The sequence below is a fragment of the Streptomyces sp. NPDC027672 genome, from assembly GCF_055566335.1.
In genome coordinates this window covers 113,552-171,222 of record NZ_JBVHSO010000003.1, presented here as the reverse complement: position 1 = coordinate 171,222, position 57,671 = coordinate 113,552, and the positions used below count along the sequence as shown (strand labels likewise).

The 57,671-nt window shown below is 74.7% G+C and carries 43 protein-coding genes; 23 read left to right on the top strand and 20 right to left on the bottom strand.

Going from position 1 to position 57,671, the window contains the following annotated elements; genetic code table 11:
- The first annotated feature begins 85 nt into the window (after positions 1-85).
- Positions 86-766, top strand: coding sequence for a TetR/AcrR family transcriptional regulator (locus ACZ4SV_RS09060; protein ID WP_468002732.1), 681 nt, complete (start codon positions 86-88; stop codon positions 764-766).
- 86 nt (positions 767-852) lie between these two features.
- Here the strand turns inward: ACZ4SV_RS09060 and ACZ4SV_RS09055 are convergent, their stop codons facing one another.
- Positions 853-1,017: a hypothetical protein gene (locus ACZ4SV_RS09055; protein ID WP_468002730.1), complete on the bottom strand. Its 165-nt coding sequence runs from the start codon at positions 1,015-1,017 to the stop codon at positions 853-855.
- Positions 1,018-1,045: 28 nt separating this feature from the next.
- Between ACZ4SV_RS09055 and ACZ4SV_RS09050 the strand changes: the two genes are divergently transcribed.
- Positions 1,046-2,380 (top strand): FAD-dependent oxidoreductase, encoded by a 1,335-nt coding sequence (locus ACZ4SV_RS09050; RefSeq protein WP_468002728.1) that lies wholly within the window; start codon positions 1,046-1,048, stop codon positions 2,378-2,380.
- A 211-nt stretch (positions 2,381-2,591) separates the two neighbouring features.
- On the top strand, positions 2,592-4,001 hold the full coding sequence (locus ACZ4SV_RS09045; RefSeq protein WP_468002726.1) for a nucleobase:cation symporter-2 family protein: 1,410 nt from the start codon (positions 2,592-2,594) through the stop codon (positions 3,999-4,001).
- Here the strand turns inward: ACZ4SV_RS09045 and ACZ4SV_RS09040 are convergent.
- The gene (locus ACZ4SV_RS09040; protein ID WP_468002724.1) at positions 3,900-4,316 is read right to left on the bottom strand and encodes an ArsR/SmtB family transcription factor; all 417 of its coding nucleotides are present in this window, start codon (positions 4,314-4,316) and stop codon (positions 3,900-3,902) included. The two genes, ACZ4SV_RS09045 and ACZ4SV_RS09040, sit on opposite strands and share 102 nt — an antisense overlap.
- A gap of 89 nt (positions 4,317-4,405) precedes the next feature.
- Here ACZ4SV_RS09040 and ACZ4SV_RS09035 point away from each other — a divergent pair, with 89 nt between their 5' ends.
- On the top strand, positions 4,406-5,485 hold the full coding sequence (locus tag ACZ4SV_RS09035; protein WP_468002722.1) for an NADH:flavin oxidoreductase/NADH oxidase: 1,080 nt from the start codon (positions 4,406-4,408) through the stop codon (positions 5,483-5,485).
- A 75-nt stretch (positions 5,486-5,560) separates the two neighbouring features.
- Here the strand turns inward: ACZ4SV_RS09035 and ACZ4SV_RS09030 are convergent, their stop codons facing one another.
- The 4 genes from ACZ4SV_RS09030 to ACZ4SV_RS09015 all read right to left on the bottom strand — a co-directional run bounded on the left by ACZ4SV_RS09030 (position 5,561) and on the right by ACZ4SV_RS09015 (position 13,644).
- Positions 5,561-9,859, bottom strand: a complete 4,299-nt coding sequence (locus tag ACZ4SV_RS09030; RefSeq protein WP_468002720.1) for an HAD-IC family P-type ATPase — start codon at positions 9,857-9,859, stop codon at positions 5,561-5,563.
- Between the two features lie 10 nt (positions 9,860-9,869).
- A complete protein-coding gene (locus tag ACZ4SV_RS09025; RefSeq protein WP_365882323.1) occupies positions 9,870-10,520 on the bottom strand; it encodes a hypothetical protein in 651 nt (216 codons plus the stop codon).
- 148 nt (positions 10,521-10,668) lie between these two features.
- Positions 10,669-12,003, bottom strand: a complete 1,335-nt coding sequence (locus tag ACZ4SV_RS09020) for an SGNH/GDSL hydrolase family protein (protein WP_468002719.1) — start codon at positions 12,001-12,003, stop codon at positions 10,669-10,671.
- A 327-nt stretch (positions 12,004-12,330) separates the two neighbouring features.
- Positions 12,331-13,644 carry an extracellular catalytic domain type 1 short-chain-length polyhydroxyalkanoate depolymerase gene (locus ACZ4SV_RS09015; RefSeq protein ID WP_468002717.1) on the bottom strand — a complete coding sequence of 438 codons (1,314 nt, stop codon included), beginning with the start codon at positions 13,642-13,644 and terminating at the stop codon, positions 12,331-12,333.
- 295 nt (positions 13,645-13,939) lie between these two features.
- On the opposite strand from ACZ4SV_RS09015, the gene ACZ4SV_RS09010 reads away from it, so the two are divergent.
- Positions 13,940-14,896: a pectate lyase family protein gene (locus ACZ4SV_RS09010; protein ID WP_365882328.1), complete on the top strand. Its 957-nt coding sequence runs from the start codon at positions 13,940-13,942 to the stop codon at positions 14,894-14,896.
- Between the two features lie 27 nt (positions 14,897-14,923).
- Positions 14,924-15,712, top strand: a complete 789-nt coding sequence (locus ACZ4SV_RS09005) for a pectate lyase (protein WP_468002716.1) — start codon at positions 14,924-14,926, stop codon at positions 15,710-15,712.
- A 69-nt stretch (positions 15,713-15,781) separates the two neighbouring features.
- On the opposite strand, the gene sbnB is transcribed toward ACZ4SV_RS09005, so the two are convergent.
- Both sbnB and ACZ4SV_RS08995 read right to left on the bottom strand, forming a co-directional pair.
- A complete protein-coding gene (sbnB, locus tag ACZ4SV_RS09000; RefSeq protein WP_365882332.1) occupies positions 15,782-16,783 on the bottom strand; it encodes a 2,3-diaminopropionate biosynthesis protein SbnB in 1,002 nt (333 codons plus the stop codon).
- Between the two features lie 218 nt (positions 16,784-17,001).
- Positions 17,002-17,760 carry a PaaX family transcriptional regulator C-terminal domain-containing protein gene (locus ACZ4SV_RS08995; RefSeq protein WP_468002714.1) on the bottom strand — a complete coding sequence of 253 codons (759 nt, stop codon included), beginning with the start codon at positions 17,758-17,760 and terminating at the stop codon, positions 17,002-17,004.
- Between the two features lie 72 nt (positions 17,761-17,832).
- On the opposite strand from ACZ4SV_RS08995, the gene ACZ4SV_RS08990 reads away from it, so the two are divergent.
- Both ACZ4SV_RS08990 and ACZ4SV_RS08985 read left to right on the top strand, forming a co-directional pair.
- Positions 17,833-19,494 carry a DNA alkylation response protein gene (locus ACZ4SV_RS08990; RefSeq protein ID WP_468002712.1) on the top strand — a complete coding sequence of 554 codons (1,662 nt, stop codon included), beginning with the start codon at positions 17,833-17,835 and terminating at the stop codon, positions 19,492-19,494.
- A 142-nt stretch (positions 19,495-19,636) separates the two neighbouring features.
- A complete protein-coding gene (locus ACZ4SV_RS08985) occupies positions 19,637-21,649 on the top strand; it encodes a HEAT repeat domain-containing protein (RefSeq protein ID WP_468002710.1) in 2,013 nt (670 codons plus the stop codon).
- Positions 21,650-22,687: 1,038 nt separating this feature from the next.
- On the opposite strand, the gene ACZ4SV_RS08980 is transcribed toward ACZ4SV_RS08985, so the two are convergent.
- Positions 22,688-23,281: an Rv1733c family protein gene (locus ACZ4SV_RS08980; RefSeq protein ID WP_468002708.1), complete on the bottom strand. Its 594-nt coding sequence runs from the start codon at positions 23,279-23,281 to the stop codon at positions 22,688-22,690.
- 270 nt (positions 23,282-23,551) lie between these two features.
- Between ACZ4SV_RS08980 and ACZ4SV_RS08975 the strand changes: the two genes are divergently transcribed.
- From ACZ4SV_RS08975 to ACZ4SV_RS08960, 4 genes are all read left to right on the top strand, one after another.
- A complete protein-coding gene (locus ACZ4SV_RS08975; RefSeq protein WP_468002706.1) occupies positions 23,552-24,640 on the top strand; it encodes a WD40/YVTN/BNR-like repeat-containing protein in 1,089 nt (362 codons plus the stop codon).
- Positions 24,641-24,762: 122 nt separating this feature from the next.
- The gene (locus ACZ4SV_RS08970) at positions 24,763-25,440 is read left to right on the top strand and encodes a uracil-DNA glycosylase (protein ID WP_365876442.1); all 678 of its coding nucleotides are present in this window, start codon (positions 24,763-24,765) and stop codon (positions 25,438-25,440) included.
- On the top strand, positions 25,437-26,411 hold the full coding sequence (locus ACZ4SV_RS08965; protein ID WP_468002703.1) for an N-acetylglucosamine kinase: 975 nt from the start codon (positions 25,437-25,439) through the stop codon (positions 26,409-26,411). The genes ACZ4SV_RS08970 and ACZ4SV_RS08965 overlap by 4 nt, the downstream gene beginning before the upstream one ends.
- Before the next feature lie 164 nt (positions 26,412-26,575).
- On the top strand, positions 26,576-27,502 hold the full coding sequence (locus ACZ4SV_RS08960; RefSeq protein WP_468002701.1) for a sirohydrochlorin chelatase: 927 nt from the start codon (positions 26,576-26,578) through the stop codon (positions 27,500-27,502).
- Between the two features lie 150 nt (positions 27,503-27,652).
- Here the strand turns inward: ACZ4SV_RS08960 and ACZ4SV_RS08955 are convergent, their stop codons facing one another.
- Both ACZ4SV_RS08955 and ACZ4SV_RS08950 read right to left on the bottom strand, forming a co-directional pair.
- Positions 27,653-28,690, bottom strand: a complete 1,038-nt coding sequence (locus ACZ4SV_RS08955; RefSeq protein WP_468002699.1) for a lactonase family protein — start codon at positions 28,688-28,690, stop codon at positions 27,653-27,655.
- 133 nt (positions 28,691-28,823) lie between these two features.
- Positions 28,824-30,797, bottom strand: coding sequence for an FUSC family protein (locus ACZ4SV_RS08950; protein ID WP_468002697.1), 1,974 nt, complete (start codon positions 30,795-30,797; stop codon positions 28,824-28,826).
- Positions 30,798-31,030: 233 nt separating this feature from the next.
- Between ACZ4SV_RS08950 and ACZ4SV_RS08945 the strand changes: the two genes are divergently transcribed.
- Positions 31,031-31,507 carry an Lrp/AsnC family transcriptional regulator gene (locus tag ACZ4SV_RS08945; RefSeq protein WP_365876432.1) on the top strand — a complete coding sequence of 159 codons (477 nt, stop codon included), beginning with the start codon at positions 31,031-31,033 and terminating at the stop codon, positions 31,505-31,507.
- Between the two features lie 25 nt (positions 31,508-31,532).
- Here ACZ4SV_RS08945 and ACZ4SV_RS08940 read toward each other — a convergent pair whose 3' ends face one another.
- From ACZ4SV_RS08940 to ACZ4SV_RS08925, 4 genes are read right to left on the bottom strand one after another with little or no spacing between them, the layout of a single operon-like run.
- Entirely contained in the window at positions 31,533-34,427 is a 2,895-nt protein-coding gene (locus tag ACZ4SV_RS08940) for a pPIWI_RE module domain-containing protein (protein ID WP_468002695.1), read from the bottom strand.
- A gap of 19 nt (positions 34,428-34,446) precedes the next feature.
- Positions 34,447-37,980 carry a pPIWI_RE_Z domain-containing protein gene (locus tag ACZ4SV_RS08935; protein ID WP_468002693.1) on the bottom strand — a complete coding sequence of 1,178 codons (3,534 nt, stop codon included), beginning with the start codon at positions 37,978-37,980 and terminating at the stop codon, positions 34,447-34,449.
- Entirely contained in the window at positions 37,980-39,098 is a 1,119-nt protein-coding gene (locus ACZ4SV_RS08930) for a pPIWI_RE_Y domain-containing protein (RefSeq protein WP_468002691.1), read from the bottom strand. The genes ACZ4SV_RS08935 and ACZ4SV_RS08930 overlap by 1 nt, the downstream gene beginning before the upstream one ends.
- Positions 39,095-40,618 carry a PD-(D/E)XK nuclease family protein gene (locus tag ACZ4SV_RS08925; RefSeq protein ID WP_468002689.1) on the bottom strand — a complete coding sequence of 508 codons (1,524 nt, stop codon included), beginning with the start codon at positions 40,616-40,618 and terminating at the stop codon, positions 39,095-39,097. Before ACZ4SV_RS08925 ends, ACZ4SV_RS08930 begins: the two co-directional genes overlap by 4 nt.
- 65 nt (positions 40,619-40,683) lie before the next feature.
- On the opposite strand from ACZ4SV_RS08925, the gene ACZ4SV_RS08920 reads away from it, so the two are divergent.
- Positions 40,684-41,589: a serine/threonine-protein kinase gene (locus ACZ4SV_RS08920; RefSeq protein ID WP_468002687.1), complete on the top strand. Its 906-nt coding sequence runs from the start codon at positions 40,684-40,686 to the stop codon at positions 41,587-41,589.
- 18 nt (positions 41,590-41,607) lie between these two features.
- On the opposite strand, the gene ACZ4SV_RS08915 is transcribed toward ACZ4SV_RS08920, so the two are convergent.
- A complete protein-coding gene (locus ACZ4SV_RS08915) occupies positions 41,608-44,304 on the bottom strand; it encodes an AfsR/SARP family transcriptional regulator (protein WP_468002685.1) in 2,697 nt (898 codons plus the stop codon).
- Positions 44,305-45,072: 768 nt separating this feature from the next.
- On the opposite strand from ACZ4SV_RS08915, the gene ACZ4SV_RS08910 reads away from it, so the two are divergent.
- The 3 genes from ACZ4SV_RS08910 (at position 45,073) to ACZ4SV_RS08900 (ending at position 47,842) form a co-directional block, all read left to right on the top strand.
- Positions 45,073-45,858 (top strand): hypothetical protein, encoded by a 786-nt coding sequence (locus ACZ4SV_RS08910; protein ID WP_468002683.1) that lies wholly within the window; start codon positions 45,073-45,075, stop codon positions 45,856-45,858.
- Entirely contained in the window at positions 45,855-46,139 is a 285-nt protein-coding gene (locus ACZ4SV_RS08905) for a helix-turn-helix domain-containing protein (protein WP_468002681.1), read from the top strand. The genes ACZ4SV_RS08910 and ACZ4SV_RS08905 overlap by 4 nt, the downstream gene beginning before the upstream one ends.
- A gap of 209 nt (positions 46,140-46,348) precedes the next feature.
- A complete protein-coding gene (locus tag ACZ4SV_RS08900) occupies positions 46,349-47,842 on the top strand; it encodes an MFS transporter (protein WP_468002679.1) in 1,494 nt (497 codons plus the stop codon).
- A gap of 257 nt (positions 47,843-48,099) precedes the next feature.
- Here ACZ4SV_RS08900 and ACZ4SV_RS08895 read toward each other — a convergent pair whose 3' ends face one another.
- A complete protein-coding gene (locus ACZ4SV_RS08895; protein ID WP_468002677.1) occupies positions 48,100-48,903 on the bottom strand; it encodes a LysR family substrate-binding domain-containing protein in 804 nt (267 codons plus the stop codon).
- 82 nt (positions 48,904-48,985) lie between these two features.
- On the opposite strand from ACZ4SV_RS08895, the gene ACZ4SV_RS08890 reads away from it, so the two are divergent.
- Positions 48,986-49,396 carry a DUF5997 family protein gene (locus ACZ4SV_RS08890; RefSeq protein WP_365880582.1) on the top strand — a complete coding sequence of 137 codons (411 nt, stop codon included), beginning with the start codon at positions 48,986-48,988 and terminating at the stop codon, positions 49,394-49,396.
- Positions 49,397-49,497: 101 nt separating this feature from the next.
- Here ACZ4SV_RS08890 and ACZ4SV_RS08885 read toward each other — a convergent pair whose 3' ends face one another.
- On the bottom strand, positions 49,498-49,920 hold the full coding sequence (locus ACZ4SV_RS08885) for a secondary thiamine-phosphate synthase enzyme YjbQ (protein WP_365880584.1): 423 nt from the start codon (positions 49,918-49,920) through the stop codon (positions 49,498-49,500).
- A gap of 413 nt (positions 49,921-50,333) precedes the next feature.
- On the opposite strand from ACZ4SV_RS08885, the gene ACZ4SV_RS08880 reads away from it, so the two are divergent.
- The 4 genes from ACZ4SV_RS08880 (at position 50,334) to ACZ4SV_RS08865 (ending at position 54,275) form a co-directional block, all read left to right on the top strand.
- Positions 50,334-51,224, top strand: coding sequence for an ABC transporter permease (locus tag ACZ4SV_RS08880; RefSeq protein WP_468002674.1), 891 nt, complete (start codon positions 50,334-50,336; stop codon positions 51,222-51,224).
- Positions 51,197-51,934, top strand: a complete 738-nt coding sequence (locus ACZ4SV_RS08875; RefSeq protein WP_468002672.1) for an ABC transporter ATP-binding protein — start codon at positions 51,197-51,199, stop codon at positions 51,932-51,934. Before ACZ4SV_RS08880 ends, ACZ4SV_RS08875 begins: the two co-directional genes overlap by 28 nt.
- A gap of 159 nt (positions 51,935-52,093) precedes the next feature.
- Positions 52,094-53,101: an ABC transporter substrate-binding protein gene (locus tag ACZ4SV_RS08870; protein ID WP_468002670.1), complete on the top strand. Its 1,008-nt coding sequence runs from the start codon at positions 52,094-52,096 to the stop codon at positions 53,099-53,101.
- A 97-nt stretch (positions 53,102-53,198) separates the two neighbouring features.
- A complete protein-coding gene (locus ACZ4SV_RS08865; protein WP_468002668.1) occupies positions 53,199-54,275 on the top strand; it encodes an NAD(P)-binding domain-containing protein in 1,077 nt (358 codons plus the stop codon).
- A 12-nt stretch (positions 54,276-54,287) separates the two neighbouring features.
- On the opposite strand, the gene mltG is transcribed toward ACZ4SV_RS08865, so the two are convergent.
- Entirely contained in the window at positions 54,288-55,187 is a 900-nt protein-coding gene (mltG, locus tag ACZ4SV_RS08860; protein ID WP_365880594.1) for an endolytic transglycosylase MltG, read from the bottom strand.
- A 42-nt stretch (positions 55,188-55,229) separates the two neighbouring features.
- Positions 55,230-57,032 carry an ABC transporter ATP-binding protein gene (locus ACZ4SV_RS08855; RefSeq protein WP_397971265.1) on the bottom strand — a complete coding sequence of 601 codons (1,803 nt, stop codon included), beginning with the start codon at positions 57,030-57,032 and terminating at the stop codon, positions 55,230-55,232.
- A gap of 113 nt (positions 57,033-57,145) precedes the next feature.
- On the opposite strand from ACZ4SV_RS08855, the gene ACZ4SV_RS08850 reads away from it, so the two are divergent.
- A complete protein-coding gene (locus ACZ4SV_RS08850) occupies positions 57,146-57,595 on the top strand; it encodes a MarR family winged helix-turn-helix transcriptional regulator (RefSeq protein WP_468002665.1) in 450 nt (149 codons plus the stop codon).
- The last annotated feature ends 76 nt before the right edge of the window (positions 57,596-57,671 follow it).

The following is a 57,671-nucleotide window of genomic DNA, read 5'->3' as shown; positions in this document are numbered from 1 at the left end:
GCTGCCCCGGGCGATCCCGAACACACGGGTGCCCCGGTGCGTTGAGTATAGTTGGCTGGCAGCCAGTCAACGCAGGAGTTACAGGATGTCCCCGCGCAGCGCCTCGGTCAATGAAGAATTGCGGCGGCGTTCCCGGGAACGGCTGTTGCAGGCCGCCGTCGAACTGGTCGGCGAGCGCGGGTTCGAGGCCACGACGCTGGGCGACATCGCGGACCGGGCCGGCTCGGCACGCGGACTGGTGTCGTACTACTTCCCCGGCAAGCGCCAGTTGGTGCAGTCCGCCGTCCACCGGCTGATGCACCGCACGCTGGAGGAGGCGCTGGAGCGGGAGCCGCACACGGAGGACGGCCGGGAGCGGCTGGCCCGGGCCATCGACGCGATCCTGGGCCTGGCCCGGGACCGGCCCGTGCTGATGCGGCAGCACATGGCGGGCCTGCTCCAGGCCGAGGGCTTCGTGCAGTGCCCGGAGCAGCGCCGGCTCGCCGAGCTGCTCAGCGACACGGTCGCCCGGTACGGCGCGCAGAACGTCTCGGCCGACTATCCGGTGCTGCGGGCCCTGCTGATGGGCGCGGTGTACGCGGCGCTGGTGCCGGGGGTGCCGATGCCCGTTCCGGCGCTGCGGGCGGAGCTGTTCCAGCGGTACGGGCTGGACTGGGAGATGGGCGTGCCGCCGGGAGCCGGGGCCGCCGGCCCGGAGGCGGGGGGCGAGGACCTGTCCGACCTGTCCCGCTTCTTCGCCACCGAGGAACGGCCGGAACGTCCCTGACGGCAGCGGTCCGGCCCCCGACGGACGGCGGCCGGACCGGCTCTGACATCGGCCGGACCGGCCCTGAGCGCGGCGGGTCGCCGCTGTCAGGTGAGCGGGCGCGGCTCCAGCCCCAGCCCCAGCCCCAGCCCCAGCCCCAGCCCCAGCCCCAGCCGTACGATCACCCGCCCCGGTGAGCGGGCGCGCGGCCGGATCACTCCTCCGGCCCTGCCCGCCGGTGCGCCGCGGTGCCATGCTGGAAGGGTCCGCATGCCCCTCCTTCGGGCAAGGAGTTCCGCTGTGCTGCGTGTCGCCGTCGTAGGCTCCGGACCGAGCGGGTGCTACACCGCCCAGAGCCTGGTCCAGCGTGATCCGGGCCTCCTCGTGGACGTCCTGGACCGGCTGCCGTGCCCCTACGGGCTGGTCCGCTACGGCGTCGCACCCGACCACGAGAAGATCAAGTCCTTGCAGGGCAGCCTCCGCACGGTGCTGGAGCACGAGCGGGTGCGGTTCCTCGGCGGTGTCCGGGTGGGCGGCCCCGGCGGTCTGCCGGCGGAGCGGCTGCGGGAGCTGTACGACGCGGTGGTGTACTGCGTGGGTGCCGCCACCGACCGGCGGCTCGGCATCCCCGGCGAGGACCTGCCGGGAAGCTGGTCGGCCACCGAGTTCGTCTCCTGGTACAGCGCGCACCCGGACGCGGCCGACGCGGGCTTCCTGCGCGGGGTGCGGTCGGCCGTGGTGATCGGCATGGGCAACGTCGCGGTGGACGTCGCCCGGATGCTGCTCCGCGGCGCGGCGGAACTGCGTCCGACGGACATCCCGCAGGCCGCGCTGGACACGCTGGCGGCGAGCGGGCTCACCGAGGTGCACATGGCGGGCCGGCGCGGGCCCGCACAGGCCCGTTTCACCACCAAGGAACTGCGCGAGCTGGGCAGCCTGCCCGGCACCGAGGTCACCGTGGACCAGGCCGAGGTGGCGCTCGACCCGGTGGACACCGGCGCGCTGCCGGCCGGCCCGCGCCGCAACGCGGAGGTGCTGCGGGACTGGGCGGCGCGGCCCGCCCCGGCGGCCGCCCGGCGGATCCGTCTGCGGTTCTTCCTGCGCCCGGTGGAACTGCTCGGCGCGGACGGCCGGGTGTGCGCCGTCCGTTTCGAGCGGACCGCGCCGGACGGCCGGGGCGGTGTGACCGGCACCGGCCGGTACGAGGACGTGCCCGCGCAGTTGGTGCTGCGCTCGGTGGGCTATCGCGGAGTGCCGCTGGACGGGCTGCCGTTCGACGCCGCGAGCGGCACGGTCCCGCACCGGGAGGGCCGTGTCCTGCGGGACGGCGTGCCCTCGCCCGGCGAGTACGTCGCCGGGTGGATCAAGCGCGGCCCGACCGGGGTCATCGGCACCAACCGGCCCTGCGCCAAGGAGACGGTGACCTCCCTGCTCGCGGACGCCCCGGCGCTCGGTCGCGCCGCCGGACGGGCGGATCCGGTGGCGGCGCTGCGGGCGGCGGGCATCGAACCCGTGCCCTGGGACGGCTGGCTGGCCATCGAGCGGGCCGAGGCCGAACTGGGGGCGCGGCTGGGCCGGAGCGTGGTCAAGCTGGCCGACTGGGACACGCTGCTCACGGCGGCGCGGGTGCCGTAGCCGGGCCGTAGCGGCTGTGCGGAGGGACCGGCGGCCGGGGTGCGGCGGGCAGTCCCCGATGCGCCCGCCCGCCGCCCGCGCGACGACGGCCGGGTGCCGCGCCGGGCAGGACACACACCGGCAACAGGGCGGAAATCAACAAACTGTTCAAGGCCCTTACGGTCTCGTCCTGTCCGCATGTCCGTCTCCACCCGCCTCCGCCGGAGTCCCCATGGCCACCACCGCAGACGTGCACCCCGTCGACGAGATACCCCCGGTACGGCAACTCGCCGCCTTCGGGCTCCAGCACGTCCTCGCGATGTACGCGGGCGCCGTCGCGGTGCCGCTGATCGTGGGCGGCGCGATGAAGCTGTCGCCCGCCGACCTGGCCTATCTGATCACCGCCGATCTGCTGGTGTGCGGGATCGCCACGCTGATCCAGTGCGTCGGGTTCCGGCACTTCGGGGTGCGGCTGCCGGTCATGCAGGGGTGCACGTTCGCCGCCGTGTCACCGATGGTGCTCATCGGGACGACGCAGGGCGGGCTGCCCGCGATCTACGGCTCGGTGATCGTCGCCGGGCTGGCGATCATGCTGCTCGCGCCGGTCTTCGGCCGTCTGCTCCGCTTCTTCCCGCCGCTGGTGACCGGCACGGTGATCCTGATCATCGGAGTCTCCCTGCTGCCGGTCGCGGGCAACTGGGCGGCGGGCGGCGCCGGAGCGAAGGACTTCGGGGAGCCGCGCAACCTGGCGCTGGCGGGCTTCGTGCTGGCGGTGGTGCTGGGGGTGCAGCGGTTCGCGCCCGCCTTCCTCTCCCGGATCGCCGTGCTCCTCGGCATCGCGGCCGGCCTGGCGGTCGCCGTGCCGTTCGGGTTCACCGACTTCGGCGGGGTCGGCGCCGCCGACTGGGTGGGCGTCAGCACGCCGTTCCACTTCGGGGCGCCCGAGTTCCGGACGTCCGCGATCGTGTCCATGCTGGTCGTGGCCCTGGTGACGATGACCGAGACGGTCGGTGACCTGATCGCCGTGGGCGAGCTGACCGGGCGGAGGGCCGCGGCCGGGCCGCTGGCGGACGGGCTGCGCGCGGACGGTCTGTCGACCGTGCTGGGCGGCGTGTTCAACACCTTCCCGTACACGGCGTACGCGCAGAACGTGGGCCTGGTCGGCATGACCCGGGTGCGCAGCCGCTGGGTGGTCGCGGCGGCCGGCGGCATCCTGGTGCTGCTCGGGCTGCTGCCCAAGCTGGGCGCGGTGGTCGCGGCGATCCCGGCGCCGGTGCTCGGCGGTGCCGGTCTGGTGATGTTCGGGACGGTCGCGGCGAGCGGGCTGCGGACGCTGGCCCGGGCCGACCTCCGCGGTGACGGCGGTCTGACCGTGGTGGCCGTCTCGGTGGCGGTCGGACTGCTGCCGGTCGGGGTGCCCGGGGTGTACGCGCGGTTCCCGGACTGGTTCCAGACGGTGATGAACAGCGGGATCAGCGCGGGCTGTCTGTCCGCGATCGTCCTGAACCTGCTCTTCCACCACCTTCTGCGCAAGGGCGGTTCAGCCGGCGGCGGGCACCCGGGCGGCGTCGCCGAGCCGGCCGGCCTGCCGGTCGGCCGCAGCGAGGAGACTGTCGAACAGCCCCGGGAAGAGACTGTCTAGATCGTCCCGGCGCAGGCCGTTCATCTTGGCCGTGCCCCGGTAGACCTGCCGGATGACCCCGCTCTCCCGCAGCACCCGGAAGTGGTGCGTGGTGGTGGACTTGGTCACCGGCAGGTCGAAGTACGAACAGGACAACTCCACGTCCCGGGCGGCGAGTTCGCGCACGATCCGCATCCGCATCGGATCGGAGAGGGCGTGCAGCACCGACTCCAGGCGGATCTCCTCCCGCTCCGGGTGCGGCAGCGAGCGGCCGGTGGTGGCTGTGTCGGTCACGGCGACCGCTCCTTCGTCGTGGGAATCCTGCACTACCCGCATCGTACGAGTAGTTTCGTAGTTTGACATCTATCGTAGTACGAGAGGTACCGTACGAGAGCAACCGTGGTCCCTGACGAATGGAGTCCGTCGTGAGCGCCCTCTTCGAGCCTCTCACCCTGCGCGAAGTGACGATCCCGAACCGGGTGTGGATGGCGCCGATGTGCCAGTACTCGGCCGAACCGGAGGGTCCGCTCACCGGCGCCCCGCACGACTGGCACTTCGCGCACTACGCGGCGCGGGCCACCGGCGGCACCGGCCTGATCGTGGTGGAGGCCACCGCCGTCGCACCCGAGGGCCGGATCTCCCCGTACGACCTCGGGCTGTGGAACGACACCCAGGTCGAGGCGTTCCGCCGGATCACCCGCTTCCTCGCCGCGCAGGGCACCGTGCCGGCGATCCAGCTCGCCCACGGCGGCCGCAAGGCCTCCACCGACCAGCCGTGGAAGGGCGGCGCCCCGGTCGGACCGGAGGCGCACGGCTGGCAGCCGCTCGCCCCGAGCGCGCTCGCGTTCGACGAACGGCATCCCGTCCCGACCGAGTTGACGATCGATCAGATAAAGGAGATCGTCGGCCAGTTCGCCGCCTCCGCGCGCCGGGCGCTCGCCGCGGGCTTCGAGGCCGTCGAGATCCACGGCGCCCACGGCTACCTGATCAACGAGTTCCTCTCCCCGCACTCCAACCACCGCACGGACGCCTACGGCGGCTCCTACGAGAACCGGGTGCGGTTCCCCCTGGAGGTCGTGGACGCCGTACGCGAGGTGTGGCCCGCGGACAAGCCGGTGTTCTTCCGCGTCTCCGCCACCGACTGGCTGCCGGAGGGCGGCTGGACGCCGGACGACACGGTCCGGCTCGCCCGTGACCTGCACGCCCACGGTGTCGACCTGCTCGACGTCTCCACCGGCGGGAACGCCGCCGGCGTCAGCATCCCGACCGGGCCGGGCTACCAGGTGCCGTTCGCCGCCCGGGTCAAGGCCGAGACGCCGCTGCCGGTCGGTGCCGTCGGTCTGATCACCGAGGCCGGGCAGGCCGGGAAGGTGCTGGAGAACGGCGAGGCGGACGTGGTGCTGCTCGGCCGGGAGCTGCTGCGCAATCCGTCCTGGGCCCGGCAGGCCGCCCGCGAACTGGGCGCGGAGATCCGGGTGCCGGACCAGTACCACCGGTCGGTCTGATCCGGGACGGGAGGGGGCGGACCGGAAAGGGCGGACCGGGCCGAACCGGGCCGGCCGGTGGCCGGGGCCGCCTCCTCACACAGGCAGCAGGCGGCCGACGGTCTGTTCCAGGCGGGGCAGCGTGCGCTGGCCCGCCAGGGCCAGGGTGATCGCGGCCACGACGCCCGCCCAGGCGAACGGGCCCAGCGGGGTGCAGCCGAACGCGTGGCTGAGCACCGGCGTCTGGACCACGGCGACGAGGGCCAGTGCGGAGCCCAGCGAGGTGACCTGCACCAGTCGGCTGTCCCGCCGGTCGAGCAGGGTCTGCACGAGCTGGGTGCCGACCAGCCCGCACAGCGCCATGGTGCTGGAGCGGCGGGCGGTGCCCGGGGTGAAGCGGCCGATCAGCCAGGCCGTGACCGCGCCCAGGCAGGTGGTCAGGGCCCGGTGCCGGATCTGCCGCAGCAGCGGGGCGCCCAGGACCGCGGAGGCGTCCTCCGGCGACCCGCCCCGGGCCCGTACCGTCTCCTGCCCGTCCTCCTTCTCCGTCACGGCCACCGCCATCGACGGGAACAGGTCGGTGAACAGGTTCACCATGAGCATCTGCCGGGTGGACAGCGGCGCCCGCCCGGACAGCAGCGTCCCGAGGATGCCGAACCCGACCTCGCCCGCGTTGCCGCCGATCAGGATGGCGATCGCGTCGGCCACGCTGTGCCACAGCGCGCGGCCCTCGCCGACCGCGTCGATCAGCACCGTCAGGTCGTCGTCGGTCAGCACGATGTCCGCGGCGTTGCGCGCGGCGGCCGAGCCCCGCGCGCTGATGCCCACACCGATGTCGGCGGCGCGGATCGCGGCGGCGTCGTTGGCGCCGTCGCCGACCATGCCGACCACCCGGCCCGCGTCCCTGAGCGCCTCCACGACCTGGAGTTTCTGCTCGGGTGCCACCCGGGCGACCACGCCGGCGTCGCGCAGCATCCCGGCCCGGGTCGCGCGGTCGGCCGCGGCCAGTTCGTCGCCGGTGACCACCACGGTGTCCCCGGGCCAGCCCAGGTCGGCGGCGATGGACCGCGCGGTCTGCGGATGGTCGCCGGTGAGCATCACGGGTCGTACGCCTGCCTTGTACAGCCCGGCGACCAGCGCCGTGGAGGTCTCGCGCGGGACGTCGGACAGCGCCAGCAGACCCGTGAACTCCAGTTCCTGCAGGGCATGTTCCAGGGCCTGGGACGCCTGCTCGTCCGCGCCGAGCCGCCGTTCGGCCACCGCCAGCACCCGCAGGCCGCCGCCGGCCAGCGCGTGCGCGGCGTCGGAGGCGTCCCCGGACAGCCCGGTGCAGGCGGGCAGCACGGTCTCCGGGGCGCCTTTGACCACCAGGACGGGCGGGCCGTCCCCGCCGCGGCCGACGGCGGCGGCGTAGCCGCGCGCGGCCTCGAACGGCAGCCCGGCCAGCTGCGTCCAGTCCGGATCGGGTGCCGCGGCGTCCAGCACCGCTTCGTCGGTGGCGTGCACCGGCTGCCCGGAGCCGCCGCCCAGCCGGGGGCAGGCCCGGGCGGCGGCCCGGACCGTCCGCGCCGAGCCGGGCTCGTCCACCGCGTGCACCGCGCCCTCGGCGTCGGTGGTGCGCACCAGGCGCAGCCGGTTCTCGGTGAGGGTGCCGGTCTTGTCGAAGCAGACGGTGTCCATGCGGCCCAGCGCCTCCAGCGTGCGCGGGGTGCGCACCAGCACGCCGCCCCGGCTCAGCCGCCGGGCGGCGGCGAGCTGGGCCACCGTCGCCACCAGCGGCAGCCCTTCGGGTACGGCCGCGACGGCCACCGCCACGCCGCCGCTGACCGCGTCGCGGATCGGGGTGCCGCGCAGCAGGGCCAGGCCGGTCACCGCGGCGCCGCCCGCCAGGGTCAGCGGCAGGGCCTTGCGGGTGAGTTCCTGGAGCCTGGCCTGCACGCCGCCGGCCGGCGGTGTGCGCGCGGCGAGGTGCACGGCGCGGGCGGCCTCCGTGCGGTCGCCGGTGTCGACCACGACGGCCCGGGCCTCCCCCGCGACCACGGTCGTCCCCTCGAAGACCATGCAGCGCCGGTCGGCCACGACGGCGTGCGGGGTGGGGGCGGTCTGCTTCTCCACCGGCAGCGACTCGCCGGTGAGCGCCGACTCGTCCACTTCCAGGCCCTGCTGCCACAGCAGCCGGGCGTCGGCGGGCACCACGTCGTCCGCCTTGAGCTGGATGACATGGCCGGGGCGGAGCCGGCCCGCCTCGACCGTGCGGGCGTCGCCGGCCGGGGCCTCGGCCCCGGCCGGCACCAGCCGCGCCTTCTGCTTCTGCTCCGCGACCAGCCCGGACAGCGCCCGCTCGGCCCGCAGCCGCTGGAAGCCGCCGACCAGGGCGTTCAGGTCCAGGGCGCCGACGACGAGCAGCGCGTCCACGACGGAGCCGAGGATCGCCGAGGCCGCCGAACCGACGGCCAGCACCGGGGTGAGCGGGTCCTGGAGTTCACCGCGTACGGCCCGGCCGAGCCGGTAGGACCAGCGGGCGGGCGCGGCGGCCGGGTGCCGGGTGACGCCTTCGGCCGCCTTGCGCAGCGGGGCGGTCACCGTGTCGAACGGGCCGGGCTCGGCGGCCGGTTCGTGGGCCAGCCGGTCCCGGGTCTCCTCCGGGCCCAGCTCGTGCCAGTGCACCCGGGGGCGCGGGTGCGGGGCGCGGGCCGCCGCCACGCCGAGCGCGGCACGCCCGCCGGACAGCAGCGCCGCCGCGGCACCGGCGTCGACGGGTGCGTGCCGGAGCCCGGGCAGCAGCGACCGGCGGCCGCGCCCGCCGCCGGACTCGCCGACGGCGACGAGCAGCCCGGACAGCGCGGCCCCGGAGCGGGCCAGCGTCTGGGCCCGGTGGCCGACCGTGCGGGCGGCCGGGATCGCGGTCAGCACCCGCCACACGTCGGGCAGGCCGTGCGGCGCGAGGAGGTCCGCGCCCCAGACGACCGCGCCGTCCCGGTCGGTCAGCGCGACCGCGACATCGGCGGCGCGCAGGGCGGCCAGGACGTCGTGCTCGCCGGCCGAGCACACCCGCGCGGCCACCAGCACGGCGCCCTCCTGGCCGCGTGCCTCGTACACGACGTCGTCCAGCGGCCGGCGGGCGTCGACGACCTGGTCGGCGAGGCCGGTGAAGTCCTCCAGCGCCGGGTCGTCCACCAGGACGACGCGCAGCCCGGCCCGGCGGGCGGCGTCGAGCACCGGCTCGGCCCACGGGTCGGGCTCGCCGTCGCCGGCGCGCAGGGCGCTCGGGTGCAGGACGACGGTGCCGGTCATCTCCAGCTGGCGCAGCCGCTCCGGGGCGCGGACCAGGACGCCGGCGCGGGCCAGCGCGGTGCCGAGCAGGGCGTGGAAGGCGGCCGGGCCATAGCGGGCGGCCTTCGGGGAGCCGGAGAGCACGGCCTCCGCCGCCTCGGCGGCGTTGTGCTTCACCAGCAGCGTGGCCGCCGCGCCCAGCACGCTGCCCGTGGAGGCGTGGGCCGCGTACTCCTGCGCCGGGGAGACCCGCAGCGGTGGCCGCGATGATCCGGCCGCGGCGAGGCTGACCCGGTCCGGGCCACACAGCTTGTCGTGCAGCGCGTCGAAGGCGGCCGAGCGGGCCACCGTCTCGGCCATCTGGCAGGCGCGCAGGGCGCCGTCGAGCACGAGTGAGGCGGGGGTCTGCCCGGCGCCGTGCACGGCCGCGTTCGCGCAGGCCAGCACGAGGTCGGTGCGGGAGTCGCCGATCCTCGCGCTCAGCAGGGCGCGGAAGCGGGGGTTCTCGCGCAGCAGGGTGACGGCCGCGGTCACCATCCGGGGCGAGGGCGGCAGCCGCAGCGCGTACGCGGTCAGGGCCAGGGCGGTCCCGACGGCGTCGGCGGCGAGCGTGGCCGCGGCGGCGCGCACCCCGGCCGGGTCCGCCGGGTGCGTGGTCTCCTCCACGGCGGGTCCGGCCAGGACCAGGCCGTGCCGTTCGGCGAGGCCGGCCGCGTGGTCCAGGACCCGGTCGGCGGCCTCCTGCCCGGTGGCGGTCACCACCAGACGGGCCAGTCCCTGGTCCCAGTAGGCGACGAGTACGTCGGGGTGTTCCTGGAGCGCTTCGGCCACCCGGCGCGCGAGGTGCGCGATGCCGTCCGCGTGCCGCGTCCCGTCCGGTTCCGCGGGGCGCAGGGCGAGGTGGGCGCGGGCGCCCGAACGCCAGTGGACACCGGCGCCGGGCAGCGCGTGCCGGGCCACCCGGGCGACCCGGACCGCGGTGTCCGCGCCGCGCACGCCGGCGCGCGCCGTTCCGGCGGCGGCACCGGCGGCCAGCCCGGCCGCGGGTGCCGCCGCCCGGGCGAGCAGGCGGGGCGCGGCGGGCAGCAGGCGGGCGGCCGGCGGCGCCGTCAGACCGAGCACCGTGGCCTCCTCAGAGGGTGGTGCGGTCGGGCCGCGCGGTCGGGCCGAGAGGACTGGAGGACGTCCTCACCCCGGGGGCGGACTCGGCCGGACCGGACGCCTCGCCGGGCTGGACGGAGCCCTCGGCGCGGTGACCGGAGCCCTTCTTGTGGTGGCCGGAGCCTTTGGACCGCTTGGCGGAGCGGCCCGGATCGATGGCCCGGACCGGCCCCGGAGCCTCATCGGCACCCGCGGGCACCCCGGTCCCGGCGGACGTGTCCTCGGCCGCATCCCCGCCGTGCCCGCTGTCGGCGCCGGACCTGAGGGCCGCGGTGCCGAGGTCGTGCGCGCGTTCGGGCCCGGACTCGGGCACGGACACGAGTCCGGGTCCCTGTCCGGCCGTGGGGCCGGCCGGCGCCGGCCGGGCCGGCCTCGGCTGGGTGAGCCAGGCCACCGCCGCGCCCGTGACCGCCACGGGCCACTCCACCACGCCCGCCGCGCCGAGGACTCCGGCCCCCGCGTACACCGCGATGCGTCGGCCGCGCGGCGACACGGCGCCGATCTTGTCGAGTGTCTCCTCGGCGGCCCTGCCCACCGTTCCGGCGCCGGGCACCCTGCGCAGTACCGAGGCGGCGCCGCGCAGGGGCGCCGTGAGGGCCGACGACGACTTCTGCTCAGCCATGACTCTCCTCGGGTAGATCCCCGTACCTGCTCCCCGAGTGCCCGTGACGGCGCAGGCCATCCCCGTTTTCCTCCATAAAAGCCCCGCTATGTCCGGATACGTTCCTGATCCCGTCGGCGCCACCCGTCCCCGCGCCGCCGGGGCCGCCTCACCGCCCGGGCCGGAACAGTCCTTCGGGCACGGCGGCGGCGAGGACGCGGTAGCCCTCCGGGGTGAGGTGCAGCCAGTCCCCGGTGTGCAGGTCGGCGCGGAGCCGGCCGGGAGCCGCGGGGTCGCGGACGGCCCGGTCGAAGTCGATCACCGCGTCGAAGTGGCCCGGCGTGCGGATCCAGGCGTTGACGCGCTGCCGGGTGGCCTCCCGTTCCCCGGCCGGGTCGTCGTACTGCGCGTTGCCGCCGAACGGCGTGATCGTGGCACCGTAGACCCGGATGCCCCGGGCGTGGGCGCGGGCGACGACCTGCTGGTAGCCGGCGATCAGGTCGTCGGCGACCGCGCGCTGCGCCCCGGGTCCGGCGTCGGCGGTGCCGATGTCGTTGACGCCCTCGAAGAGGATCAGCCAGTCCACCGCGCCGTGGGCGAGCACGTCGCGGTCGAGGCGGGCGAGCACGCTGGGGCCGAGCCCGTCGGCGAGGACGCGGTTGCCGCCGAGCGCCTGGTTGAGGACGGCGGTGTCCGAGGTGGCCGGGTGGCTGCGGAGGCGGTCGTAGAACTGGTCGGGCCAGCGGTCGTTGCCGTTGGTGGTGGAGCCGCGCCCGTCGGTGAGGGAGTCGCCGACGACGGCCACCGCCCGGCTGCGGGCGGCGGCCCGCACCTCGACGTCGCTGAGCAGGTACCAGTGGTCGACGGCGGTCGCGCCCGGGAGGTCCTGGTCGCGGGTGTGGTCGCCGTGCGTGAGGTACGACGTGGTGCGCGAGCCGGGGTGGGAGGTGAGCGCGAGCGACTCCTGACCGCGCGCGGTGTACGCCGTCACGGTCAGCTCGGAACCGGCGCGCAGCGTGAAGTCCAGCGGGTCGGAGACCAGTTGGGCGCCGACCGGGACGGTCGCGGAGTCCCGGCCCGCGAAGGCGACCCGGCGCAGGCTGCCCGGCTCGACCGCGCCCGCCCCGGCCCTGCCGCCCTGGGGCAGGGCGACGGTGACGGCGGTGAGCGGCAGCGGGGTGTCGCCGTAGGCGTTGGAGAAGCGCAGCCGGATGCGGGAGCCGCCGGTGGTGACCCGGACGGTCTGCCGCAGGGTGGTGTCGACGAGCACCGACTTGGCCCCGGTGTACGGCGCGGGCGGCAGGTTGGCCGGCTCGGCCTGCTGCGGCGCGGCGGTCCAGGTGGTCACCCAGTGCCGGCCGGACCCGGCGGTGGCGGTGGCGGCGCCGGCCGGGCCCGGTGTGCCGGCCAGCGCGGTGAGCGCGGAGGCCGTGACGACGAGGGCGAGGACGAGCACACAGGTGCTGAGCACGGTGGCGAACGACGTTCTGCTGCGCGGTTTCACGGGGGCCTTTCCGGGATGCGGTGAACTGGCGGGAGAGAAGGGCTGACGGAGGCGTGGGAGGACGAGCCGCCGGGGCAGTGACATGCACCGAGACGGCGGGCACAGGCGGCACGGTGGTGACCGCGGGCCTGGGCACACGCCGGCACGGTGACGACCGCGGGCGCGGTCCGGGAGCGTGCCGCACCCCGGAGCGGCGCGGCGCGGGAGCGCCCCGTGCCCGGAGCCGCGGGGTGCGGGAGCGCCCCAGAGCGGCAGAGTGCGGGAGCGCCCCGGAGCGGCGGGGGTGCGCGCCCCGTCCCACGGCCGCGCGGCACGCACCCCGGTGGGTCAGCCGGTCGTGCAGGCAACGCCGTTGAGGCTGTACGCGGCCGGTGCCGCGCTGTTCCCGGTGTGCGTGGCCTGGTAGCCGATGGTCACGCTGGCGCCGGGTGCGAGGGTGGCGTTGTACGCGGCGTCGGCCGCCGTCACGGCGCCGGTGCGGCCGCTGTAGACGGCGTTCCAGCCGTTGGTGAGGGTCTGGCCGGCGGGCAGGGAGAAGGCGAGCTGCCAGCCGTTCACCGGGGTGGTGCCGGTGTTGGTGACGGTGACGGACGCGGTCAGCCCGGTGCTCCAGGCGCTGACGGAGGCGGTCACCGCGCAGCCGGCGGCGGGGGGCTGGGGGGTGGTGGTACCGCCGTCGAGCCCGAAGAAGGCGAGCGCGCGGGAGGCCATGCCCCAGCTGTAGAGGTTGTGACCGACGCCCTGGAGGCTGATCGCCTCGACGGGGGCCTGGTCACCGGTGGCGCCGTAGCGGGTGCGGGTCCAGCCGGCGGCGGGGGTGTCGGTGGCGGCGGGGGTCGGGCTCACGCCGAGCACGTTCGTCCACTGCTTGATCTCCTCACCGAAGTTGGGGTAGCGCAGGGTGTCGTCCTCGGTGCCGTGCCACAGTTGCACGCGCGGGCGCGGCCCGGCGTAGCCCGGATAGGCGCCGCGCACCAAGTCGCCCCACTGCTGCGGGGTGTGGGTGAGGGTGCCGCCCGAGCAGGTGCTGTTCCACTCGGAGCCGTCGGTGGTGGCGAAGCAGCCGAAGGGCACACCGGAGAAGGCGGCGCCGGCCGCGAACACGTCGGGGTAGTCGCCGAGCAGGACGTTGGTCATCATCGCGCCGGACGAGATGCCGGTGACGAAGACGCGGCCGGTGTCGGCCGCGTAGGTGCGGACGGTCCAGTCGACCATGGAGCGGATGCCGGCCGGGTCGCTGCCGCCGTCGTGGCGCAGTGCCTGCGGCGAGGAGACGTCGAAGCACTTGCTGGCCCGGGTCACGGACGGGTACACGACGACGAAGCCGTGCTGGTCGGCCAGTGCGGGCCATTCGGTGCCGGAGTACATGGCGGAGGCGGAGCCGCCGCACCAGTGCACGGCCACGACGACCGCCGGGTGCGGGGCGAGGTGCTCGGGGACGTAGACGTACATCTGGAGGTTGCTCGGGTTGGCGCCGAAGCCGGTGACCTCCGTCAGGGTGGCCGTGGGCACGGCGCGGGTGCCGGCCTCGGCCGGGGGCGCGGCGAGGGCCAGGGCCGCGAGGAGCGGCAGCAGGGCGCCCAGCAGTCCGGCGAGTGCGGTGCGGAGACGGGTTCGTGAGCGGTGCGAGGTGGGGGGCACGTCACCTGGTCCCTTCTGGTCACGGCTCGTGCGGGGGGCGTGGTTGCGGACGGAACACCGGCATCGTGGCATGGACACGCAAGCCATGGAAGCGCTCCCACCAGACTTCCCGGGAACCGGGCGAGACTGCGCGACAGGTTGACTAGAAAGCGCTTGCACTCTACGGTCCGTTCATCAACGTGACCGACCGGCGCACAACAGGGCGAGGTCGGCCACCACATCGCACGATTGCGTTCCAGATGTTGTACGTCATTCACGTACACAACCCCTCCCCACAGAGAAGGGACGCACCCCCATGCACATCAGAACAGCTTCGAGCGCGGCGGCCACGGCCGTCGCGCTGGCGGCCGCGGCCGTCCTCGCGCTGCCCCACCCGGCCGGTGCCGCCGACTCCTCGCCGGTCGGCTTCGGCGCCGGGACCACCGGCGGCGGCAGCGCCCCGGCGGTGACCGTCTCCACGCCGGCCGCCTTCAAGGCCGCCGTGACCGGCGGCACGGCGAAAGTGGTGAAGGTGAGCGGCCTGATCCCGCTGAGCGGGCAGGTCGACATCGGCTCCAACACCACGGTCCTGGGCGTCGGTTCGTCGTCCGGCTTCACCGGCGGCGGACTGCGCCTGAAGCAGGTCGGCAACGTCGTCCTGCGCAACCTGGTCATCACCAAGGCCGTCAAGACCGACGCCATCACCGTGCAGGCGTCCACCAAGGTGTGGATCGACCACAACTCCCTGTCCTCCGACCGCGATCACGGCAAGGACTACTACGACGGCCTGGTGGACGTCACCCACGGCTCCGACCAGGTCACCGTCTCCTGGAACGTGTTCAAGGACCACTACAAGGGCTCGCTGGTCGGCCACAGCGACAACAACGCGGCCGAGGACACCGGGCACCTGCACGTGACGTACCACCACAACTGGTTCGACCACGTCAACTCCCGCACCCCGAGCCTGCGGTTCGGCACCGGGCACTTCTACGACAACTACGTGGTCGGCGCGGAGACCGGCGTGCACTCCCGCATGGGCGCGCAGATGCTCGTCGAGAACAACGTCTTCCGCGACACGCAGGTCGCCGTCACCACCAGCCGGGACAGCGACGTCGACGGATACGCCGTACTGCGGGGCAACGACCTCGGCGGAGCCGCCACCGAGATCTCGCAGACCGGCACCTTCACCACACCGCCGTACGGCTACACGGCCGAGCCCGCCTCCGGTGTCGTCGCCTCGGTGACGTCCGGCGCGGGCGCCGGGAAGATCTGACCCCACTCGGAAGAAGGCATTCGGGACATGACCTCATCAGCGACCTCGCGCGGTCTGCTGGGCGGCCTGGCCACCCTCGGACTCACACTTGGCATGCTCATGACCTCCGGTGCGCCGGCGGGCGCGGCCACCTGGCCCTCCGCCAACGGCAGCCAGGCGGTCTCCGCCACCATCTCGGTCTCCGGCACCAAGGACTACGGGCTGAAGCGGCTCTACGGCAGCGGCGACCTCGGCAGCGACAGCCAGGACGAGGACCAGGGCCCGCTGCTGGAGCTGGCTCCCGGCACGGTCCTCAAGAACGTCATCATCGGCTCCCCGGCCGCGGACGGCATCCACTGCCTCGGCAGTTGCACGCTCCAGAACGTCTGGTGGGAGGACGTCGGCGAGGACGCGGCCACCTTCCTCGGCTCCTCGTCGTCCAACGTCTACACCGTCAGCGGCGGCGGGGCGAAGGAGGCCAGCGACAAGGTCTTCCAGTTCAACGGGGCCGGCACGCTCAACGTGTCGGGCTTCGCGGTGAAGAACTTCGGCACCTTCGCCCGCTCCTGCGGCAACTGCAAGACGCAGTACAAGCGCACGATCAACCTCAGCGGCATCGAGGCGACCTACAAGGGCAGCAAGCTGGTCGGCATCAACACGAACTACGGCGACAGCGCGACCCTGCGCAACATCACCATCGTCGGCGACACCGGCAAGAAGATCATTCCCTGCCAGAAGTACATCGGCAACAACGCCGGCAAGGAGCCGACCACGAACGGCTCGGACCCGGACGGCACCTACTGCAAGTACGCCGGCTCGGACATCACCTACAAGTGAGTCCCGCCGGGCCGGGCCGCATCCGGCGGCCCGGCCCGGTGACGCGTTGGCCGTCCGCGCGCGGCCGGGTCACCAGCGGCGCGTCTCCCCGAAGAAGTCGGGGATCTCGATGGCGGTGCCGTCGCGCCGCGCCCGCTCCAGGACGAAGGCGCCGACCGCGAGGTCCAGGACGCCGAGGCCGAACGGCGAGAAGACCACCGGGCGTTCCGCGTCGGGCGTCACCTCGCCGTTCAGTACGCCGGCCAGCGTGCCGGTGACGAAATCCCGCGAGCCGGTGGCCTGTTCGGCGAGGTGCGGCGAGGTGTCGGCCTTCAGGCAGTGGTCGACGTCGTCCAGGATGTTCTGGGCCGCCAGCACCACCTCGGGCGCCAGGTCGCGCAGCGAGATGTGCAGCACGAGCTGGCCGGGTTTGAACGGCGTGGTGACGTACGGCTTCAGTGCCGTGGTCGCGAACACGACGGTGTCGGCGGCCAGGGCTTCGCCGAGGTCCGTGGTGAAGGCGGCGGGCGCCCGCCCGGTGGCGCGCAGGTGCTCGACCAGGGCCTGGCCGGAGGGTTCGTGCAGGTCGTGGACGAGCCAGGAGCCGGGAACGCAGTCCGCGGCGTGCAGGTAGTCGCAGATGTTGCGGGCGATGACTCCGGCGCCCACGACCGCGATCGTGCTGCCCTGGTACCCGGCGGGCCGCAGCGTGCGGGCGGCGAGCGCCGCGGAGGCGGCGGTGCGGGCGGAGCTGATCGCGGCGGCTTCCAGACAGGCCACGGGATAGCCGGTCTCGTAGTCGTTGAGGACGAGCACGGCGGAGGCGCGGGGCGCGCCGGACCGGGTGTTCTCGGGGAAGCTGGCGATCCACTTGATGCCGGCGACGCCGGACTCGGGGCCGAGGAAGGCGGGCAGCGCGATGATGCGGGAGTCCGGCTTCTCCGGGAAACGCAGGAAGTAGCTGTCGGGATTGACGGTCCGGCCGGCCTCGTGGAGGCGGTAGGTCCGGTCCACCAGGTCGATGATGTCGCGGCGGCCGTCGCGCAGCACATCGCGCACAGTGCCGCCCGGGACGATGTCGAACGTGAACACCCTGTGTTCCCCCCGGCTCGGGATCTCCGCTGCCATCACATTCCAGACCGCGGAACCGGGTCCGCGCGGCGGGGTCGGCGCCGCGGCGGAGGGTGTCCATCGGTCAGCCTCACGAAGACGCCACTCTGGCATGGCCCGACCTGCCTGACAAGCACGTGTCCGGCAACCGCCGTTGTCCGCAGGCGTGTTCGGCGGGCCGTGCGGGACGCTCCTGCCGGTCAGCTCCCGGCGTCCCGCGCTCCGAGGAAAGCGGCCAGTTCCCGCCGGTATCCGGCGTACGCGGCGCGCAGTTCCCCTCCCGGCCAGTCGGCGGGCAGCAGCGCGGGCGGCAGGACCGGGTCGGCGAGCAGATGGCGGACGGCCGCCGCGTAGGCGCCGAGCCGGTCGGCCGGCTGGTCCGCGCGGCTCGCGCGGGCGAGCAGGGCGCGCGCGGTGGCCGCCCAGCCGGCCAGCGGCCAGAGCCGGGCGGCCAGCTCGCGCGGCGGCTCGCCGGGACGGGCCGTGTACGTCAGCGCCACCCGGTGCACCTCGGCGGGCAGCGGGCGGTCGAGGTTGGCCGGGCGCAGCCACACGCCCTCGCGCAGTTCGGCCAGGCGCAGCGCGGCCAGCCGGGCGCGCAGGCCGGCGCGTTCGGCGGGGCCGCGGCCGGTCGCCGTGATCACCACCATCTCCCAGTCGCCGTCCCACACGCGTGTGCGGGGGTGTACGGCGTCGTCCTGGCGGCGCTGGCGGTCCAGCAGCCGGTCGCTGAGCCGGTAGAAGCCGTCCGCGCGGCGCAGGTCCCCGGCGGCCACCATCCGGCTCAGCGCGGCCCGCAGCGTGGAGCCGCCGACCCCGAACGGCTCCACCAGCCGGACCAGGTCCTTCACCGGCAGTCGCGGCGGGTGCGTGCCGAGCAGCAGGCTCAGCACCACCGACCGGGCGGACAGCGGCCGCGTCCCCGCCGGGTCCGGTTCCGCCGAAACGTTCATGCGCATGGGTCCGTACTGTACGTGCCACCCGTTGTTGCAACATTGCTACGACCGCGGAAAGAGTGCAACATGCTGGGTATGGTCTCGCTTCCCGCGCAGCCGCAGCCGCAGTCCGTCACGCACGACGTCACCAACCAGCCCCCGCCGCTCGCGCCGTATGACGCCTCCGACGACCCGGCCCTGCTGGAGGGGCTGCGCCGGGAGGGCGCGGACTGGGCGGAGGCGGACGTCCGGCGGCTGGGGGCGCGCGCCGGCAGCGTGGAGGCGCAGGAGTGGGCCGGGCTGGCGAACCGGCACGAGCCGGTGCTGCGCACCCACGACCGCTACGGCCACCGCGTCGACGAAGTCGAGTTCCACCCCAGTTGGCACCACCTGTTGCGGACGGCGGTCGCCGAGGGCCTGGCCGGCACCCCGTGGGCCGACGACCGGCCGGGCGCGCACGTGGCCCGGACCGCGGGCGGCCTGGTGTGGGGGCACACGGAGGCGGGACACGGCTGCCCCACCTCGATGACGTACGCCGCCGTGCCCACCCTGCGCGCCCAGCCGGATCTCGCCAAGGTGTACGAGCCGCTGCTCACCAGCCGGGAGTACGACCCGGAGCTGCGCGTCCCCGCCGAGAAGCCCGGACTGCTCGCCGGGATGGGCATGACGGAGAAGCAGGGCGGCTCCGACGTGCGCTCGAACACCACCACGGCGACGCCCACCGGCGAACCGGGCGTGTACACGCTGCGCGGGCACAAGTGGTTCACGTCGGCGCCCATGTGCGATCTCTTCCTGGTGCTCGCGCAGGCCCCGGGCGGGCTGTCGTGCTTCCTGGTGCCGCGGGTCCTGCCGGACGGCAGCCGCAACACCTTCCGCATCCAGCGGCTGAAGGACAAGCTGGGCAACCGCTCCAACGCCTCCTCGGAACCGGAGTTCGACCGGACGGTGGCCTGGCTGGTGGGCCCGGAGGGGCGGGGCGTGAAGACCATCATCGAGATGGTCAACTGCACCCGGCTGGACTGTGTGATGGCCTCGGCGACCCTCATGCGCAAGACGCTGGTCGAGGCCGGCCACCACGCCCGGCACCGCAGCGCCTTCGGCGCCCGGCTGCTCGGACAGCCGCTGATGCGCAACGTCCTGGCCGATCTCGCGCTGGAGTCGGAGGCCGCGACCGCGCTCACGCTGCGGCTGGCCGGCGCGGCCGACCGCGCGGTGCGCGGGGACGCCGGGGAGCGGGCCTTCCGGCGCGTCGCCACCGCCGTCGGCAAGTACTGGGTCACCAAGCGCGGCCCGGCCTTCACCGCCGAGGCCCTGGAGTGCCTGGGCGGCAACGGCTACGTCGAGGACTCCGGGATGCCCCGGCACTACCGCGAGGCCCCACTGCTGTCGATCTGGGAGGGCTCCGGGAACGTCAACGCGCTCGACGTGCTGCGCGCCCTCGGCCGGGAACAGGACGGCGCCCAGGCGCTGTTCGCCGAACTCGCCCTCGCGCGCGGGGCCGACGCCCGCCTGGACGCGACCGTGGCCGCGCTCAAGGACCAGGTGGCCGGAACCGATCAGGCGGGCGCCCGCCGGCTGGTCGAGCGGATGGCGCTCGCCCTCCAGGCGTCCCTGCTCGTCCGGTACGCCCCGCACCCGGTCGCGGACGCCTTCTGCGCCTCCCGGCTGGGCGGCGACTGGGGGCACGCGTTCGGCACCCTGCCCGCCGGCACCGGACTCGACGCCATCCTGGCGCGCGCCCTGCCCGCCGGCGACTGACCCCTGCCGCGGGTGTCCGCCACCGCCCTGCCGTGGCCGGTGACCGCCGACGGATCGCACACAGTCAGCGGCCGGACGCGTACCGTTGTCGGTGCCGTGGTGCACACTCGCGATCAGGTGGCACTCGTCTGGGGAGGACAACGTGTTCACGGGGATCGACGAGGTCGACTGGGCCTCGCTGCGGCACGCGCACGGCAGCGCGGAGGATCTGCCCGGCCGGCTGCGGGCCCTGGCGTCCGCGGACACCGCCGAGCGGGCGACCGCGCTCGACGGGATGTACGGCGCGGTGCACCACGAGGGCAGGGTGTTCGACGCGACGCCGGCCTGCGTCCCGTTCCTGTTCGCGCTGGCGGCGCGCGAGGAGGTGCCGGACCGCGGCGGCATCGTGGAACTGCTGGTCAGCATCGGCGGGGAGGGCGAGGAGGAGACGGCGCGGGACCCCCGCGCGCGGGCGGCGGTGTGCGCGGGCGCGGAGACGTTCGCCGTGCTCGCCGGGGACCCGGACCCCGCCGTGCGGCGGGCGGTGGCCGGGGCCCTGGTGCGCTTCCTGGACGAGCCCGCGCGGGTCCTGGAACTGCTGCGGCGGCGGCTGCGGGCGGAGCACGACGACCTGGTGCTGCCGGCCCTCGTCGACGCGCTCGGCCTGTTCGCCCGCCGGCACGCCGCGCACGCCGCCGGCGCGGTGGACCTGCTGGCCGAACGGAGCGCACCGCCCTACCCGCCGGGTCTGCGGCTCGCGGCGCTCGGCCGGCTCGCGCTGGTGGCGCCCGGCCGGCTCCCCGCCGACCTGGTGCCGACGGCGGTCCGGCTGCTGCGGCAGCGCTCCGCGCAGCGCCGGCAGGCCGGGGAACACCCCGGCCCGGACACGCTGGTGGGCCGGATACGGCGGCTGCGCCCCTCCGACGAACAGGGCGCCACCCTGCTGCGCACCCTGCACGGCGCGCTCGGTGACCGGGTCGACGACCGGATCGCCCTGCTCACCGGCCAGCTGACCAGTCCGGACCCGGTGGACCGGTGCAACGGCGTGTGGATGTCGGCGGGGCTGTTCCGCGGCTGGCGCGGCGCGTACGACGCTCCGGTGCGGCTGCTCGGGGACCAACTGGACACCGAGGAGGACCGGTTACGGGACTCGGCGGTCTCCGTGCTGGCGGAGCTGTACACCCTGGCCGCACCCGCGGCGGACGCCCTGCACGCGCTGGTGACCGCCCGGCCCGACCTGTGGACCCACCGCTGGGAGCGCTGCCCGCCCACGCTGGGCGGTCCGCTGAAGGCGCTGGTCAGAAGCGGCGATTCGCGCGCGGTCCCGGCCCTCGCCCAGTTGCTGGCGGGTCCGGCGGCACCCGAGGAGCTGGGCCGCGAGGCGGCGCACCTCGGCCGGGCCGCGGCCCCGCTCGCCCCCGCGCTGCGCCACCGGCTCGCCCGCATCCCCCTGGCCTCGCCCGCCGCCGCCCGGCTCGCCGCGCCGCTGCTGACGGCGCTGGGAGCCATCGGGGACCAGCATGCCGTGCCCGAACTGCTGCGGCTGCTCTCCGGGGCACCCGGCGGACCGGGCGCGCGGGACGCGCTCGTCCCCCGGCTGATCGGGACACTGACGGAGCTGGGCGCCGCGGCCCAGGCGGCACCGGCGCTGCGCGCTCTGCTCACCACCCGGCACGCGGCCACCGCGGCGGGCGCGCTGTGGTCGGCGGACGGCGACACCGGCGCCGTCCTCCCCGTGCTGCTGCGCGAGTTGTCCCACGGCGACGCGCGGATACGCCTCGGCGCCGCACGCCAGCTCGGCCGGCTGGGCCCGGCCGCGCGCCCCGTGCTGCCCCTTCTGCACCGGCTCGCACGGTCGGAGCCGCTGCCGGAGCGCGTACCGGTCGCGTGCGCGCTGTGGCACATCGGCGGGGACCCGGAGCCGGTCGTGCCCGTGTTCCGTGCCGCCTGGCCGGCGGCGCCCGGCACCCGCCTGTCCATCGCCGACTGCCTGACCGCGATGGGCCCCGCCGCCGCGCCGCTGCACGACCTGCTCACCACGGAACTGAGCAGCCCCCGCCGCCACACCGCCCACCGGTCCCCGGACACCACCCACGCCATCCCCGACGACGAGGAACTGCTGCGCAGGTGCCGGGGGGTGCTGGGGGGACTGGGGGGCTTCAGAGGGGACGGGTGACAGGTGTGGCTGCGACGGTGGACCGGTGACTGCCGCGTGCGGGCGGTGAGCCGGGTGGGCTGCCGCGCCCGGGGCGGTGCGTTCCGGTGGCTGCCGTATCCGGGCCGACGGGGTGCCGCGCCCGGCCGGTGAGCCCCGGTGACTGCCGCGCCCGGGGCGGTGGATGCCGGTGACCTGCCGCGCCTGGGCCGGTGAGTTCCGGTGGCTGCTGTATTCGGGCCGGCGGGGTGCCGGTGGGCGCCACGCCCGGCAGGTGGGCCCCGGTGAGCTGCCGTACCCCGGCCGGTGAGCCCCGGCGGGCGCCACGCCGGACCGCTGGGGCCGGTGGCTGCCGCGCCCAGGCCGGTGGGGAGCCGGCGACTGCCGTATCCGGGCCGCTGGGCGCCGCGCCCGGCCGGTGAGCCCCGGTGACTGCCGCGCCCGGGGCAGTGGGTCCCGGTGAGCGCCACACCGGGCCGATGAGTCCCAGTGACTCCCGTGCCCAGGGCGGTGGATGCCGGTGGGCGCCGCACCGGGTGGGTGCCGACGGCTGCCACCCCCGGCCGGTGCGTCCCGGTACCCGCCGTACCGGGCCGGTGGGGCACCGCTGGCTGCCGCATCCGGCCGGTGAGCCCGGTGACCTGCCGCGCCCGGGGCGGTGGGTGCCGGTGGCCTGCCGCGCCCGGCCGGTAAGTCCCGGTGGACGTCGCCCCGGACCGCTGGGGCCGGCGGCTGCCGCGCCCAGACCGGTGGGGAGCCGGCGACTGCCGTATCCAGGTCGGTGGGGCGCCAGGCGGGCGCCCCACCCGAACGCTGAGTCCCAGTGACCTGCCGCGTCTGGGCCGGTGGAGTGCCGGTGGCTGCCGGACCCAGGGAGCCGGTGACTGCCGTATCCGGGGCGGTGGGGCGCCGGCGGGCGCCGCGCCCCGCCGGTGAGTTCCGGTGGGCGCCGGGCCGGTGGGTGCCGTGCCCGGGGCCGGGGGTGCCGATGGCTGTCGTGCTCGGGCGGGTTCCGGTGGCTGCCGCGTCCGGGGTGGTGGGGTGGTCCCGGGCGTGGGGTCAGACCGTCCGGCCCCACTGGGGGCCTAGGCGGGCCCATTCCGTGTCCCACTCCTGGAGGCGGCGGCGTTCCAGACGGCCGCGCAGGGCCAGGCCGCCGACGCAGGGGACGGCGGCGGCGCTGACGCCGACCAGGATGCCGATCAGGGTCGCCCGGAACGCGGCCTCGGCGGCGGAGGTGGGCCTGTTCACGAGCCGGTCCCGCCGGTCGGTCCACACGGTGACCGGCGTACCGGCCTCGGCGCCGGGCTGCATCCGGACCTGGCCGGTGTGCGCAAAGCCGTCGGCCGCCGTCCAGCGGACCCGGACCCAGACCCGTCCGCCGCCGGAGGAGCGGCTGTTGCGCGCGGCGGCCGTGTCCGGGACCTTCTCGGCGACCCGGGCCGCAGCGGGCCGCCGGCCATCCCGCTCCCGGGCCAGTGCGTGCTGCACCGAACCGGCTGCCGCGAGGCCCGCCAGCACCCCGCCCAGGACGGTCAGCAGACAGGCACCGAGCACCACCCAGGCCTCCACCACGTCGGCCCGGCGCTTGAGCGGGTTGCGCCGCCAGCGCCACAGCCACGCCTTCGGACCACGGAACGCCTTCAAGGGCATCCTCCTCACGAGCGCACCGACCGGCCGGACCGCCCTTCTCTACGGAAGGGATCGCTCCGTTGCTCACGACGAGCCGTTACCCGACGGTCGCACGGCACACCCCTCTCGCGCAGGTGCTCGGCGACGGAACCGGCCGATCTTGGCCACCCGGCGGCGACACAGGCCCTGACCTGCGCGGACGACCGTTGTGGGGGTGATTGTCAGTGCTGGGGTGCACACTGGCCGCTATCTGATGACAACCCGGACAAAGGCGTCCCGGAGGTGACCGGCATGGCCGAGGTACTGCTCGCGGTGGGCACCCGCAAAGGCCTCTTCATCGGACGGCGACGGGGCGGCGGCCCCTGGGAGTTCGACGAAAGTCCGTATTTCAACGCACAGGCCGTGTACTCGGTCGCGCTCGACACCCGCGAGCCCCGGCCCCGGCTGCTGGCCGGCGGTGACAGCACGCACTGGGGCCCGTCGGTCTTCCACTCCGACGACCTCGGCCGCAACTGGACCGAACCGGCACGGCCCGCCGTGAAGTTCCCCAAGGACACCGGCGCTTGTCTGGAGCGCGTCTGGCAGCTCCACCCGGCCGCCGCCGAGCCCGGCGTGGTGTACGCGGGCACGGAACCGGCCGCGCTGTACCGCTCGGAGGACCGCGGCGAGAGTTTCACGCTGGTCCGGCCGCTGTGGGAACACCCGACCCGCTCCCGGTGGGTGCCGGGCCTGGGCGGTGAGGGCCTGCACACGGTGCTCACCGACGCACGCGACCCGCGGTCCGTGACGGTGGCCGTCTCGGCGGCGGGGGTGTACCGCACGACGGACGGCGGCGCGAGCTGGTCGCCGTCCAACTCCGGGGTGTCCGCGGTGTTCCTGCCGGACCCGTACCCGGAGTTCGGCCAGTGCGTGCACAAGGTCGCCCGGGACGCGCGCGACCCGGACCGGCTGTACCTGCAGAACCACTGGGGGGTGTACCGCAGCGACGACGCGGGTGCGCGGTGGACCGACATCGGCGGGAACCTGCCGTCCACGTTCGGCTTCGCGGTGGCCGCGCACCCGCGCCGGGGCGGCACGGCGTACGTCTTCCCGATCAACGCGGACGCCGACCGGGTGCCCGCCGGACGCCGCTGCCGGGTCTTCCGCACCACCGACGCGGGCGGGTCGTGGGAGCCGCTCAGCGAGGGACTGCCGGCGGAGGACCACTACGGCACGGTGCTGCGCGACGCCCTGTGCACGGACGAAGCGGACCCGGCCGGGGTGTACTTCGGCAACCGCAACGGCGAGGTCTTCGCCTCGGCCGACGACGGCGAGAGCTGGCGGCTGCTGGCCGCGCACCTGCCGGACGTGCTCTGCGTACGGGCCGCGGTGATCGGATGACGGCACCCGCCCCGCCCGCCGGCGAGGACAGGCGCACGGGCGGACCGGCGGCGCGGCGGACGCCGGGCGGGCTCCGGCCAACGGTTGATCGCCGACGGGTGTGCGGCAGTAGGGTGACGCCCGTGGCACCACGACCCTTGCATGAAATCGTCGAACCGGGCTGGGCGAAGGCCCTGGAACCCGTCGCCGGACGGATCGCCGTGATGGGCGACTTCCTGCGCGCGGAGATCGCCGCCGGACGCACCTACCTCCCGGCCGGACCGAACGTCCTGCGGGCCTTCCAGCAGCCCTTCGACGAGGTGCGGGTCCTGATCGTAGGCCAGGACCCGTATCCGACCCCGGGGCACGCGGTGGGGCTGTCGTTCTCCGTCGCTCCGGAGGTACGCCCGCTGCCGCCCAGCCTGATCAACATCTTCCGGGAGCTGCACGCCGACCTGGGGCTGCCCCAGCCGTCCACCGGGGATCTCACGCCGTGGGCGCAGCAGGGTGTCCTGCTGCTCAACCGGGCGCTCACCACGGCGCCGCGCAGCCCGGGCGCGCACCGCGGCAAGGGCTGGGAGGAGGTCACCGAGCAGGCGATCAAGGCGCTGGCGGCACGCGGCAAGCCGCTGGTGTCGATCCTGTGGGGCCGCGACGCCCGCAACGTGCGTCCGCTGCTGGGCAGTCTGCCGGCGGTGGAGTCCGCACACCCCTCGCCCATGTCGGCCGACCGCGGTTTCTTCGGTTCGCGCCCGTTCAGCCGGGCCAACGACCTGCTGATCCAGCAGGGCGGGCAGCCGGTGGACTGGCGTCTGCCGTGACCGTCCCCGGGTATCTCGCCGTGGACTCCGGCGGTTCCGGCCTCCGGATCGCCGTCGGGGTGCCGGGGCGGGAGCCCTCCGCCCGGCGGGAGACCCGGGAACCGGTCCGCACCGGTGCGCGGGGCCTCGACCCGGACCACCTGTTGGAGCAGCTCGTCCCGGTGGCGCGCGCCCTGGCCGCGGAGGCGGGACTGGACGCGCTGGGCACGGCCGTCGTCGGGGCCGCCGGGTTCGCCAGCCTGGGCGACGCCCTGCGCGCCGAACTGCCCGGCGCGCTCGCCCGGGAGCTGGGGGTGCGCGGTGTGGCGCTCGCCGCGGACGCCGTCACCGCGTACGCCGGCGCCCTCGGGGCGCGGCCCGGCGCCGTGCTGGCCGCGGGCACCGGAGTGATCGCGGTGGGCACGGACCTGACGGGCTGGCGGCGGGCCGACGGCTGGGGGCATCTGCTGGGCGACTGCGGCGGCGGTGCCTGGATCGGGCGGGCCGGACTGGAGGCCGCGCTGCGCGCCCACGACGGCCGGGACGGCGGTTCCGCACCGCTGCTGGCTTGCGCGGAGGAGCGGTTTGGCCCGGTGCGCGGCCTGCCCGGCCTGCTCTACCCGCGGGACGACCGGGCCGCCGTACTGGCCTCGTTCGCGCCCCGGGTGGCCGAGTGCGCCGCGCACGACCCGGTCGCCGCGGACATCCTGCGCGCGGCGGCCCGGCACCTGGCCGATTCCGCCGCCGCCGTGTGCCCGGCGGACGGCGCACCCGAAGTGGCGCTCACCGGCGGTCTGTTCCGCATGGGCGAGCCGCTCCTCGCGCCCGTGCGGGAGGAACTGACCCGCAGGCTGCCGCACGCCCGGCAGGTGCCGGCCGAGGGCGACCCGCTGCACGGCGCGGTGCGGATCGCGACGGATCTGGCGGCGGACCGGCTCCTCCTGCCGGACGAACCGGCGCTGCTCTGCGTGACCCGTACCGGAGGTGACTGAGCTTCCGGCATGAGCGGTTCTGCCCCGGTGCGGACCATGTGCCCGGCATGTGCCGGAACGGGGGTGTCCCGCCCGCGTAACTCATCAGACAAAACCGGACGGATACCGCTCACCTGCACCCTCCCCGAACGCCGGAGCGCAGGAAACCAGTAACATGCGGCGCCATGAGCTCCCCCACTGGACCCGCGTCCGGCCTGCCCGTACGAATGCCGCGACCCCGCCAGCCCGGACGGCACCGCCGCCCGGAACCGCTGGTGGCTCCCGAGGGCGCGCCCGCGCTCGTCCTCGCGGTGCCCGGTGCGCCCAGCCCCGCCACGCGCAGCCTCGCCGAGGAGGTCGTGAGCATCGCCCGCTCCGAACTGCCCGGCCTGGACGCCCGGATCGGGTATGTGGACGGGGACGACGCCGAGTTCCCCACGCTGCGCTCCGTGCTGGCGCGCACCGCCGGTGAGCGCACCGCGCGGCGCGAGCGGGCGGCCGCCGCCGGGGTCGAGGGAGCCAAGGAGTCCGACGGCCCGGACGCCGTCGTCGTTCCGCTGCTGGCCGGTCCGGACGGCGCGCTGCTGCGCCGCGTCCGGCAGTCCGTGATGGACAGCCGGGCCGCCGCCGAGCTGACCGATGTGCTGGGCCCGCACCCGCTGCTCGCCGAGGCGCTGCACGTGCGGCTGTCCGAGGCGGGTCTGGCCCGCGCCGACCGGGCCCGGCTGTTCACCGTGGCCACCGCCGCCGACGGCATCGTCCTGGCCACCGTGGGCGGCGAGGAGGCCGTGCAGGCGGCCGGCATCACCGGCATGCTGCTCGCCGCGCGCCTGGCCGTGCCGGTGATGGCGGCGGCGCTGGACCAGGAGGGTTCCATCTCCTCCGTGGCCGAGCAACTGCGGTCCGCCGGTTCGCAGCAGCTCGCCCTGGCGCCGTACCTGGTCGGCCCGGAGATCGAGCCGGGGCTGCTGGCCGCCGCGGCCGAGGAGGCGGGCTGTGCCACCGCCGAGGCGCTCGGCGCGTACCCGGCGATCGGCAAGCTGGCGCTCGCCAAGTACACGACGGCGCTGGGCATCGCCCCGCAGCCGGCGCAGGGCGCACCGGTCCGCTGACGCCTGCGGCCACCGGCACGCGGTCTCCGTACCGCGCCGGCCACCGGCACGCGGCATCGGCATCCGTCCCGCGAAAGGGCCCGCTCCTGTCCGGAGCGGGCCCTTCGCCGTGCCCCGGGCGGCGTGGTCCGGCCGGGGGGCCCGGTGTGTTCAGCCGAAGACGACGCAGGAGGCGGCGGGGACGCGTACGGAGCCGTCGTAGCGGGGCGTGCCCGTGGCCGTGTCCACGGCGAACCAGGACACGTCGCCGGAGCGCTCGTTGGCCGCGTAGAGGTAGCCGTCGTGATGGGCCAGCGCGCGTGGCCAGTGCCCGCCGCAGGGCACCGTGCCGGTCAGCCGCAGCCCGTCCGCCTCGACGGCGAGGACCGACAGGACGTCCTCGCCGCGGGTCGCCGTCCACACGAAGCGGCCGTCGGGCGAGACGGCGATCCCCGAGGGGTAGGCGTCGCCGACCGGTGCGTCGCGCAGCACGGGGACCTCGGTGAGGGGCTTGAGCGAGCCGGTCGGGGCGTCCCAGCGGCACACGGTCACGGTGGGAGTCAGCTCGTTGACCACGTAGGCGTGCTCGCCGTCCGGGTGGAAGGCCAGGTGGCGCGGCCCGGAGCCCGGGCGCAGGGCGAACTCGCGGTGCACGGCGGGGCTGCCGCCGACGAGCGTGCAGACGCGGACGGAGTCCGTGCCGAGGTCGACGCTGACGGCCCACCGGCCGCTCGGGTCGGGCTGCACCTGGTGGGCGTGCGGGCCGCGCTGGCGCCGGTCGTGCGGGCCCGAGCCGGTGTGCTGGAGCCGTCCGGAGGGCGCGGCGGCGAGCGTGCCGTCCGGGCGCACGGGTACGGCGGTGACGCTGCCGGAGCCGTAGTTGGCGGTCAGCACATGCCCGGCGTACACGCCGAGGTGGGTGGGTCCGCTGCCGCCCACCGGCACCGGTGCGCCGGCGGGTTCGGGGCGGTCGCCGGTGACGCGGTAGGCGGCGACGGCTCCCTCGGCCGTCTCGCTGACCGCGTAGAGGGTGCGCCCGTCCGGTGCGAGGGCGAGGTAGGAGGGGTCGGGTACGTCCTTGACGGCGGCGCCGAGGGTGAGGGCCCCGCCGTCCGCCGCGAGCCGGGCGGTCACCAGGCCGGGGCCGCCCGCCGCCGTGAACGATCCGATGAACGCCCGGCGTCCGCCCGCCCTGCCGTCCTGTGCCACCGCTGTCCCCTCTCGGTCGAGCCGGTCGTGCCGCTCCGGGGCCGACGGTAGCAGCCGACCGGTAACGGTCTAGACCAAGAGGGCGGGCCGGCCGGGCGGTTCGTCACGCGGTGCCTCTCGCCGCCGACCCCGCTCAGGCACGGACCAGCCGGGCCCCGGCGGGCCTGCGCAGCGGCTCCGCGAGATCGGCGAGGGCACGCTCCAGACCATGCAGATGGACCAGCGCGGGACCGTGCGGACGGGACAGGGCGAGGTGGTCCGCGGAGTCCGGCATGGGGTTGTGCACGGGGGTCGGGACGGGGCGGGGCGCGGGAATCGCTACGGGGGCGCTGTGCGCCTGGGCCGGGGTGGGGTCGTGCGCGGGGGCCGGGGTGAGGTCATGCGCGGAAGCCGAGGCGCGGGCGGGGGCCGGGACCGCCGCGGACCCGGACGTAAGAGCCGGCGCCAAGCCATGCGACGAGGCCGCAACGGACCCCTGCGCGGAGGTTGACGCCAGGCCAGGCACAGAGGCCGAGGCGGCGCCGTGCGCCGGGATCGCCGCGAGGCAGGATGCGGAAGCCGGCGCGAGGCCGGACGCCGCCACCACCGCGGACCCGGACCCAGAAGCCGACGCGAGACCAGGCTCCGCCACCACCGCAGACGCGGACCCAGAAGGTGCCGCCACCACCGCGGGCCCGGACCCAGAAGCCGGCGCGGAAGCGGGCACGGAGGTCGGGGACGGGTTTGCGGCCGGGTGGGGCGTCGGGGTGGCGCGGCCCGCGGTGAGGGCCTCGACCGCGGCCTCGACGCGCCAGCAGGCGGCGGCCAGCCGGGCGTCGTGGGACGCCTCCGGGTCGGCGGCGACCGCCACCAGACCACGGATCTCGCGGGCGCAGTCGTCCAGCAGCGCCAGCACCCGGCGGGCCCGCGCCTTGCGCGCCGCCAGCGGGTTCAGCGGGTGCACCAGCGGCGCCACCGACAGCCGCACCCGGCCGAGCAACTGCTCCAGCTCGGCCACGCGGGGCGCCGGGTCGGCCGTGGCGGAGCCGGCCAGGCGGGCCGCGGCCTCGGCGGTGCAGGCGTGCACACAGCGCAGCGCCCGCTGGATCCAGGCGTCGGTGGTGGCGTGCGTGGTGACCGGCAGGACCAGGGCGACCGCGAGCGCGGCGCCGAGCGCGCCGACGGCGGTCTCGGCGAGCCGCAGCCCGAGCAGCCCGGGGCTGAGGACGCCGAGCAGGCCGTAGAGGAGTTCGGCGAGCAGGGTCACCCAGAGCATCATCCAGGTGTAGGAGACGGCGGCCGTGTAGAAGATGCCGACGACGCAGACGGCGACGAGGCCGGCCGTCGGCACGGGCGCGCCGTGCACCGGGACGGCGACGAGGAAGCCCAGCCCGATGCCGATCACCGTGCCGAGGACCCGGCGGAAGCCGCGCACCAGGGTCTCGCCGCGCGAGGCGGTGTTGACGAAGATCCACCAGGTGGCGCCGACGGCCCAGTACCAGCGCTGTCCGGACACCAACTGGCCCAGGAGGAGCGCGAAACCGGCGCCGGCGGTCGCCTGGACGGCCTGCCGGGTGGTCACCCGGGCCAGCCCGGTGCCGCCGGGCGGGGCGGGTACGGCGGCCGGGGGGAGCCGGCGCTCGTAGCACCACATCCCGAACCGTACGGCGGCCGCGGTGGCCACGGAGAGCAGGACGGCGGCGTACAGCTCGGGCAGCCGGGCCGGGGTGGCGTGCAGGAACTGGGCCACGAAGAAGGTCATGAAGGCGAACACGCCGAGGCTGTGTCCGCGCGGGCCCCACCGGCGGGCGTAGACGCCGGCGCCGACGACGGCCAGGAACGCCAGGTCGCGGGCGACGGGCCGGTCGTGCAGCCCGGCCGCGACGGCGAGCACCGGGAGCCCCACGGCGGGCAGCAGGGCGGTGGTGACCGCCTGGCCGCGCACGGTCGGGTCGGCGACGGTGAACAGGGCGAGGAGCGCGGCGAGACCGCCGGTGACCGCACCGGCGAGGGAGTGCCCGGCCAGGAAGCAGACCACGACCGCCGGCCCGATGCCGAGGACGGCCCGCGCGGCGAAGCGCAGCCGCGCCCGTCCCGGGTCCGGAGCCACGAACATCCTCTTCAGCACTTGCCACCCTCCCCTGGGAGACCACCGGTACGGAAAAGGCGCCGCGGGGATCCGCAGCGCCATCGACACGTCCATGAGAGCATCACCGGCGTCACTGGCTCAAGTCCGGCCCGGATCGCCATGCCATTGGCCCAGCGGCGCACCGTAACGAGCGTTCACCGGAATGCCAACGGACCAGGTCCGGGGGCATGCGCGGGTGGTCGGCGGCTGAGCCATTGGTACAGTCGTCCGTCATGGCCGTGGACACCCTCGACACCCGAATCCTGCGGCTGCTCCTGGAGCAGCCGCGCACCAGCGTGCGCGAGTACGCCCGGATCCTCGGCGTGGCCCGCGGCACGCTCCAGGCCCGGCTGGAGCGGATGGAACGGGAGGGCGTGATCACCGGCACGGGCCCGTCCCTGTCCCCCGCCGCGCTGGGCCATCCGGTGCTGGCGTTCGTGCACATCGAGGTCACCCAGGGGCACCTGGACGACGTGGGGGACGCGCTGGCCGCCGTACCGGAGATCGTGGAGGCGTTCTCGATCACCGGTGGCGGGGATCTGCTGGCCCGGGTGGTGGGCCGGGACAACGCGCATCTGGAGGATGTGATCCAGAAGCTGATCAGCCTCCCGGGCGTGGTCCGCACCCGTACCGAGGTGGCGCTGCGCGAGCGCGTGCCGTTCCGGCTGCTGCCCCTGGTGGAGTCGGTGGGCCGGGCGGCCCGCGGCTGACCCGCCGGACCCGGCGCGCGCAGGCTCAGCCGCTCCCGTCACCACCGGACCCGACGGTCTCGGCGCGCCCGGCGGACCCGGCGGACCCGGCGGACCCGGCGGACCCGGCGGACCCGGCAGGCTGCGACGCAGAGGCGGCCGGCTGCGACGCAGGCTCGGCGAGGGGCAGCACGTACTCCCCCGCCAGCCGTGCCAGATGCAGGGGAAGGGGCCGGGACAGCGGCGGGTAGTCGTCGTGCAGGCGGAGCTGATGGGCGAGGGTCGCCCACTCCGCGGGCGAGTCGGCCGGCTCCTCCGGGCGGCCGGCGTCGGCGAGGGCCTTCTCCGACAGACAGCCGAGCACGGTCAGCTCCAGGTACACCGGGTTCCAGGCGGTCTTCCGGGGAGCCGTCCGGTGCGGCGCGACGGGCACCAGCTTCATCAGCCCCTTGGGCAGGGTCGCCGTGTGCGGGACGTCGGTCGTGCTCGCGAAGACCCGGTTGTCCGGCTCGGCCGGGCCCCAGACGCCCTGGGAGAAGCCCACCTTGCCGGTGCCGTCGTGGGCGTACCACTCGGGTACCTCCTCGCGGCCGTTGCCGTCCCGGGTGAGGACCAGGCGCAGGTCGGGGCCGTAGACGGCCAGCCGCTGGTCCCGGTCGACGCCGAAGCCGAGCATGTCCCGCGCCAGTGCCCCGTTCCGCAGCCGGGGCCAGCACTGGCGCAGGTTGCCCAGGTCGGCCAGCAGCAGGGTCGGCCGGTCGCGGAACTGGTAGAGCAGGGTCCTGATCTGCCGCTCCGCCTCGTACGGCCACGGCCGACCCGCCGCCGCCTCGTACGGCCATGGCCGCTCCGCCGCCGTCTCCCGGGCCCGGCCGCCGGTGGCCGTCCCTCCGGGTGCGGCGGGCGGGGCCTGGGTCCCCTCGGCGGCCAGCAGGCGCAGCAGCCGGTGGTACGGCACCCACTCGGCGCGCTCGGCGTCCCAGCCGTGCACGGTTCCGTCGCCGGGCCGCACGCGCACCGCGACGAGCCGCCGCACAGGGCAGCGTGTCGGACCCTTCCGGGTGTGGCGGACCAGCCAGAGCGCGGCGTACTGGAGGTCGCCCGGGATGCCCGCGCCGACCCGGTGCGCGGGCGGGGAGAGGGCGCCGAGCTGCCTGAGGACGTCGAGCCACGCCCACCGCGCCCGGTGCGCGAGGGCCTCCTCCGCCTCCGTGGGCACGGTGATGAACTGGCTCAGCCTCCCCCGGTGCGCGCAGGCGATGCGCAGGGCGTGCTTGGGGTCGGAGTCGGGCACCTTCCGGAACTCCTCCTTGCCCCGGATCTCGACGAGGGCGACGCCCAGACCGTCGGCCGGCTCGGTCAGCTCCCGGGAGACGAGGTCGCACCGGCCGGTCACCGCGTCGGCGAGCCGCAGCGCCCGGGACCGCCCGCGGTCTCCCGGGAGCCGCAGGGGATCGGCGAGGCGGCCGGCGGGCCGCGCGCGGACCCGGATGTCGATGCCGTCCGTCTGCCAACGCCACGTCGCGCCAGCCCTGTCACCCTCGCCGTCGTCGACGCGCCGTCCCGGAGGCAGTCCGATCAGCGCGGGGAGGGCGGCGATCAGCGCGTCGCGTGTCTCGGGTGTCTGCCAGAGGAGTTCCACGTCCAGCGGAGCGCCGTCGAGCACGCCGGCCAGGGCCGAGCGGCGGCCGAGGCAGAGAGCCGCCTCCCGGACCTCCGGCTGGTCCGCCGGGGCGGTACGGGGCAGCAGCGAGGGCGTGTTCCGCCGGGTGACCCGGCCGAGATCGGGTACGCGGCGCAGCATCGGCCGCAGTCCCTCCTCGACCCAGGCGTCCAGGAGCGACCGTTCCCTGGGCATCAGGCCCGGACCCACGCTGTGCGGGCCGAGGACCGGGCTGTGGACGATGCCCGCGGCGATGCCGTCGCGGCCGGCGAGCCAGGTCCCGGGAGCGGAGAAGAGGTCCGCCGCCTCGGGGTAGCGCCGCACGATGTCCAGGTCCGGCAGCAGGATGGCCGGGCTGTGCCGCCGCCACACGACCCGGCCCCGGGCGCGGTCGTAGGCGAGGGTGTTCTCCACCAGCCGGCGTGCGCGGCCGGGGCCGTCGGGCCAGGGCGGCGGTGCGTCCAGCAGGACGGTGCTGCCGCGCAGGTCGCGGGGCGCGATCGCGAGGCTGGTGGCCCAGCGGCGGATGCTCGTCGAGACGTGGACGCGCGGCCGTGCGGCGAACGGCACGGTGTGGACGGCGATGGTGAGGAGCGCGGAGTAGTACCAGGTGCGTTTGTTGTGCTCGTGTGCCCGCGGCGGCCACGAGACGAGTTCGGCGCCGCCCTCGCGGCTGACCACGCGGAACCGGATGTCCGGACCGAGCGCGTCGAACGGGCGGGCGGCGAGCCGGTGGGCCACCCATTCCGGCAGCAGGCCGAACACCCGCTGGGCGGGCTCGGCGGTACCGCCGGGCGAGACGGTGGTCTCGGTCAGATCGACCTCTTCGGTCTCCCAGGAGGGCAGGTCCGCGACGACCGTGTCCACCTGATCCAGCAGCCTGTCCTCCCGGTCGAGGGTGTCGGCGTCGTCGTCCTCGGGGTCGTCGTCGCCGCGTGCGCGCAGCAGGCCGGCCGCCCAGGTGGCGACCAGTGGGCCCACCACCTCGGCGGGCACCGGCTCGCTGCCGTACAGCCAGGGGCGGCCGGCGGCGTCCGCGTTGCGGGCGGTGGCCACGACGCCGGGGGCCAGGGCCCGCAGCAGGGAGTTGAGCTGGCGCACCGGCAGCCGCGCGGGCCGGCCGTCGTGCTGCCGGCCGTCGTGGTGCCGGGCGTGGTCGTACAGCCGGGTCAGTGCCGTGTGCAGTTCCGTGCCCAGGCGCATGACGTGCAGGGACTCCAGCAAGGGTCCGTGGGCGGGGTCGGGTTCGTAGGCGGCCGTGCGGATGGTGCCGTACACGCGTTCCTCCTTCGGGAGGTCAGGATGATGCGGGAAGTCCGGGTCCGGTCGTACCGTGGCCGGCGGTTCGGCTCTGGGCCTCCAGACAGCGGTCGAGCATCCGCCACAGGGGCTGGTACAGCGCCCGCACGATGAACCGGTGGTCCTCCGGGGCGCCGTGTCCGTCCTCGAGGTAGTGCCGCAGCACGTGGCGCACGCTGTGCAGGAGGCTGGTCACGGGCGTGTCGGGCCCCGGCGGGACGGCCGCCCGGCACGGTGTGAAGGCGGAGTCCACGAAGACCACGCGGGCCGGCACACCGCCGCGGACCAGGCGCCCGATGACCTGCCACATCAGCACGAGCAGGTCCCAGGTGACCTGTTCCCGGTCGTCGCCGAGCCGGCTCCAGGCCATGCTCCGCCGCAGCACGTGGTACCAGTGCGAGCGCGCCTCGCGCCGGACCGCCTCGGCGCCGTCCGCCACCGTGGCGCCGCCGCGCACCCACCGGGCGAAGTCGCCGTTCTCCTTGGCGCGGACGATCCAGTCGTTGACGGCGTTGACGGCCAGCCCGAGGTCTTCGGGGTGCGGGTTGGGGCGGGCGAGGAAGTAGACCGTGCCGATGGCGGCCTGGTCGTCGTGGTTCAGGATGTTGTGGCCGCGCTCGACGGCGAGCAGCGGCGCCACCAGGAGGTCGGCCCGGGCCTCCCTGAGGTGTTCCACGTCTCCGCGCCGCAGCGTCCTGGCGTGCGGACCGTCGCCGTCGTGGCCGTCCTCGTGCAGCTCCTCGTCGTCGGAGACGAGCCGCAGCACCCGGCCGCGCCAGCGGAAGTTGAGGTTGTGCAGCGTGTCGGCGACGACCCGTGCCTCCTCGTAGCTGCCGACCACGAGGAGGATGTGGTCCCGGCCGTCCGGCAGTTCCACCATCTCGCGTTCCAGGGGGCCGCCGCCCTCGGTCCCGCTCTCCTCGCTCGCGCCGAGCACGGTGGCGATGTACCGCAGGGTGTCCAGCCGTTCGTCCGGGTCGGTGCCGGACACCCGGACCGGGCCGTCGTCGTCGTCGATGAACTCGAAGCGCATCAGGCTCTCTTCGGCGATGCGCCCGGTCTCCGCGGCGGGCGGTTCGATGATCACGCCGACGGGCACGTGGATGTGGTAGCGGCTGGACGTGCCGGCCCAGCTGCTGCCCGACATCAGCAGGACGTGCGCTCCGGGCCGGCCGTCGGCCGCCGCGAGTTCGGGCAGCTTCCGCAGCAGCTCGCGGCCGACGCCGCTGCACCGGAAGAAGGTCAGCGCGCCGCTGCGCACCCCGCCCTCGTCCGGTCCCTGGACGTGGAACTTGAAGCCGATGACGTTGCCCATCGGTGCTTCCGGCACCATCGGTCCGTAGTCGTCCGGGCGGCGGTACATCGTGTTGAAGCCCAGGTTGAGCGCGGCCTCGACGCGTGGCCACATGGCGTTGACGAGGGCGAGTCTCGGCTCCAGGGCGCACAGCAGCAGGCTGAACTCGAAGCGCTGGGCGAACTCCGTCCGCCACTGCTCCGGGGTCTGCGGCGGCTTGGGTTCGGCACGGCCGCGGGACGCGCCCGGTCCGTTCTTCCACCGCTGCCACTTCTCCTGCCAGGCCGCGTGGTCCCGCCGGTACTGCCGCCGTCTGCGCTCCATGAAGGGCTGGAGCCGGAACACCCGGTCCATCACCCGCCCGACGCGCTGCCGGGTGTTCTCGGGGCTGCTGGTGTGCAGGATCTCGTTGAGGAGTCCGGTGAGGTCGCCGAAGTCCTCGTCGGTGAACCGGTGCCGGTCCCCGAACGGGTTGTCCCGGAAGGCGTCCAGCTTGTTCCACAGCGCCTCCCGGGCCGCGCTGTCGGCGGCGGCGTCCCGGTCGGTTTCCGGTGCCCGGTCGTCAGGGAGGCTGTAGCGCTCCTCCAGCAGTCTGAGCTGCAACGTCCACGCGCTGAAGTAGCCGGTGCGCACCCAGGTGCGCAGCCCGTGGTCGGTGACCAGCATGGCGTAGAGCCGGTCGGTCGCCGCCTGGGCGGTGTTCAGCGCGGCGGTGAAGGTCTCCACGTCCCGGTCGGAGAGCTGTACCCGGCCGCGGACCGCCAGCTCCCGGATCTTGTGGCCGCCGAGCCGGTCGATGAAGCCGTCCTCCTGGCCCCCGGCCAGCGGCACGGCCGGGGCGAAGGACTGGTCCCACTGCATCTGCACCCGGTCCGCCTCGTCCACGATCACCAGGTCGCTGCGGCGGCAGGCGAGTTCGAGGTACCGGATGCGTTCCCCCTGCTGTGCGTAGGGCGGACGCGCGTCGAGGAGCGCGGCGGGTGTGGCCACCCAGATGTCCGCGTCGACCAGCGCACGGGAGGTGTGGTGCCGTGGGCACACGGACCAGTAGGGGCAGGTCACCGCCTGCTTCTGCCAGCGGGGGCCGCCGGAGGCTTCGGGGGTGCCGCGTCCGCGCCGGGCCTCCGGCCGCAGCCGGGTGCAGGGCGCCTCGCCGAAGGCCAGTGCCTTCGCCGCCGCCGGCCCGCGCCGCAGGGCGTTCAGCGCGCAGGAGGTGCCCAGGTGGTCGAAGGCCGGGTCCTGGTGGGCGAGCAGGCGGTGCTCGCCCTGCCCGGCCAGCCGCCGGTGCAGCCGCTGCGCGTGCCGTTCCCTGTTGTTGACGCCCACGACCGGCGCGGCGGCGCCGTCGGTGTAGACGTTGTACAGCTCGACCAGGCGGAGGACTTCGGCGACGTCGCCGACCACCACGGTGACCCGTCCCTTGCGGGGCCTGGTGGCCAGATGTACGGCGATGACGTCCCGCAGGGTGCTCTTGCCCGCGCCGACGATGCCGAGGAGGTGCTGGACGCGGTCGACCGTGAACGTCTTCGCGTGTGCGGCGAATCCGTGCCCGGTCCTGACCGAGAGGAGCAGCTTGCCGAGCCGGCCCGCCCAGTCGCGGTCGCGTACGGCGTCCATGCGGGCCGCCGTCCTAGTCAGCTCGTCGATGTCGAAGGTCAGCGGCTCCCCCTTGCCGGGCGGCAGGGCGTCGAGGTCGTGGGCGACGGGCGGGCCGGCCGGGACGGCCGGCAGATCGATCACCTCCGTCGTGTGGCCGAGCGGGAAGGCGTGCGGTCCGGGCCCGGCCACCTTGGGGCGGTCGCCCGTCGGCTGCGGTGCCACGCGCAGCAGCCGGTCGTAGGCGGCCCACCGGTCGGCCGCGACGGAGACCTCGCGGCGCCGGGCCGGGCCGTCCGGGTCGGGGACGTCGTAACCGCGCAGTGCCGCGGCGGACTGCTGGTAGCGCTCCAGGGCCTCCCGCCAGGCGCGGCGCCTGCGCAGCGTCCACATCGAGTAGCGGCCGGCGCGCAGCGCGGCGTCCGCGTCCGGGGGCAGCGGGACGCCCCATGCCTCGGCGAACGGATAGCCGCTGAAGAGCACCCAGGCGTGCACGGCGGGGCTGCCGGGCATCAGCCGCTCCTGGAGCCGCAGCCCCGTCTCCACTTGGCACAGCAGCTCGTACGCCGCTCTGCGCCCGGCCGGATCGAACTCCACGAGGCGCGCGATGACATCGGAGACACCACGGGCGAAGCTGCGCATCAGGGTCCTTTCTCGGGGTCGGTGTTTGGGCGGCCCGGCGGACGCAGCAGGCGCTCCAGTCCGTCGGGGGTGGTGAGGCGCACGCGGTCGCGGCACTCCTCGTCCAGCGCGGCCCGGAAGGCCATGCGGTAACCGGCCCGGTCCGCCGCACGGCGGGGGACCACGATCAGCACCGGGTCCGTGGTCCGCGCGAAGGCGGCACCGGCCCGCCCGGCCAGCAGGGCGGGGTCGTGGCGGTCGTGCACCTGGAGGAGGCGGGAGCGCGCCCCGGCGCCGGTGACCCGGTAGGTGCCGAGGCCGCCGTCCGCGAGCAGGGTGTACGCGGCGCCGGCCCGCCCGAGTGCGTCGAGCGCCTCCTGTTCGGTGCGTGCGGGGACCGAGAGGAACGCGCGCAGAGCACGGGTGAGGAGGCGGTGGCCGGCGGGCTTGCGGATCAGCCGGAAGGGGACGCCGGGCGGGCAGTCCTCCGCCTCGCACCACGTCGATCCGGTGCTCTCGCGCTCGTCGCCCGGAGCACGGGCCGGCAGCCCGCAGGTGCCGCACAGCCTCAGGGTGCCGCGGACGAGCAGTGCCTCGGGGACCGGTTCGTACAGGTCCCTGACCTTGTTCCAGACGACCGCGTCCCAGCGGCGGGAGCCGAACCGGTCCCGGGGGCCGACCACCGGGTGCCGGGTCAGGAAGTGCCGGCACCGGCTGTAGCGGTCGGCGGAGGCGCATCTGCGCTCCAGCAGGGCCAGGGCGTCGAGGGCGTCCTGCTCCACACGTCCCGCCCGGCCCGGCGGGGCCAGTTCCAGGCACCGGCGGGTGGGCATGAGCCCTACCGGGTCGATCAGCCACAGTTCGGGGTGTGCCGGTGCCGGCCGGCTCCCGGTCGGCCGGTGGGTGCCGGGGCCGGTGCACCAGGAGAGCAGCTCGGGCAGGCTTCTGGGCGCCGTCCGCCCGTGGTTCAGGCAGTGCAGCACCATGCGGTCCAGGGCCAGTTGAACCGGCTGCGGATACGGCAGCGAGAACGAGCGGAGCCCGTCCTGTTCCGCCAGGACGGTGAGGGCGCGTGCCAGGTCGAGGACGAGGTCGTCCGGGTGGCGGTCCGGCGCCGCGGTCTCGGGCCCGGGCGTCACGCGGCGTCCGTCGCGTCGGTGCGGGCGGAGCACCACCGCGCCACCTCGCAGCGTGTGCAGACCTCGCCCGGGGTGGCGGCGTAGTCGTCGTCCCGGTGCCATCCGGCGGTGAGGTCACGGACCAGGCCGACGGCGGTGGTGCGGTGGGCGGGGGCGTACGGGTCGATGATCTCCAGGTCGGCGCCGTCCGGCCGCAGGATCTCCAGTTCCACGCGCGCCCGGGAGGCCGAACCGCCGAGGTCGCCCCGGGAGAGGAGCAGGACGGCCAGGGCCAGTTGGGGGTAGGCGCGCAGCAGGTCCTGGGCGGGGCGCGCGCCGCGGGCGGACGTCTTGGTCTCCCGCCACACCCAGGAGTCCCCGTCGCGGTACAGCAGATCGGGCTCCGCGATCACGATCACCTCGGCGGTGTCGTCGTGGCGGACCACCCGGGGCTCGGCCCGCACATCGCTGCGGTCCCGTACGCGGCGCAGGGGGCACACCGCGGCGTGATGACGCAACAGGGCTCTGCCCAGGCGCTGTTCGTCCGCCGGCAGGTCGAAGCCCGCCGGGACCCAGCGGGCGGGGACGTCCACCGTGCAGGGCCGCAGGGAGCCCTGGCCGTGGCGCTGGGCGAGATAGGCGTGCACGGCGCGGCCGCGTTCGGCGGCGATGCCGCGCTCGACGGCGTCGGCGGCCGGGAGGTGGAGGCGGCGCATGTGGTCGCGTGCCGGACAGTCGCGGTAGCTGCGGCCGTTGGTCACCGACCAGGTCCGCCGCGGCCGTCCGGGAGTGTCCGGGCCCAGCAGACCCGGTGCCTTGCGCAGCACCGGGCACACGGGCAGGTAGGCGCAGCCCGCGCAGGAGGGCCCGGGCCGGTACTCCTGTCCGTCGAGCACGGCGGACAGCGCCTCGGGACCGCCGCCGGTCCGGTACTGTTCGACGGCTTTCTCCCGGGTGCCCTCGAACAGGACGCGCGTGCGGCCGTCGAGCACGGCGAACTCGACGACGCGCACCCGCTCGGGCAGCGGGCCGGGCAGGCCCTCGGCGGTGGCGAGGGCGGCCGCGGCCACCTGGCCCGGGCGCGGTTCCGCCGCGCCGATCCGGTGCACGGGGAGCCGGAGTTCGCGGGTGGTGCCGTCCGGTGACCGCAGGCAGCGGCCCCAGACGTTGATGCGGTACTCGCCGGCGCCGCGGTGGTCGGCGGCGGGCAGCCGGTGCCGGTAGGTCCACGGGTCCACCTCGGTCAGCGGGCGCGACGGGTCCGGCGGGAAGGCGGTGCCGTAGACGGAGCGGGCGTGGGCGGACCACTGCCGCAGTCCGTCGTGGAGGGGGCCGGACCGTGGTTTCATGAAAGGCCCCAGGGCGAAGTGCTCCAGGACCTCGCGTGGACGCTCCTGCCGGGCCCGCGGCAGATACCCGCGGGCCTTCATCGCGTCCGCGGCGGGACAGCGGTAGGCGGTGTCCTTGAACATGCCCAGTGACACCGTGACGACGTCGGAGCCGCGGTACACCCCCTCGGGTGGTGACCAGGATTCCGGCATGCTCACTCCTCTCGGTTCGGTGACGGCCGCACGCGGCTGTGCGGCGCGAAGGGAAGGGAAGTCGGTTGACGTACCGGGGAAAGACCGTTCTGGGGCGGTACGAGTTACTGGCGGAGATCGGCAGTGGCGGTCAGGGCGAGCTGTACCGCGGGCGGGACACCGAGACCGGCCGGCCGGTGGCGGTGAAGCTCCAGAGGGCGCGCCTCTTCGAGCGTGAGAGCAGCTATCGGGGGATGGGGGAGGAATTCGAGGCGGAGGCCGACACCACTCGGCAGCTCACCGGCATCCAGGGGATTCCGCGCGTCTTCGGCCGCAGCGGACCCGGCCGCTCCGGCGGGGAGCGCAGGTGCATCGTCCTGGAGCTGATCGAGGGCACCGTTCTCTACGACGCCATGCTCAAGGCCCGTCCGTTGCGGGTGCCCACCGTGGCGGCCCTCATCGGCAAGCTCTGCGAGACGCTGCACCAGGTCCACGACCGGGAGCTGGTGCACCGCGACGTCAAGCCGGAGAACGTCATCCTGGACTGGAGCGGCCGGGTCTGGCTGATCGACATGGGCTTCGCGCGGTACCAGGGCGAGAAGACGGACCGGGGCGAGGGCACGCCCGGCTATGTGCCGCCGGACGAGTACGACGGCTGCCCGCACGGGGTGACGCACCTGACGGACGTCTTCGCCCTCGGTTGCATGATCCTGGAGATGACGGTGCTGCGGCTGCCGTACGCCGGCATGGCGGAACGCCCCGCGCCCGACTGCCCGGTACTGCCGCCCGACGACCTCCGGCGTGTTCCCCGCGAACTGCGGGACCTCGCCCTGAGCATGGTGGACCGTCTCCCGGCGAACCGTCCGCGGGACGTACGGGAGGTGTTCGACCACCTGCGTCCGTTTCTGCCCGTGCCCGGGGCGAGGCCCCCGGCGAAACCCCTCGACCCCGATCCGACCGAGTACTACCGCACCCACGAGCCACGTCTGTGAGCCTGCCGGCACCTGCGCTCACCGCAGGCTCTCCAGCTTGTCGAGGACCTCGCGCACGCCGTCGTCGTCGCCCATGAACTCGCGGAGGACGGCGATGCGTTCGAGTGCCCGGACCGCCGCGTCGGTGTGCCCCGAGGCCAGGCGGACCTCGGCCAGCCGGCACAGGGTCTTGGCCTCGTTCGGCCAGTAGCCGAGGTCCCGGTAGATCCCGACGGCCCGCTCGTACAGGCGGAGCGCCTCGTCCCGCTCGGAGCGCGCGACGTGGATGCCGGCGAGGGTCGTCAGGGCGTTCGCCCGCCCGTTGTCGTCGTCGGTCGTCTCGAAGATCCGCAGGGCCTCGCCACAGGTGCGCAGCGCCTCGTCGTACTCGCCGCGCGCACCCCGCACGGTGCCGATCCCGTTCAGCGCGGCGGCCGCACCCGCGGCGTTGCCCACCGCTTCGAAGAGTCCCAGGGCGTGGCGGTGATCATCCTCCGCCGCCTGGAGGTCACCGCGGCGCTCATGGCCGGCGGCGCGCATATGGAGCGACAGGGCCAGGCTCAGCCGGCCGGCGGGGTCGTCCCGCTCCGCGCTGAGCCGGACGGCTGCCTCGACGTTGCGCAGCCCCAGTTCGAAGGAGCCGCAGCGTATCTGGCTTCCGGCCAGCATCCGGTAGACCATGGCCTGCTCGGTGGGCGAGGCCGATGCGCGCGCCTCCTCGGCGGCCCGGCGCAGCAGGCGCTCCGCCTCGGCATGCCGGCCGCGCCGCCACTGGTACGACACCAGCGCCAGCGAGGTCCGCCAGACGTGGTCCCCGAGGTGGTGGTCCGCGGCGAGTTCGATGCCGCGCAGGACCGTCTCGTACTCGGCGTCGAGGTAGGCCATGGCCTGCTCTTCCGTGTCGGGGTCGATCACCCGGCCCGTGCCGGGGTCCGCTATGGGCAGGGTCCGCTGCGGATCGATCACCCGGTCGCACGCCGCCACGTTGTGCAGGTGGTGGTCGAGGATCCGGCGCACCGTCATCTCCCTCGATTCCTCCAGGGGTTCGCCGTCGTCCGACAGCACCTCGTGGCGTGCGTAGTCACGCACCAGGTCGTGCAGGCGGTAGCGGTGCGCGGCGTATTCGACGAGGTTCGCCTCGATCAGTTCGGCGAGGTACCGGTCCGTGTGGCTTCCCGGCCACCCGGCTGCGAGGTCCATCACGGCGTCCCAGTCGATGCTCGGCCCTGGATGGACGCCCAACTGCCACAGCAGCCGCCTGGCCTCGGGCGACAGCGCGCGGACCGAACAGCCGAGGGCCAGCCGCACCGAGAGGGTCCCGCCCGGCTCGTAGAGTTCGCTGAGCCGTTCGTGGTCCCGGCTCAGCCGGGTGACCAGGTCGGCGACCGCCCGCGGCGGACGGTTGCGGACCCGCCCGGCGATCAGGGAGAGGGCCAGGGGCAGCCGGCCGCACAGCTCCACCAGCCGGTCGACGGCGGCCGCGCACTTGTGGCGCACGTCCGGGGCCATCGCGGCGTACAGGACCTCGGCCGCCGGCTCCCGGTCCAGCGGTTCGACGTCGCAGAGGTACACGCCCTCGCGGGCGGCGAGGTCGGGCAGCCGGTTCCTGCTGGTGACGATCACGGCCGAGGTGCCGGCGCCGGGCAGCAGCGGCAGGACCTGGCCGGCGTTGGCGGCGTCGTCCAGCAGCATGACGAGGGAGCGGCCGGCCAGCCGGGTGCGCAGCGTGCTGCTCAGCGCGTCGGGATCGGTCGTCTCGGTCCCGACCCCCAGGTCGGACAGGAACCGCCCGATCAGCCGGGCCGGTTCGGCGGGTGCCGCGGCTTCGCCGGCGAATCCGTACAGGTGCGCGGAGAGGGTGCCGTCGGGGTAGTCCGCTTCCACCGACCGGCACAGGTGGTTCGCCAGTGCGCTCTTGCCCACTCCCGGCAGACCGGTCAGCAGGATCACCGCCACCTTGCCTTCGGCCCGCCGCTGGGCGAGGTACCGGCGCAGGGACGTGATGTCCGCACCGCGGCCCCGCAGTTCGCGTTCCGGGAAGGGAAGCTGGCGGGGAACCGGAGGGCTGGGCGTACCGCTCCGGACGCGGCCGGCCTGGTAGGTGTTCCGGGTGATGGCCCGCACCAGCCGGGCGAGTTCGGCGTCGACCGGGTTGCCGCGGGCGCTCTTCCGGTCCCTGATCAACTGCTTGGCGGCCCGCACCGACTTCTCCGCGGTCGCCTGCAATCGGTAGCGGAATATCTGTTCATCGCTCTTCCTGTCGACGGGGAACCGGTCCAAGAACTCCTCGGTTTCCTTGCGTAACCATTCGTGCTCTCCGGCCTCCCAGGCGGCGGCCGCGCAGGCGACCACCGCGGCACTCCGTTCACCCAGCAACTCGGTCCGCGCCAGCCGGAATCCGCGTCCGGGAAGACCGGTCAGCGGCCCCTCGGGACACCACGGCTCCAGAGCGCCGCGGAGGATGTCGAAGCGTGCGAAAGCCGACATTTCCCTGGACCGTCGCATTTCATCGTGGAAGTGGAGGAGGTCGACATGACACTCCGACAGATCCATCGAACATCCGCCCGATCCCATGCGCCCCACCCGTCCGTCCAGCCGCTTGCGCAGGTCCGACAAGTGACGGCTGATCGCGGCGTCGCTCGGGTTCCCGTCCGGCCAGAGGTGGTGGACGATCTCGTCCCGCCGCACCCGATGGCCCGGCGCGAGCACGAACAGCGCGAACAGGCGGGGAAGCATCGACGTGCCCTCCACTCCCCGCCCACCTGGGACGACGGCTCTGACCGGGCCGAGTACCTGCCCCTCCAACAACTCTCCTCACCTCCGTGACGGTCACCGGCCTGGTTCCGCCGGCACCTGTGCATGCGTATGCCGATCGGCGCGGCTTCACACGCGAGTGCTCCCGCGCGCCCTCAGACCGGACTCCAATTTCCCTCAGAACGCGCCGGGCGCCGTGGCCGCGAAAGGGCCACCATCGCCGTCAGCCGCACCACCGGACCACCCGCCCAGGGCGCCCGGCGCGGCCGCTCCCCTCACCAGAGGCCGGGCGACCGGCAGTTCGGGCCGGCGGTACAGGCGCCGGCCGAACGGCAGCACGAAGGAGACGATCGATGAACCAGCGACGCAGCACGCGCCGGGGAGGCCGGAGGCGGTCCTCCTCGATCCGCGGGGGCCGGACCTCCAGGCGCCCGGTGCGCCCGGCCGCCCCCGAGACGCCGCCGGCCTCCGCGCCGGCCGACACGGAGGCCGGGGACGAGTCCGCCTGACCGGCGGCACCTGCCGCGCGGAGCACGGTCTCCTGGTGCCCGCCTCCGGGCGGGCACCCCCCTGACCCCCCGCTCCCGGCCCCTGCGGGCCGCCACCCGTGAAGCCGCCTCTGCAACGCCTGGTGCACGCACTCCTCCCACGCTCACACCCGTACAAAACCGTTACGCGTGTGACGCATGCCCAGTTCATTCGCTTTGCCCGTTATAAGCACATCCACCCCAGCCCAGGAAGGAAAAAGCCTTGATACTGGCAGATTCCGGCGGCGCGTTCGCCGCGGTCATGGCGCACGTCACCCAGCCCCGCTTCGCGGACCGTGCGGTCCTTCACGTCAGGTACGGGCCGGAGCAGGACGCGGTACCGCTGACGCCCGCCGAGGCGCACCGGGCGCTCTACGGCGACCTCGTCGACCAGGAACTGGCCGCCGCCGTCTGGCGGGACGCCATCCGGGCCGCGCGCTCCGACGACTCCCCCGGCCGCCCGTGGCAGTTGCTGCTCCTCTGGCTCGCCCTGCCCCGTCTGACGGGCACGGTCCGCCGGATCGCTCTGCGCCTGCGCACCGGCCGGCGGGTCCTGGAAGCGGAGATGGTCGCCACCCTCCTGGAGCGGCTGCCGACGGTCGATCCCGAAGCGCCGGACGCCATCGGGCAGTTGCTCCGGGCCGCCCGCAGCGGCGCCTGGCACTACGCGCGTTCCGAGGCGCGCAGCTTCCCCACCGCCGACATCGAGGGCGTCGCCGCGCGCAGCGCCCGCCCGGGAGACGGTGACTCCTGCGGGGAGGACGAGGGCCACGAGCACGAGACGGACGGAACCGGCGGCCTCGCCTGGGAGATCGCAGCGCCGCCGGACCCCGCCGGGCTGCGCGCCTCCGTGCGCGTCACGGTCTCGGCGGAGCAGGTCGAAGGGGAGCGGCTGGGCGCGCTCGCCAAGCGCCTGGGCCTGCACGACGCCGTCCGGCAGGTGCGCCGTCCCGGCCGCGGGCGCCGGATCGCGACCCTGCGGGTCGGCCCGCCGAGGAGGCGCCCGTGAGCACCCCCTCCCCCAGGCGGGATCCGCTCACCTTCACCGAGGTGTTCGACCTGCCCGTGGCGGTCGACCTCCGCACCGCCGCGCGGGCCCTGGGCATCTGCCCGCACACCGCCTACCGGCTCATCCACCGCGGTGACTTCCCCTGCCCCGTCCTGCGGGTGGGAGGCCGCTTCAGGATTCCGACGACACCGTTGATGCGCATTCTGGGCATCGACGAACGGCCGGTCTACGCGGTCGACCTGGAGGCCGGCCTGGACATCGAACCGGACGGGACTCCCTGAACGGGCGACGCGTCCGACAGCAGCCGGAGGCCCGGCGGGAAACCGCCGGGCCTCCGGTCTTCTCCGGCCGGAAGGACGGCGAGGCGGTGGTGCGGACGGCTGGCGGGCGTCCTGCGTGCCGTGAGGCCCGGGGAGCCGCCGGGGTGACGCCGGGGTGACGCCGGGTGCCTCCGCGTGCGCGGCGGGCCACGGCTGCTTAGCGTGACCCCATGAGCACAGTCCAGGCACGGCCCGCCCCCGACGAGCGGCGGTGGAAGGCGCTCGGGGTCTGTCTGGCGGCGGGGTTCATCTCGCTTCTCGACACCTCGATCGTGAATGTGGCACTGCCCTCGCTGGAACACGGACTGGGCGCCTCGGAGGCGACCCAGTCCTGGGTGGTCTCCGGGTACGCCCTCACCTTCGGCCTCGCGCTGGTCCCGGCCGGCCGGCTGGGCGACATGCGCGGCCGGCGCCAGGCCTTTCTGTTCGGGCTCGCCCTGTTCACGGTGGCCTCGCTGGCCTGCGGGCTCGCGTCCGGGCCAGTCTGGCTGGTGGTGTTCCGGCTGATCCAGGGCACGGCGGCGGGCATCGTCGCACCGCAGACCTCCGGGCTGATCCAGCAGATGTTCGCGGGCGACGAACGCGCCAAGGCCTTCGGTGTGCTCGGCACCGTCATCGGGGTGTCGACGGCGGCGGGCCCGCTGGTGGGCGGTCTGCTGATCGACGCCGCCGGCACGGACGACGGCTGGCGCTGGGTCTTCTTCGTCAACCTGCCGATCGGCGTGGCCGCCTTCGTCACGGGCCTGCGGCTGCTGCCCCGGCTCCCGCCGGCGGGCAAGCGCGAGGACTTCGACCTGTTCGGCGTGCTGCTCCTCGGCTCGGGCGTGCTCGCCCTCATGCTGCCCCTGGTGCAGGAGCAGCAGTGGACCGGCCGGGCGAAGTGGGCGCTGCTGCCGCTGGGGCTGGCGCTGCTGGGCGCGTTCTGGGCGTGGGAGCGACGGCAGGGCCTGCTCTCCCGCGCCCCGCTGGTGGACCTGGCGCTGTTCTCCCTGCGCTCCTTCACGCTGGGCGCCCTGATCAGCCTCACCTACTTCGCGGGCTTCACCACCGTCTTCTTCCTCTACGCCCTGTACCTCCAGAACGGCCTCGGCTACAGCGCGCTCGCGTCGGGCCTGACCGTGCTGCCCTTCGCGGCGGCCTCGGCGGCCGGGGCCGCCGCCGGAGGCCGGCTGGTGGTGCGGTTCGGCCGCAAGCTGGTCGTCATCGGCCTCGCCGGCGTCGCACTGGGACTGCTCGGAGTGATGGCGGCGGTCGCGCTGGCACCCGGACAGAACCTGGGCTGGGCGTCGGCGCTGCCGCTGCTCATCGGCGGCGCCGGGTCCGGGCTGACGGTCTCCCCGAACACCACCCTCACGCTGACCCGGGTCCCGGTGCACCGCGCGGGCGCGGCCGGCGGCGTCCTCCAGACGGGCCAGCGCGTCGGCTCGGCGGCCGGGATCGCGGTGGTGGGCTCGGTGTACTTCGCGCACCTCGCCAACCACGGCCGCACCGACACGGCGATGCAGCTCGGACTGCTCTCCGCTGTGGGCATCATCCTGGTCGCCCTCGTACTGGCGATCGCCGACCTGCGCGAACGCCATGTGCGCCCGGAACCCGAGAAGGCCATGGAGATGGCCGGGCGAGGCGAGGACGACGTCGAGGAAAAGGTACGGCCCGGCGCGTGAGCAACCGCCGGCACGCGCCCGTGCCTCACGGGACGGGCACGCCCGGGTACGAGCGACCGGCGTACGGCGGCTACGACCGCCGGCACGGCTGAGCGACCGGGTACAGCGCTACGACCGCCGACGCGGCCGAGTCACGGGGTGCGGCGCCTACGACCGCCGACGCAGCCGAGCAACCGGTGCAGCACCCACGACCGACGGAGCGGCCGGGTACGGCGGCTACGACCGACGGTGCGGCCGAGCGGCCGGGGGTGCGGCGCCTACGACCGACGGCGCGGCTTGCCCCGCTTGGCCGGGCCGGCCGGTCTGCCGCCGCCCGTGCGGGTGCGCGCGCCGCGACCGGCCGGCTTTCCGGACGTCCCGGAGGACTTGCCCGACTTCGCCGCCGGTGTCTGCCGGGTGCCGCCTTGGCCGGAACTCCCCCGCCCGGCGTCGGCCGCGGGCTTCGCCGCCGTACGGCCCCGGGTGCTGTTGACCGTACGGCCCCGGACGATGCCGATGAACTCCTCCACCAGGTCGGTGGTGGCCTCCTCCGGCCAGCACAGGGCGACGCCGGACTGCGGCGCGTCGACGACCGGGCGGTAGGTGAGGTCCCGGCGGTGGTACAGGCGGGCCAGCGACTGCGGTACGACCAGGAGGCCGATGTTCGCCGCCACCAGCTCGACGGCGTCCGAGGTCGTCGCGGGCCGCTCGAAGGCCGGTTCGCCCGGCGGCGCCTCCCAGTCGAAGACGTCGTCCAGCGGGTGCAGGAGGACCTCGTCGGCGAGGTCGGCCAGGGTCACCTCGTCCACGGCCGTGATCAGGTGGTCCTTGGGGACGACGACCACCGTGGTCTCGGCGTACAGCGGGATCGCGCTGAAGAACGTGCGGTCGACCGGCTGCCGGACGAGACCCGCGTCCGCCTCGCCCGCGCGCAGCACCCCGGGCGCCTCGGCGGCCGGTACCTGCGCGAGGGTGAGCGGGATGCCGGGCAGCCGCTCTTTCCAGGTCTTCACCCACTTGGCGGGCGTCACCCCGGGAACGTACGCGAGCCGGAACGACGGTGATTCCTCCGAGCCTGTCACCAGGCCAGACTACCGGCCGCCGGCGGTCGCCCGGCCCCGGCCGTGGTCGGCGCCCGCGCCCTCGGCCGATACCCTTGACCTCATGAAGTCGCAGCAGAGCACCCAGACGATGAAGCCCGCGACCGCGGCGAAGAAGCTGGGTGTGTACCTCCCCGCCACCCCCGCCTCCTTCCAGGAGGGTGTGGTCTCCCGCGCCGAGCTGAACGAACTGCAGGCCGATCCGCCGGAGTGGCTGCGCGAGCTGCGGCTCAACGGCCCCCACCCGCGTCCGGTGGTGGCCGCCAAGCTGGGCGTGTCCATCGCGGGCCTGGCCCGCGGCGGGGTCACCGAGGCGCTGACCACCGAGCAGATCGAGGCGCTCAAGCAGGAGCGGCCCGAGTGGCTGGAGAAGGAGCGCGCCACCCAGGCCGAGGTCCGCAAGGAAGCCGCGCGGCTGAAGAACGCGGAGAAGGAGAAGCGGGAGAAGCAGTCCGACGCCGCCGAACGCGACTGATCCTCCCGGCCCCCTCCTTCGCCGCTCCCCCGCCGGCCGGGTCCGGCCGGGGAAGCCCGGAGCCGGCCGGGGAAGCCCGGCTCCGCCCCCGTCGGGCGAGGTCAGCCGAGGAAGCTCAGCCGTACCCGCCGGTCGGGGTTGTCCTTGTTGGTGTCCACCAGGCACACCGACTGCCAGGTGCCCAGTTCCAGCCGGCCGGCGATCACCGGGAGCGTGGCGTGCGGCGGGACGATCGCCGGCAGGACGTGGTCGCGCCCGTGGCCGGGGCTGCCGTGCCGGTGCTGCCAGCGGTCGTCGGCGGGCAGCAGGGTGTGCAGCGCCGCGAGGAGGTCGTCGTCGCTGCCGGAGCCCGTCTCGATGACGGCGATCCCGGCGGTGGCGTGCGGGACGAAGATGTTGAGCAGACCGTCCCGGCCGGCCGCCGCCTCCCGCAGGAACTCCTCGCAGTCGGCGGTCAGATCGACGACGCGTTCCCGGGAGCCGGTGGAGACGTTCAGCATGCGCGTGGTGAAGGCATCGGACATGCCCCCATCCTGACCCATGCGCCGGTTTTCACACGCCCCGGCACCACCATGCGCTGATACGCGCGGTCCGCTGGACGAGACACCGTTGACCTGTGCGCGTCCGGCTGGTTACGTTCTGCCGCATGCTGCGTTCAGCCCATCTCACCACGCGCGGTCACATCGACCTGCTGCGGGTGGTCTCCGCCGCGTGTCGCCGCGGCCGCTGACGCTTTACCTCCCTCTGCGCGCTGTCCGCTCGCGGACTCCGGGCCGCCGTCCCCGTATGTCTCCCTCGCGCACGTCATCCGCACCGCCCTTCGCACCGTCAGGCCGGTCGCCGACGGTGGTTGACCCGAGCATGACGTAGAGGAGCGGGGCGCGGCGGTGCCGGGCCGTCGCCCCCGCCTCCTCCCGCTCTCCCCCGTGGAGCGTCCATGAGCATCAGCCACGCCCCTCCCAATCCCCCGACACCCGGTGTCGCCGGTATCCCCCGGCCGGACGGCCCCACGCCGGCCGTCCCGCCCGATCTCCAGCCCGTCGTCCCCGCCTCCGCCCACCGCACCCGGATCCCGCGCTGGCTGCGCCGCGCCGCCGGTCCGCTCCTGCTGCTCGCGCTGTGGCAACTCCTCAGCAGCACGGGGGTGTTGGCCGCGGACGCGCTCGCCTCGCCGGGCCGGATCGGGCGGGTCGGCTGGGACCTGATCGCCGACGGTTCACTGCCCTCGGCCATGGCGACCTCGCTGCGGCGGGTCGCGTTCGGCCTGCTGGCCGGCACGGTGACCGGCACCGGACTGGCCCTGCTCTCCGGCCTGTTCCGGGTCGGCGAGGACCTGGTGGACGCGCCGGTGCAGATGCTGCGCACGGTGCCGTTCGTCGGCCTCATCCCGCTGTTCATCATCTGGTTCGGGATCGGCGAGACCCCGAAGATCGCGATCGTCACGCTCGGTGTCACCTTCCCGCTCTATCTCAACGTCTACCCGGGCATCCGCGGTGTCGACACCCGACTGATCGAAACGGGTGAGTCGTTGGGGCTGTCGCGGTGGGGCCTGGTACGGCATGTGGTGCTGCCGGGAGCGCTGCCCGGGGCGCTGACCGGGCTGCGTTACTCGCTCGGCATCGCCTGGCTCGCGCTCGTCTTCGCCGAGCAGGTCAACGCCGACGCGGGCATCGGCTTCCTGATGGTGCAGGCGCGGGACTTCCTGCGGACCGACGTCATCGTGGTCTGCCTGATCATCTACGCCTTCCTCGGTCTGCTCGCCGACTTCATCGTCCGCTCCCTCGAAAGGCTGCTGCTGCAATGGCGACCGACGTTCACCGGCCGGTGACCGGACAGGCGGTGCGGGTGGAGGGGCTGACCCGCTCCTTCGACGGCCACGCGGTCATCGACGACCTGCGGCTGGACATCGCTCCCGGCGAGTTCGTGGCCCTGCTCGGCCGCAGCGGCTGCGGCAAGTCGACCCTGCTGCGCATCCTCGCGGGCCTGGACCGGGACATCAAGGGCACCGCCCTGGTGCCGCGCCGCCGGGCCGTAGCCTTCCAGGAACCCCGGCTCATGCCCTGGAAGAAGGTGTGGCGCAACATCCTGCTCGGTCTGCCGGGCAGACCCGAACGCGCCGTCGCCGAGCGGGCGTTGGACGAGGTCGGCCTCGGGCACCGGGTCGGCGCCTGGCCGAAGACCCTGTCCGGCGGCGAGGCCCAGCGCGCCTCCCTCGCCCGCGCCCTGGTCCGCGAACCCGACCTGCTGCTGCTCGACGAGCCGTTCGGCGCGCTCGACGCCCTCACCCGGATCACGGCCCAGCGGCTGGTCGGGGAGGTGTGGCAGCGCCGGGGCTGCGCGGTGCTGCTGGTCACGCACGACGTCGAAGAGGCCGTACTGCTCGCCGACCGCGTCCTGGTGATGGACGGCGGACGGATCGCCCACGAGCAGCGCATCGGTCTCGACCGGCCGCGCGACATCACCGACCCTCGGTTCGCCGCGCTCCGCGCCCGGCTGCTCGAACGGCTCGGCGTCGACACGGCCACCGAACCCGCCTGATCCCCGAGAGACCGCGCACCCGCCACCGAACCCGCCTGATCCCCGAGAGCCCTCGCACCCGTCACCCAACCCGCCCGGCCCCCGGAAGTCCTCACACCCGCCCTGATCCCCGAACCCGCCCTCGGTCCCTGGAAGCCCTCGCACCCGAACGGAACCGTCATGCGACGACGTCTCGTCCCCGCCGCGCTGCTCCTGCCTCTCGCGCTCCTGTTCACCGCCTGCGGCGGGAACTCCACCGCGAGCACCGACACCGACGGAGCGGGCCCGGTCACGCTCGACGTGGGTGACCAGAAGGGCGGTTCGGAGGCCATCCTGCGGGCCGCCGGGGAACTGGAGAACCTGCACTACAGGATCAAGTGGTCGACGTTCACCTCCGGTCCGCCCCTGCTGGAGGCCGTCGACGCCAAGGCCGTCGACATCGGCGGCGTCGGCAACACCCCGCCCGTCTTCGCGGCCGGCGCCGGCTCGGAGATCACCGTCGTCGCGGCCTGGCACGGCACCTCCAAGGGCGACACCATCCTCGTGCCGAAGGGTTCGCGGCTGACCGGGCCCGAGCAGCTGAAGGGCAGGTCCGTCGCCGTCGCCCAGGGCTCGTCCGCCCACTACCAGCTGGTCGCCTCGCTCAGGGCGGTGGGGCTGCGCCTGTCCGACGTGAAGGTCACGTACCTCCAGCCGGCCGACGCACTCGCCGCGTTCACCTCCGGGAAGGTCGACGCCTGGGCGGTCTGGGACCCGTACACCTCGCAGATCCTCCAGGCCGGGCGGGGCCGGGTGCTCACCACCGGCGACGGCGTCACCAACGGCCTGACCTTCCAGGTCGCCTCGCCCGCCGCGCTGCGCGACCCGCAGAAGGCCGCCGCCGTCAAGGACTACCTGGCACGGCTGCGGCGGGCCACGGCCTGGGTGAACGGCCACCAGAAGGAGTGGGCCACCGTGTGGGCGAAAGACACCGGTCTGCCGTACGAGGTGGCACTGGCCTCCGTACGGCGCACGAACTCCACCCGGGTCGCGGTCGCCGTCGACAAGCCGCTGGTCGCCTCGGAGCAGCGGATCGCCGACACCTTCGCCGAGTTGCGGCTCATTCCGCGCAAGGTCGACTTCGCCGGCTTCGTCGACTCCCGGTACAACGGCGGCCTGCCGCCCTCGACGACCCCGGCAAGGCACTGAGGAAGGCCCTGGCGGCGCGGGTTCCCGCCGGCCGCTCGGCGTCCGCCCGCGGTGAGCCGCCGGGAAGATCCGCGCACGGCTCCCTGTTGGCAAGGGCGTGAACGCAGCACGCGAGGTCGAGGCCGTCGTCATCGGCGCAGGTCAGGCAGGTCTGTCCGCCGCCTACCACCTGCGGCGGACCGGCTGGGAGCCGGACCGCGACTTCGTGGTCCTCGACCACTCCCCCGGGCCGGGCGGCGCCTGGCAGTTCCGGTGGCCCTCGCTGACCTTCGGCAAGGTGCACGGGATGCACGCCCTGCCCGGCATGGAGCTGACCGGCGCCGACCCGGCGCGGCCCTCGTCCGAGGTCGTCCGGGAGTACTTCGACCGGTACGAGCGCGCCTTCGGCCTGCGGGTACGGCGTCCCGTGGACGTGCGCGCGGTACGGGAGGGCACCGGCGGCCGGCTGCGGGTGGAGACCTCGCAGGGTGTCTGGTCGACGCGTGCGCTGATCAACGCGACCGGCACCTGGGACCGGCCGTTCCGACCGCGCTACCCCGGTCAGGAGACGTTCCGCGGGCGGCAGCTGCACACCGCGCAGTACGCCGGTCCCGAGGAGTTCGCCGGGCAGCGGGTCGTCGTGGTGGGCGGAGGCGCCTCGGGCACCCAGCACCTGCTGGAACTCGCCCCGTACGCCGCCGCGACCACCTGGGTCACCCGGCGGCCCCCGGTCTTCCGGGAGGGGCCGTTCGACCAGGAGGCGGGCCGCGCGGCCGTGGCGCTGGTGGAGGAGCGGGTGCGCCGGGGGCTGCCGCCGCGCAGTGTGGTCTCGGTGACCGGGCTGCCCCTGAACGACGCCGTCCGGCAGGGTCTGGCGGACGGGGTCCTGGACCGGCTGCCGATGTTCGACCGGATCGGTCCGGACGGTGTGGAGTGGCGGGACGGCCGGAAGGTGACCGCAGACGTGATCCTGTGGGCGACCGGTTTCCGGCCCGCGCTCGGCCATCTCGCCCCGCTGCGGCTGCGCGAGCCGGGTGGCGGCATCCGGCTGGAGGGCACCCGGGCGGTCGCCGATCCGCGGGTCCACCTCCTGGGCTACGGTCCCTCGGCCAGCACCATCGGGGCGAACCGGGCCGGCCGCGCGGCGGTCCGGGACATCCGGCGGCTGCCGGCCGGGGAGCGCGCCGCCGCGTGAGGCCGGGCCGGTTCAGCCGGCCGAGGGCTGCCCGGAGAGCGAGGAGGGCGGGGACCACGGCACACCGGTGTCGGGCTGGTCCGTCGGGCGCTGGCGGTAGGCGTTGAACTCGGCCACGTTGCGCAGGTGCTCGTCGTAGTCCGCGGTGAAGCGGGTGTCGCCGGGCTTGACCGCGACGAAGTACAGCCAGTCGCCCGGCGCCGGGTTGAGGGCGGCGCGCATCGCGTCCTGGCCGGGGTTGTCGATCGGGGTCGGCGGCAGGCCCATGCGCTGGTAGGAGTTGTAGGGGCTCTGGGCCTGGCTGCCGCTCTGGCCGGTGCGGGCGGGGTCGTGGCTGAGCGCGTAGTCGACGGTCGAGTCCATCTGGAGCGGCATGCCGCGCTGCAGCCGGTTGAGGATGACCCGGGCCACCTTGGCCATGTCCGCCTTGCTGCCTGCCTCGGCCTGCACGATGCTGGCGACCGTGACGGCCTGGTGGAGGTTCATCGCGTTGCGCTGCGCTCCCGCCGTGACCGGAGCGAGGTCGTACTTGTCGTTGGCGGCGTCGACCATGGCCCGCAGCAGGGACTCGGGGGTCGCTCCGTCCGGGATCGGATACGTGGCCGGGAAGAGGTAGCCCTCCGGGTTGCCCGCGGCCTCGCTCGGCAGCTTCAGCGCGGCCTTGCCGAGGGACTTGCGGGTGCTGCCCGGGGGCAGCCGGAGCGCCTTGTCGACCGCGTCGTAGACCTGGCTCGCGCGCCAGCCGTCCGGGATGACCAGGGTGGCGGTCCTCGTCTGCCCGCGGTCGCCCGCCAGCATCAGCAGCGGCACCACCACGGCGGTGCCGGCCACGACGGCCCCGGCCACGAGGGTGGCGAGTCGGCCCCGGCGGGTCAGTCGGATCGAACTCCGTGGCGGAGTGTTCGTCTGCATGCGGGCACGGTAATACGCTCATCGCCATAAACCCGGCATATGTCAGTTTGTCGGTTGCAGTTGCGCATCACGGCGCACCAGCGCCGCGTACCGGCCGTCCCGCGCCAGCAGTTCCTCGTGCGTGCCGCGCTCGGCGACGCGTCCGGAGTCCAGCACCACGATCTGGTCGGCGTCGCGGACGGTGGACAGACGGTGGGCGATGGTGATCGTCGTGCGGTTGGCCGACAGCGCGTCGATGGCTTCCTGGACGGCGGCCTCCGTACGGGTGTCGAGCGCGCTGGTCGCCTCGTCCAGGATGAGGACCGGCGGGTCGCGCAGGATGGTGCGGGCGATGGCCAGGCGCTGCTTCTCGCCGCCGGAGAAGCGGTGGCCGCGTTCGCCCACGACCGTGTCGTAGCCGTCGGGCAGCGCGGCGATGTGGTCGTGTATCTGCGCCGCCCTGGCCGCCGCGTGCAGTTCCTCGTCGGTGGCGTCCGGCCTGGCGAAGCGCAGGTTGTCGGCGACCGAGGCGTGGAAGAGGTACGTCTCCTGGGAGACGACGCCGACCGCGCGGGCGAGGGTGTCGAAGTCGAGGTCGCGGACGTCCACGCCGTCCAGCGTGACGCGGCCGCCGGTGACGTCGTACAGGCGGGGCACCAGATAGCCGAGCGTGGACTTGCCGGCGCCGGTCGGACCGACGACCGCGAGGCTGCCGCCGGCCGGCACGGTGAGGTCGATGCCGTCGAGGACGGGGCCGCCCTTGTCGTCGTACCGGAACGCGACGCCCTCGAAGCGGACCTCGCCCTTGACCCGGTCCAGCCGGACCGGCCGCTCGCGCTCGCTGATGTCGACCGGCAGGTCCAGATACTCGAAGATGCGCTGGAAGAGCGCCAGCGAGGTCTGGATCTGGACACCGGTGGCCAGCAGGCTGACGGCCGGCCGGAACAGGCCCTGCTGGAGCGAGACGAAGGCGACGATGGTGCCGAGGGAGACGCCGGGACCCTCGAACCGGAGGGCGAGGCCGGCCGTCCAGTAGATGACGGCGGGCATGGCGGCCATCACGATCGTGATCACGGCCATGCGCCAGCGCCCGGCCATGTTCGCCCTGACCTCCAGGTCGACCAGGCGCTCGGACTCCCCGGCGAAGGACGCGGTCAGCGAGTCGGAGCGGCCCATGGTGCGGCCGAGCAGGATGCCGCTGACCGAGAGCGACTCGGTGACGGTGGCCGCCATCGCGGCCATCTGCTTCTGCCGCTGGGTGGTGATCTTCTTGCGTTCCCTGCCGACGCGGCGGCTGATCCAGACGAACACCGGCAGCAGGACCAGCGAGACGAGCGTCAGCCGCCAGTCCAGCGCGGCCATCGCGACGATCGTGGCGATCACGCTGGTGGCGTTGGAGACCAGCGAGGTGGCGGTGGAGGTGACGGTGGCCTGCATGCCGCCGATGTCGTTGGCGATGCGGGACTGCACCTCGCCGGTGCGGGTGCGGGTGAAGAAGGCGAGCGACATGCGCTGGAGCCGGCCGTAGACCGCCGTGCGCAGGTCGTGCATGACCCGCTGGCCGACGGTGGTCGAGATCAGCGTCTGGAGCACGCCGAAGACGCTGGAGAGGACGGCGCTCAGGATCATGCCGAGCGCGAGCAGGCTGAGCAGTCCGGTGCGGCCCCGCGGGATGGCGACGTCGAGCGTCTCCTTCAGCAGGAACGGCGTGGCCACCGAGACCAGCGAGGAGGCGCCGACGAGCAGGCCGACGACGGCGAGCCGCCCGCGGTAGGGACGGAAGAGCCGCAGGATGCGGCGCACCTGCCGGGGCTGGTCGCCCGCGTCGGCAGGTGGGGTCCAGGAGGGTTCACGGTCGGGATGCATGGGCTCCTACGGAGGGGACGGACGCCGGCCCGGGGGCGGCCGGCGATGCCTGACGGATCGTAGCTCATTGTTACCTATACTCACAATGAACGGCATCCTGATATTGTTCCCGCATGACCACACCCGATGCCGACGGCCTGCTCGCCGAGCAGTTGCTACGGCTCACCCGCCGGGTGCACCGCATCCAGAAACGCCATCTGGAAGAGCGCGACCTGGGTGTCACCCCGGCCCAGTCCAGACTGCTGCGGACCCTCGCGCACTATCCCTCGCCGCCGCGCATGGCCGACCTGGCGGAGCGCCTGGAGGTGGTGCCGCGCGCGGTCACGACGCTGGTCGACGGGCTGGAGGCGAGCGGCAAGGTGCGGCGGGCGGCGGACCCGGCGAACCGGCGCGTGACCCGGATCGAGCTGACGGAGGACGGCCACGCGGCCCTGCGGGAGCTGCGCGGCGCCCGCCGCTCGGCGGCCGAGGAGATACTCGCGCCGCTGACGGAGAAGGAGCGCCAGGTGCTCGGCGTGCTGCTGGACGCGCTGGTCGACGGGGACGCGGCCCAGAGCTGCTGACCGCCGCGCCCCGGGAGGCCGGGACGCCCCCGAGGCCGGGACGCCTCCGCGGCGCGGACCGGAGGCCGGGACGCCT

Coding starts and splice junctions, on each gene's coding strand:
- ACZ4SV_RS09060 (WP_468002732.1), top strand. CDS start 86: ATGTCCCCGCGCAGCGCCTCGGTCAATGAAGAATTGCGGCGGCGTTCC.
- ACZ4SV_RS09055 (WP_468002730.1), bottom strand. CDS start 1,017: ATGCGGACCCTTCCAGCATGGCACCGCGGCGCACCGGCGGGCAGGGCC.
- ACZ4SV_RS09045 (WP_468002726.1), top strand. CDS start 2,592: ATGGCCACCACCGCAGACGTGCACCCCGTCGACGAGATACCCCCGGTA.
- ACZ4SV_RS09040 (WP_468002724.1), bottom strand. CDS start 4,316: ATGCGGGTAGTGCAGGATTCCCACGACGAAGGAGCGGTCGCCGTGACC.
- ACZ4SV_RS09025 (WP_365882323.1), bottom strand. CDS start 10,520: ATGGCTGAGCAGAAGTCGTCGTCGGCCCTCACGGCGCCCCTGCGCGGC.
- ACZ4SV_RS09010 (WP_365882328.1), top strand. CDS start 13,940: ATGCACATCAGAACAGCTTCGAGCGCGGCGGCCACGGCCGTCGCGCTG.
- ACZ4SV_RS09005 (WP_468002716.1), top strand. CDS start 14,924: ATGACCTCATCAGCGACCTCGCGCGGTCTGCTGGGCGGCCTGGCCACC.
- ACZ4SV_RS08995 (WP_468002714.1), bottom strand. CDS start 17,760: ATGCGCATGAACGTTTCGGCGGAACCGGACCCGGCGGGGACGCGGCCG.
- ACZ4SV_RS08990 (WP_468002712.1), top strand. CDS start 17,833: ATGGTCTCGCTTCCCGCGCAGCCGCAGCCGCAGTCCGTCACGCACGAC.
- ACZ4SV_RS08980 (WP_468002708.1), bottom strand. CDS start 23,281: ATGCCCTTGAAGGCGTTCCGTGGTCCGAAGGCGTGGCTGTGGCGCTGG.
- ACZ4SV_RS08975 (WP_468002706.1), top strand. CDS start 23,552: ATGGCCGAGGTACTGCTCGCGGTGGGCACCCGCAAAGGCCTCTTCATC.
- ACZ4SV_RS08960 (WP_468002701.1), top strand. CDS start 26,576: ATGAGCTCCCCCACTGGACCCGCGTCCGGCCTGCCCGTACGAATGCCG.
- ACZ4SV_RS08945 (WP_365876432.1), top strand. CDS start 31,031: ATGGCCGTGGACACCCTCGACACCCGAATCCTGCGGCTGCTCCTGGAG.
- ACZ4SV_RS08935 (WP_468002693.1), bottom strand. CDS start 37,980: ATGCGCAGCTTCGCCCGTGGTGTCTCCGATGTCATCGCGCGCCTCGTG.
- ACZ4SV_RS08925 (WP_468002689.1), bottom strand. CDS start 40,618: ATGCCGGAATCCTGGTCACCACCCGAGGGGGTGTACCGCGGCTCCGAC.
- ACZ4SV_RS08915 (WP_468002685.1), bottom strand. CDS start 44,304: ATGCTTCCCCGCCTGTTCGCGCTGTTCGTGCTCGCGCCGGGCCATCGG.
- ACZ4SV_RS08900 (WP_468002679.1), top strand. CDS start 46,349: ATGAGCACAGTCCAGGCACGGCCCGCCCCCGACGAGCGGCGGTGGAAG.
- ACZ4SV_RS08890 (WP_365880582.1), top strand. CDS start 48,986: ATGAAGTCGCAGCAGAGCACCCAGACGATGAAGCCCGCGACCGCGGCG.
- ACZ4SV_RS08885 (WP_365880584.1), bottom strand. CDS start 49,920: ATGTCCGATGCCTTCACCACGCGCATGCTGAACGTCTCCACCGGCTCC.
- ACZ4SV_RS08880 (WP_468002674.1), top strand. CDS start 50,334: ATGAGCATCAGCCACGCCCCTCCCAATCCCCCGACACCCGGTGTCGCC.
- ACZ4SV_RS08875 (WP_468002672.1), top strand. CDS start 51,197: ATGGCGACCGACGTTCACCGGCCGGTGACCGGACAGGCGGTGCGGGTG.
- ACZ4SV_RS08870 (WP_468002670.1), top strand. CDS start 52,094: ATGCGACGACGTCTCGTCCCCGCCGCGCTGCTCCTGCCTCTCGCGCTC.
- mltG (WP_365880594.1), bottom strand. CDS start 55,187: ATGCAGACGAACACTCCGCCACGGAGTTCGATCCGACTGACCCGCCGG.
- ACZ4SV_RS08855 (WP_397971265.1), bottom strand. CDS start 57,032: ATGCATCCCGACCGTGAACCCTCCTGGACCCCACCTGCCGACGCGGGC.
- ACZ4SV_RS08850 (WP_468002665.1), top strand. CDS start 57,146: ATGACCACACCCGATGCCGACGGCCTGCTCGCCGAGCAGTTGCTACGG.